This is a genomic window from Pseudomonas capeferrum, from assembly GCF_000731675.1.
GTDB lineage: Bacteria > Pseudomonadota > Gammaproteobacteria > Pseudomonadales > Pseudomonadaceae > Aquipseudomonas > Aquipseudomonas capeferrum.
Genome location: NZ_JMIT01000001.1, coordinates 910723 through 968393, shown reverse-complemented (window position 1 = coordinate 968393; position 57671 = coordinate 910723). Strand labels below are relative to the sequence as shown.

The 57671-nt window shown below is 63.4% G+C and carries 50 protein-coding genes and 1 pseudogene (2 of these 51 only partly in view); 12 read left to right on the top strand and 39 right to left on the bottom strand.

What is annotated here, in order from left to right:
* The 4 genes from PC358_RS04250 to PC358_RS04235 all read left to right on the top strand — a co-directional run.
* A protein-coding gene (locus PC358_RS04250) for an Ig-like domain-containing protein (RefSeq protein ID WP_033697779.1) crosses the window boundary here: on the top strand, positions 1 to 1415 show its 3' portion. Its footprint begins 1978 nt before the window's first position; only the last 1415 of its 3393 coding nucleotides appear in the window; its start codon lies off the left edge, out of view; it ends in the stop codon at positions 1413 to 1415.
* Positions 1416 to 1475: 60 nt separating this feature from the next.
* Positions 1476 to 2462, top strand: a complete 987-nt coding sequence (locus tag PC358_RS04245) for an SCO family protein (RefSeq protein WP_033697778.1) — start codon at positions 1476 to 1478, stop codon at positions 2460 to 2462.
* Positions 2463 to 2542: 80 nt separating this feature from the next.
* Positions 2543 to 4912: a putative bifunctional diguanylate cyclase/phosphodiesterase gene (locus PC358_RS04240; RefSeq protein WP_050506050.1), complete on the top strand. Its 2370-nt coding sequence runs from the start codon at positions 2543 to 2545 to the stop codon at positions 4910 to 4912.
* Positions 4913 to 4946: 34 nt separating this feature from the next.
* Entirely contained in the window at positions 4947 to 5927 is a 981-nt protein-coding gene (locus PC358_RS04235) for a site-specific integrase (protein ID WP_081874709.1), read from the top strand.
* Here the strand turns inward: PC358_RS04235 and PC358_RS28320 are convergent.
* Together PC358_RS28320 and PC358_RS28315 are read right to left on the bottom strand one after the other, a co-directional pair.
* A complete protein-coding gene (locus tag PC358_RS28320) occupies positions 5917 to 6780 on the bottom strand; it encodes an SMP-30/gluconolactonase/LRE family protein (RefSeq protein ID WP_476748383.1) in 864 nt (287 codons plus the stop codon). The genes PC358_RS04235 and PC358_RS28320 overlap by 11 nt on opposite strands.
* Before the next feature lie 216 nt (positions 6781 to 6996).
* Positions 6997 to 7635, bottom strand: a pseudogene (locus PC358_RS28315) (SDR family NAD(P)-dependent oxidoreductase); the annotation flags it as partial.
* A 203-nt stretch (positions 7636 to 7838) separates the two neighbouring features.
* Here PC358_RS28315 and PC358_RS04220 point away from each other — a divergent pair.
* Complete coding sequence (locus tag PC358_RS04220) at positions 7839 to 8780, top strand: LysR family transcriptional regulator (RefSeq protein ID WP_033697770.1); 942 nt, start codon at positions 7839 to 7841, stop codon at positions 8778 to 8780.
* A 2-nt stretch (positions 8781 to 8782) separates the two neighbouring features.
* Here the strand turns inward: PC358_RS04220 and asnB are convergent, their stop codons facing one another.
* The 9 genes from asnB to PC358_RS04175 form a co-directional block, all read right to left on the bottom strand.
* Entirely contained in the window at positions 8783 to 10618 is a 1836-nt protein-coding gene (asnB, locus tag PC358_RS04215; protein ID WP_033697768.1) for an asparagine synthase (glutamine-hydrolyzing), read from the bottom strand.
* A 10-nt stretch (positions 10619 to 10628) separates the two neighbouring features.
* Positions 10629 to 12014, bottom strand: a complete 1386-nt coding sequence (locus PC358_RS04210) for an amidase (RefSeq protein WP_033697766.1) — start codon at positions 12012 to 12014, stop codon at positions 10629 to 10631.
* A complete protein-coding gene (locus PC358_RS04205) occupies positions 12001 to 12996 on the bottom strand; it encodes an AMP-binding protein (protein WP_033697764.1) in 996 nt (331 codons plus the stop codon). The genes PC358_RS04210 and PC358_RS04205 overlap by 14 nt, the downstream gene beginning before the upstream one ends.
* The gene (locus PC358_RS04200) at positions 12993 to 13277 is read right to left on the bottom strand and encodes an acyl carrier protein (RefSeq protein WP_033697761.1); all 285 of its coding nucleotides are present in this window, start codon (positions 13275 to 13277) and stop codon (positions 12993 to 12995) included. Before PC358_RS04200 ends, PC358_RS04205 begins: the two co-directional genes overlap by 4 nt.
* Positions 13274 to 13681 (bottom strand): hypothetical protein, encoded by a 408-nt coding sequence (locus PC358_RS04195; protein WP_033697759.1) that lies wholly within the window; start codon positions 13679 to 13681, stop codon positions 13274 to 13276. Before PC358_RS04195 ends, PC358_RS04200 begins: the two co-directional genes overlap by 4 nt.
* A gap of 9 nt (positions 13682 to 13690) precedes the next feature.
* A complete protein-coding gene (locus PC358_RS04190; protein ID WP_033697757.1) occupies positions 13691 to 15406 on the bottom strand; it encodes a prenyltransferase/squalene oxidase repeat-containing protein in 1716 nt (571 codons plus the stop codon).
* Complete coding sequence (locus PC358_RS04185; protein WP_033697755.1) at positions 15403 to 16719, bottom strand: AMP-binding protein; 1317 nt, start codon at positions 16717 to 16719, stop codon at positions 15403 to 15405. Before PC358_RS04185 ends, PC358_RS04190 begins: the two co-directional genes overlap by 4 nt.
* Positions 16720 to 16922: 203 nt before the next feature.
* A complete protein-coding gene (locus tag PC358_RS04180) occupies positions 16923 to 18083 on the bottom strand; it encodes a glycerate kinase (RefSeq protein ID WP_033697753.1) in 1161 nt (386 codons plus the stop codon).
* A 115-nt stretch (positions 18084 to 18198) separates the two neighbouring features.
* Entirely contained in the window at positions 18199 to 19296 is a 1098-nt protein-coding gene (locus tag PC358_RS04175) for a sugar diacid recognition domain-containing protein (protein ID WP_033697751.1), read from the bottom strand.
* A gap of 163 nt (positions 19297 to 19459) precedes the next feature.
* Here PC358_RS04175 and PC358_RS04170 point away from each other — a divergent pair, with 163 nt between their 5' ends.
* From PC358_RS04170 to PC358_RS04160, 3 genes are all read left to right on the top strand, one after another.
* Complete coding sequence (locus PC358_RS04170; protein WP_033697748.1) at positions 19460 to 20788, top strand: MFS transporter; 1329 nt, start codon at positions 19460 to 19462, stop codon at positions 20786 to 20788.
* Positions 20789 to 20937: 149 nt separating this feature from the next.
* Entirely contained in the window at positions 20938 to 22458 is a 1521-nt protein-coding gene (locus PC358_RS04165) for an FAD-dependent oxidoreductase (RefSeq protein WP_033697746.1), read from the top strand.
* Between the two features lie 166 nt (positions 22459 to 22624).
* Complete coding sequence (locus PC358_RS04160) at positions 22625 to 24526, top strand: sigma-54-dependent Fis family transcriptional regulator (RefSeq protein ID WP_033697744.1); 1902 nt, start codon at positions 22625 to 22627, stop codon at positions 24524 to 24526.
* Between the two features lie 46 nt (positions 24527 to 24572).
* Here PC358_RS04160 and PC358_RS04155 read toward each other — a convergent pair whose 3' ends face one another.
* The 7 genes from PC358_RS04155 to PC358_RS04135 all read right to left on the bottom strand — a co-directional run bounded on the left by PC358_RS04155 (position 24573) and on the right by PC358_RS04135 (position 31938).
* Entirely contained in the window at positions 24573 to 24845 is a 273-nt protein-coding gene (locus tag PC358_RS04155; protein WP_033697742.1) for a DUF3077 domain-containing protein, read from the bottom strand.
* A 4-nt stretch (positions 24846 to 24849) separates the two neighbouring features.
* The gene (locus PC358_RS04150; protein WP_033697739.1) at positions 24850 to 25119 is read right to left on the bottom strand and encodes a hypothetical protein; all 270 of its coding nucleotides are present in this window, start codon (positions 25117 to 25119) and stop codon (positions 24850 to 24852) included.
* Between the two features lie 409 nt (positions 25120 to 25528).
* Positions 25529 to 25927, bottom strand: coding sequence for a hypothetical protein (locus tag PC358_RS27680; RefSeq protein WP_156056745.1), 399 nt, complete (start codon positions 25925 to 25927; stop codon positions 25529 to 25531).
* 283 nt (positions 25928 to 26210) lie between these two features.
* Positions 26211 to 26609 (bottom strand): hypothetical protein, encoded by a 399-nt coding sequence (locus tag PC358_RS27675; protein WP_156056743.1) that lies wholly within the window; start codon positions 26607 to 26609, stop codon positions 26211 to 26213.
* Positions 26602 to 27999: a PAAR domain-containing protein gene (locus PC358_RS04145; RefSeq protein ID WP_033697737.1), complete on the bottom strand. Its 1398-nt coding sequence runs from the start codon at positions 27997 to 27999 to the stop codon at positions 26602 to 26604. Before PC358_RS04145 ends, PC358_RS27675 begins: the two co-directional genes overlap by 8 nt.
* Before the next feature lie 318 nt (positions 28000 to 28317).
* Positions 28318 to 29751 carry an aldehyde dehydrogenase gene (gene aldA, locus PC358_RS04140; RefSeq protein WP_050506102.1) on the bottom strand — a complete coding sequence of 478 codons (1434 nt, stop codon included), beginning with the start codon at positions 29749 to 29751 and terminating at the stop codon, positions 28318 to 28320.
* Positions 29752 to 29757: 6 nt separating this feature from the next.
* Positions 29758 to 31938, bottom strand: coding sequence for a PQQ-dependent dehydrogenase, methanol/ethanol family (locus tag PC358_RS04135; protein ID WP_033697735.1), 2181 nt, complete (start codon positions 31936 to 31938; stop codon positions 29758 to 29760).
* Positions 31939 to 32214: 276 nt separating this feature from the next.
* Here PC358_RS04135 and PC358_RS04130 point away from each other — a divergent pair, with 276 nt between their 5' ends.
* Positions 32215 to 33225, top strand: a complete 1011-nt coding sequence (locus tag PC358_RS04130) for an aldo/keto reductase (protein ID WP_033697733.1) — start codon at positions 32215 to 32217, stop codon at positions 33223 to 33225.
* A gap of 54 nt (positions 33226 to 33279) precedes the next feature.
* On the opposite strand, the gene PC358_RS04125 is transcribed toward PC358_RS04130, so the two are convergent.
* From PC358_RS04125 to PC358_RS04050, 16 genes are all read right to left on the bottom strand, one after another.
* Positions 33280 to 33504, bottom strand: coding sequence for a hypothetical protein (locus PC358_RS04125; protein WP_033697731.1), 225 nt, complete (start codon positions 33502 to 33504; stop codon positions 33280 to 33282).
* 309 nt (positions 33505 to 33813) lie between these two features.
* Positions 33814 to 34026 carry a cold-shock protein gene (locus PC358_RS04120; protein WP_003179963.1) on the bottom strand — a complete coding sequence of 71 codons (213 nt, stop codon included), beginning with the start codon at positions 34024 to 34026 and terminating at the stop codon, positions 33814 to 33816.
* Between the two features lie 190 nt (positions 34027 to 34216).
* Positions 34217 to 34909 (bottom strand): TraX family protein, encoded by a 693-nt coding sequence (locus PC358_RS04115; RefSeq protein WP_033697730.1) that lies wholly within the window; start codon positions 34907 to 34909, stop codon positions 34217 to 34219.
* A 3-nt stretch (positions 34910 to 34912) separates the two neighbouring features.
* Positions 34913 to 35989, bottom strand: a complete 1077-nt coding sequence (locus tag PC358_RS04110) for a metal-dependent hydrolase (protein ID WP_033697728.1) — start codon at positions 35987 to 35989, stop codon at positions 34913 to 34915.
* Positions 35990 to 36093: 104 nt separating this feature from the next.
* Positions 36094 to 37344 carry an OprD family porin gene (locus PC358_RS04105; protein ID WP_033697727.1) on the bottom strand — a complete coding sequence of 417 codons (1251 nt, stop codon included), beginning with the start codon at positions 37342 to 37344 and terminating at the stop codon, positions 36094 to 36096.
* 53 nt (positions 37345 to 37397) lie between these two features.
* The gene (locus tag PC358_RS04100; RefSeq protein WP_033697725.1) at positions 37398 to 38597 is read right to left on the bottom strand and encodes a benzoate/H(+) symporter BenE family transporter; all 1200 of its coding nucleotides are present in this window, start codon (positions 38595 to 38597) and stop codon (positions 37398 to 37400) included.
* A 64-nt stretch (positions 38598 to 38661) separates the two neighbouring features.
* A complete protein-coding gene (locus PC358_RS04095) occupies positions 38662 to 39990 on the bottom strand; it encodes an MFS transporter (RefSeq protein ID WP_033697724.1) in 1329 nt (442 codons plus the stop codon).
* A gap of 56 nt (positions 39991 to 40046) precedes the next feature.
* Positions 40047 to 40808, bottom strand: a complete 762-nt coding sequence (locus tag PC358_RS04090; RefSeq protein ID WP_033697722.1) for a 1,6-dihydroxycyclohexa-2,4-diene-1-carboxylate dehydrogenase — start codon at positions 40806 to 40808, stop codon at positions 40047 to 40049.
* A 55-nt stretch (positions 40809 to 40863) separates the two neighbouring features.
* Positions 40864 to 41877 carry a benzoate 1,2-dioxygenase electron transfer component BenC gene (benC, locus tag PC358_RS04085; RefSeq protein WP_033697720.1) on the bottom strand — a complete coding sequence of 338 codons (1014 nt, stop codon included), beginning with the start codon at positions 41875 to 41877 and terminating at the stop codon, positions 40864 to 40866.
* Positions 41878 to 41947: 70 nt separating this feature from the next.
* A complete protein-coding gene (gene benB, locus PC358_RS04080) occupies positions 41948 to 42433 on the bottom strand; it encodes a benzoate 1,2-dioxygenase small subunit (protein ID WP_033697718.1) in 486 nt (161 codons plus the stop codon).
* A complete protein-coding gene (gene benA / locus PC358_RS04075; protein WP_033697717.1) occupies positions 42430 to 43788 on the bottom strand; it encodes a benzoate 1,2-dioxygenase large subunit in 1359 nt (452 codons plus the stop codon). Before benA ends, benB begins: the two co-directional genes overlap by 4 nt.
* Before the next feature lie 101 nt (positions 43789 to 43889).
* Complete coding sequence (locus PC358_RS04070) at positions 43890 to 44846, bottom strand: helix-turn-helix transcriptional regulator (RefSeq protein ID WP_033697715.1); 957 nt, start codon at positions 44844 to 44846, stop codon at positions 43890 to 43892.
* A 237-nt stretch (positions 44847 to 45083) separates the two neighbouring features.
* On the bottom strand, positions 45084 to 46130 hold the full coding sequence (locus tag PC358_RS04065) for a GlxA family transcriptional regulator (protein ID WP_033697714.1): 1047 nt from the start codon (positions 46128 to 46130) through the stop codon (positions 45084 to 45086).
* A gap of 79 nt (positions 46131 to 46209) precedes the next feature.
* Positions 46210 to 47238, bottom strand: a complete 1029-nt coding sequence (proX, locus tag PC358_RS04060; protein ID WP_033697712.1) for a glycine betaine/L-proline ABC transporter substrate-binding protein ProX — start codon at positions 47236 to 47238, stop codon at positions 46210 to 46212.
* Positions 47239 to 47296: 58 nt separating this feature from the next.
* The gene (gene proW / locus PC358_RS04055) at positions 47297 to 48250 is read right to left on the bottom strand and encodes a glycine betaine/L-proline ABC transporter permease ProW (protein ID WP_033697709.1); all 954 of its coding nucleotides are present in this window, start codon (positions 48248 to 48250) and stop codon (positions 47297 to 47299) included.
* Between the two features lie 19 nt (positions 48251 to 48269).
* The gene (locus PC358_RS04050) at positions 48270 to 49148 is read right to left on the bottom strand and encodes a quaternary amine ABC transporter ATP-binding protein (protein ID WP_271910504.1); all 879 of its coding nucleotides are present in this window, start codon (positions 49146 to 49148) and stop codon (positions 48270 to 48272) included.
* Positions 49149 to 49503: 355 nt separating this feature from the next.
* Here PC358_RS04050 and PC358_RS04045 point away from each other — a divergent pair, with 355 nt between their 5' ends.
* Positions 49504 to 50466: a LysR family transcriptional regulator gene (locus tag PC358_RS04045; RefSeq protein ID WP_033697708.1), complete on the top strand. Its 963-nt coding sequence runs from the start codon at positions 49504 to 49506 to the stop codon at positions 50464 to 50466.
* 84 nt (positions 50467 to 50550) lie between these two features.
* Positions 50551 to 51435: an alpha/beta hydrolase gene (locus tag PC358_RS04040; RefSeq protein ID WP_033697707.1), complete on the top strand. Its 885-nt coding sequence runs from the start codon at positions 50551 to 50553 to the stop codon at positions 51433 to 51435.
* A gap of 11 nt (positions 51436 to 51446) precedes the next feature.
* Here PC358_RS04040 and PC358_RS04035 read toward each other — a convergent pair whose 3' ends face one another.
* Entirely contained in the window at positions 51447 to 52178 is a 732-nt protein-coding gene (locus PC358_RS04035; protein ID WP_033697706.1) for a hypothetical protein, read from the bottom strand.
* A 148-nt stretch (positions 52179 to 52326) separates the two neighbouring features.
* On the bottom strand, positions 52327 to 53118 hold the full coding sequence (gene hisN / locus PC358_RS04030; RefSeq protein ID WP_033697704.1) for a histidinol-phosphatase: 792 nt from the start codon (positions 53116 to 53118) through the stop codon (positions 52327 to 52329).
* Positions 53119 to 53337: 219 nt separating this feature from the next.
* On the opposite strand from hisN, the gene PC358_RS04025 reads away from it, so the two are divergent.
* Positions 53338 to 53982 (top strand): helix-turn-helix transcriptional regulator, encoded by a 645-nt coding sequence (locus PC358_RS04025; protein WP_033697702.1) that lies wholly within the window; start codon positions 53338 to 53340, stop codon positions 53980 to 53982.
* A 161-nt stretch (positions 53983 to 54143) separates the two neighbouring features.
* Here PC358_RS04025 and PC358_RS04020 read toward each other — a convergent pair whose 3' ends face one another.
* The 3 genes from PC358_RS04020 to PC358_RS04010 all read right to left on the bottom strand — a co-directional run.
* Positions 54144 to 56147: a MacB family efflux pump subunit gene (locus PC358_RS04020; RefSeq protein WP_050506049.1), complete on the bottom strand. Its 2004-nt coding sequence runs from the start codon at positions 56145 to 56147 to the stop codon at positions 54144 to 54146.
* Between the two features lie 2 nt (positions 56148 to 56149).
* On the bottom strand, positions 56150 to 57307 hold the full coding sequence (gene macA, locus PC358_RS04015; protein ID WP_033697701.1) for a macrolide transporter subunit MacA: 1158 nt from the start codon (positions 57305 to 57307) through the stop codon (positions 56150 to 56152).
* Positions 57308 to 57370: 63 nt separating this feature from the next.
* On the bottom strand, positions 57371 to 57671 hold the final stretch of the coding sequence (locus PC358_RS04010) for a non-ribosomal peptide synthetase (RefSeq protein ID WP_033697700.1). Its footprint extends 11021 nt past the window's final position; only the last 301 of its 11322 coding nucleotides appear in the window; its start codon lies beyond the right edge, outside the window; it ends in the stop codon at positions 57371 to 57373.

The window sequence follows — 57671 nt, the reverse complement described above, 5'->3', positions numbered from 1 at the left end:
CCATCGCGCTGGCGGACGTGCTGTCGGAGAAATACAAGGCTGTCATCAAGCAGACCAGCAAGGGCCCGCAATGGGACAATGGCGACCCGGTAGTGGGCAAGTTCCTGCAGTTGCTGGTACAGCCCTACAGTGGCCAGGACCTGAGTATGGACCCAGTTGCCTATGAACCGGCCAAGCCGGGCAAGGCTGCAGGCCTGAAAATGGTTCCGTTGACCCTCGACCGCAACGCCGTTGCCGACCAGGCCAAACTCAAGGATGCTCGCCACCGCGAATTCCTTTTTGGCCGTTCGGATGGTACTGACACTCAGCCCTGGACCATCAAGACCGATGGTGGCTTCGGCTACAGCATGGACCCACGGCGCATCAATGCCGCCCCTCAGTTGGCCAGCCAAGCCACACCCGCCGGTTTCAGCGGCGATGGCACCCTGGAGGTTTGGAAGATCAAGAATGGCGGTAATGGTTGGAGCCACCCAGTCCACGTTCACTTCGAGGAAGGCATCGTGCTCAGCCGCGACGGCAAGGCACCGCCAGAATGGGAGAAATGGGCACGCAAGGACGTCTACCGCATCGGCTCGGAAACCGACTCCTCGGAAGAACTGGATGTGGCAATCCGCTTCCGTGAGTTCGCCGGGACCTACATGGAGCACTGCCACAACACCCAGCATGAGGATTCGTCCATGCTGCTGCGCTGGGACCTGGAACACCCTGGCCAATTCCAGGTGATGCCAACCCCGTTGCCGGGTTGGGACGGCGTAGAATACGTCGCCTCCGTTGGCCTGCCGACCTTCCGCACGGCTGCCCATGACGATGATGACGATGTCAACAAGCCACCGGTTGCGGTCAGCGACAGTGCAGCCACCACAGCAGGCAAGGCACTTACGCTGAGTGTGCTGGCCAACGACACCGACCCCGAGCGCAATCTGCCCTTGACCATCATTGGCTTGAGCCAGCCGGACTCTGGCCAGGGTACCACCAGTACCAATGGCACCACGGTGACTTACACACCACCGGCCACTGTCGCCACGCCGTTCACTGCCAGCTTCACCTACTCGGCACGTGATACCAAAGGTGCCGAGTCGGTGGTCCCGGCCACGGTCAGCGTTGCAGTAAGCCCCGCAGCACCCGTCGACGTTATCCAGGTCAGCAGTGCCTCGGTGCAATTGCGCAGCGGCAACCGTTACACCTGGGAGCTGATAGGGACGACCTCGATCGCCACCGGCAACAGCATCAATGTGTCGGTGGCAACCACCAACGGCCCGCTGAACCTGGGCGCGGCCACGCTGACCGCAGCCACCACCGGTGCCCGTTGGCGGGTGTCGGTCACCACCACCGGCTACGGCCCGGCAACGCCCGCAACGGCGACCGTGAAATCGACGCTGGGGCAAAGCGTGACGGTGCCGATCAGTTACAAGTAATCGCTTGGCGAAACGGGGCTGCTGCGCAGCCCCACTGGCTCACCTTCCGAGGCGTGCATCATGACCGGCTCATGGCGTGTTCTGCTCGTGCTGTCGCTGTTCGCTGCCAGTGTCCCGTTCTGGCCCGTACAGCCCCAGCAAGCCCCTACCAACGAAGCTGCTACGCCCTGGGGCGCCGACTACTTCCCCAATACCCCCCTGCTCACTCAGGATGGCGAAAAGGTCCGCTTCTTCGACGACCTGGTTAAGGACAAGGTCGTCGCCATCAACTTCATCTTCACCGGCTGCTCCGATTCCTGCCCGGTTGAAACCGCCCGCCTGCGCCAGGTGCAGAAGATCCTCGGCGACCGCGTAGGCAAGGATATATTCCTCTACTCCATCAGCATCGACCCCTACAACGACACCCCCGCCACCCTCAAACGCTACGCCGAAAAATTCGCCATCGGCCCCGGGTGGACCTTGCTCACCGGCGAGCCCGACGACATCGAGCAATTGCGCAGAAGCCTGGGCCTGTACATAGAGGGCCTGGAAAACGGCCGCTCCAAAGACCACAACCTGAGCTTGATCATCGGCAACCAGGCCACCGGCCGCTGGATGAAAGCCTCGCCCTTCGAAAGCCCCTATATCCTCGCCGACCGCCTGGGCAACAGCCTGCACAACTGGAAACAAGCCAGCGCCATGGCCAACGACTATGCCCAGGCGCCGGAAGTGCGCTCGCCCAGCAGTGGCGAGCAGATCTTCCGTACCCGCTGCTCCTCCTGCCACACCTTGGGCAACACCGAGCCCGGTATGCAACAGGGCATCGGCCCCGACTTGCTGGGGGTAACCCGCCAACGCGATGCCAGCTGGTTGAGCCGTTGGCTGAAAGCGCCTGACCAGATGCTTGCACAGAAAGACCCGCTGGCCATGCTGCTGTATGAGCAGTACAACCGCCTGGCGATGCCCAACCTGCGCCTGGGCGATGCCGAGGTCAGCGCGTTGATGGCCTATATGGAAGAAGAAACCACGCGCCTGCAGACGCCTTTGACGGATACGGCAAAACCTTAGAAGCAATTGGCCATCAGTCATTAGCCTGTCATCTTGCTGTCGTATTTTGCCGGCATCACCCTGGGTCGGGACCCTCCGCCGTGATTCGCCGCTCGCTCTCTTCTGCAAGCCTTCTGCGCCTGTTGGTCCTGATGCTGTGTGCAGCCACCCTGGCCTTTCTCTGGGGGCTGCACGTTTCGCAGAAGGCCGCCGCACGCCAGGATGCACTGTCGGCCAAGGCTGCCGAACACCTGAACCTGGCCAGCATTGTCGCGCAGAGCCTGCGCCAGCTGGTCGACCGGGCCCAGGCCGTGGGCCGCGTCACCCAGGGCGACATGAAGGCGCTGCGCCAGGGCAACGCCAACCTGGCGCGGCTGCTCGCCGAAGACCCGGTGTTCAAACGCATGAGCCTGTACGACCGGCAGGGTCGGCTGGTGTCGGCCAGCCATGCCGACGAGGCCGCGACACTGCCTGAAGACTGGCTGCGCCAGTTGCAGTTGCACGTGGCCCGCTATGGCTTCAAACCCTTCCTGCCCAGCGCCGAAGCACCCGGCATCAACGCCATGCCTAGCTGGCGCCTGCCGTTCATAATGCCGCTGACCGACCTGCCTGGCCGTGAAATCGACAGCATCCTCGTGGTGCAACTGGACATCGGCTACCTGGCGGTACTGTTCCAGCACATCGACCTGGGCAGCACGGGCCTGATGCGCCTGCTGCAGGACGATGGCCAGGAACGCCTGCGCATCGACGCCAGTGGCGTGCTGATGGCCGCAGACAACCTCGAGCCCGGGCTGCCACAAGCGGGGCCAGACGCCGGGGCGCTGACCCAGTACTCACCCGGTGGCGCCTACCAGAGCCTGTACCGGCGGGTTGCCGAACGCGGCTTCAGCGTGGTGGTCAGCCAGCGCTACGAAGCGATTCTTGCGCCCTCGACGCAGGCCTACGCCCGCCAGTTCTGGCTGAACCTCAGCATGACCCTGATGATTCTCGCCAGCCTGGCCTGGACCTTGCGCCTGCTGCGCAAACGCCAGGAAGCGTTCAGTGCCCTGGAGCATGCGCAACAGGTCAACCAGCAACTGATCGAGCGGCTCGAGGAGGCCCACCGGCGCAGCAGCCATGCCGCCGCCACCGATCACCTCAGCGGCCTGCACAACCGCCGCCAGTTCGTCGAGGTGGCGGGGTTTGCGCTGACCCGACAACGGGGCCAGCGCCGGCTGATGGCGATCCTGTTCATCGACATGGACCGTTTCAAGTCGATCAACGATTCACTCGGTCACAAGATCGGCGACCTGCTGCTGCAAGCCGTGGCCGGGCGTATTCAGCGCCTGCTGGAGCCCGGCGACGAGGCCTCGCGCTTTGGCGGTGACGAGTTCGTGGTGCTGCTAGCCGGGCAGCGCAGCGAAGAGCAGATCAACGCCTGGGTACGCGAACTGGTGCAGAAACTCTCGGCCACCTATGCCCTGGATGGCCAGGAGGTCAACACCAGCCCCAGTGTCGGTGTCAGCATCTGCCCACGCGATGGCCAGGAGATCGACAGCCTGATCCGCTGCGCCGATGCCGCCATGTACTCGGCCAAGCAGGCCGGGCGTGCCCAGTACCGCTTCTTCGACCCCTCGCTGAACCTGATCGATATCCATGCCTTCACCCTCGAACAGGCCTTTGGCGCAGCCCTGGCCGAGCACCAGTTCGTCCTGCACTACCAGCCGCAGATCCGCCTCGATACCCACCAGGTGCTGGGCTACGAGGCTCTGGTGCGTTGGGACCACCCTGAATTCGGCCTGCTCTACCCGGACCGCTTCATCGACCTGGCCGAGCGCAGCGGCTTCATCATCGAGCTCGGCTGGGAGGTGCTGCGCCTGGCCTGCGAGGCACTGGCGCGCTGGCACGCCCAGGGCCGTGAAGCACGCCTGGCGGTCAACGTCTCGGCGCTGCAACTGCGCCAGGCAGACTTCAGCACGCGGCTGCTAAGCCAGTTGCAGGGGTACGGAATTGCCGCGCAACGGCTGGAGCTGGAGATCACCGAAACCACCATCCTCGACCCCGAGGGCACTGCAGTCGGCCACTTGCACCGCCTGCGCGACGCGGGCCTGGGCATCAGCCTGGACGATTTCGGGCGCGGTTATGCGGGCTTTGCCCACCTGCATTCGCTGCCGTTGAGCAAGTTGAAGATCGACCGCTCGCTGATTGCGCCGCTGTCCAACAGCCACGACGACAGCCCGATCGTCTCCTCCACCATCATCCTGGCCAAGCGCCTGGGCCTGGAGGTGGTCGCCGAGGGCGTGGAAACCCGCGAGCAAGTGGTGTGCCTGAAGCTCGCCGGTTGCGACATCGCTCAGGGGTATCACTTCAGCCGCCCGCTGTCGCCGGCGCAACTGCTCGACTACCCGCCTTTCAACGGCATCGAGGACTTGGTGGCAGCGGGTTCACCCGCGTATACACTCGAAACCAGTGCCATGGGCCACAGCGGCTAAGTGTGCCAGGACATACCCGCCGATTCGGTTTATCGTGTCACCACTGAATACCGGCTACCGCACCATGACCGACATCGAGCGCTACGTCCGCGCCGCCACCCGCGACAACACGCGGCGCAGCTACCAGGCTGCCATCGACCATTTCGAGACCCAATGGGGCGGCTTTCTGCCGGCCACTGCCGAGGCGGTAGCCCGCTACCTGGCCGACCACGCCGGACAGCACGCCGTGAGCACCCTGCGCCAACGCCTTGCGGCCCTTAGCCAATGGCATATCAGCCAGGGCTTCCCTGACCCGACCAAGGCAGCGCTGGTGCGCCAGGTGCTACGCGGTATCCGCACCCTGCACCCGACCCCTCCGAAGCAGGCCGCACCGCTGTTGCTGCAGCACCTGCAAACGGCGGTGCAGTGCTTCGAGGACGAAGCTCGCCAGGCACTCGAAAACCATGACCTGACCGCGCTGCGCCGCGCACGTCGCGATGCCGCGTTGCTGTTGCTGGGGTTCTGGCGAGGGTTTCGCGGTGATGAGCTGGCCCGGCTGCGCATCGAACATATCCAGGCCGAGGCGGGTGTCGGCATCACGCTGTTCCTGCCGCGCAGCAAGGGCGACCGGGAAGCGCTTGGCGTGCAGCACCGCACACCGGCACTCAAGGCGCTGTGCCCGGTCACCGCCTACCTGCAATGGCTGGAAGTGGCCGGCATCGCGCATGGCCCGGTGTTTCGCAAGCTCGACCGCTGGGGCAACCTCGGCGACGCGCCGCTCAACAGCAACAGCCTGGTCGGCCTGCTCAGGCGCATGCTGGAGCGTGCCGGGGTGCCGGCGGCGTTGTACACCGGCCACTCCCTGCGCCGCGGTTTCGCCACCTGGGCCACGGCCAATGGTTGGGAGCTGAAGGCGTTGATGAGCTACGTGGGCTGGAAAGACGCCAAGTCGGCGCTGCGCTACATCGATGCAGCGCAGCGCTTTGGCGAGCTGGCCGTGTTACCGGCCAGCCGGATGCATCAGCTCACTCCTTGAAGGCGTGGCGGTGGATGCCAGCGATCTCCGGGCGAATGGCGTAGAGGTCGCCGGCATCCGGATAGTGCCGCAGTTCAACCGCGTTCATGCCGAAACGCGCCGTGGTGATGTACAAGGTGGCCATGCCTTCGCCGCCAAAGCAGCAACTGGTCGGGCGTGGCACCGGCATCACCACCTGGTCGGTCAGGTGGCCGTTACGGTCGTAACGCAACAGGCAACTGCCATTGAACTGGCAGACCCACAGCCCGCCCTCACGGTCCAGCGCAATGCCATCCGGGCGGCCCAGCTCGGCGGGGGTTTCGGCGAACAGCACGACTTCGGCCAGGCGGCCTTCCGGCAGGTATTCGGCGCGGTAGATGGAACGGGCGACCGAGTCGACGAAGTACACGGTGTGCCCATCTTCCGACCAGGCCAGGCCATTGGGCAGTGCCATGCCGTCGTGGATCACCTCGTCGCTCAGCTGTGCCTCGAAACGGAACAAGGCACCGGTATTGCCGCTGGGCGCTTCGTCCATCAGGCCGCTGACAAAACGCCCCTGGGGGTCGCAGGCGCCATCGTTGAAGCGGTAGGTTGAACGCGGATGGACCGGCACGGAACACTGCCGCACCTTGCGCGCGTTCACGTCAAGAATGGCGACGCTGGAGTCTTCGGTGAAGATCAGGTTGCCCTTGTCGGTCAACGCCAGGGCACCAATGCGCGCCGCCGATTCATACAGGCTCTCGACCTCACCATCCGGGTTCAGCCGATTGATGCGCCCACCGGAGATGTCGACGAAGTACAGCGCGCCGCTGTGCACGTCCCAGACCGGGCTTTCGCCCAAGTCGGCACGGGTGTTGGCGACCTTGACCGGCACATAGTGGCATTCCTTGATACGGCTCCAGCGTTCGGCCACTTCCTTGAGGTTGCCCGCCTGCACCCGCGCCAGGTCGCGCGGGTAGCTGACGCCGCTGTTCTCGGTGAAACGGGTGGCGGTGAACTGCCCGTTGCTGGCACGCAGGATGTACCCCGTGTCACGGCACAGTGAACTGGCCAGGTACAACACCCCCGGCGTGACCCATTCGGGCTTGAGCTCTTCCGGTGCGTCGGTCACGCCCCACATGCGGGTCTTGGCCACGGGCGAGATGGCATTGACCAGAATGCCGTGCTCCTGCCCTTCCATGCTCAACGCGTTCATGATGCCGACCTGGGCCATCTTGCCGGCCGAGTAGGCCACCAGGCCGGGCTGCGAATAGCGCTGGTACATGGCGCGGTCCGAGGTGGTCAGCACCACACGCGGCGCCGCCGAGTGCTTGAGGTACTTCCAGGCATGCTTGGCCAGCCACACCGGGGCGTGCACGCTGATGCCCAGCGCACGCTGAAGAAAGCCCTCTTCCTGCGCCTCGATCCCCTGGTAATCGACCCAACCAGCATTGTGAATGAGGATGTCCAGCGAGCCGAAATGCTCGATGGCCAGCTCGATCAACTGCTGGCATTCACGTTCGTCTTCCAGTTGCCCGGCATGGGCGACCACGTTGCAGCCCTTGGCCTGCAGGGCCTCGAGCGCCTGGTCCAGTGCTGACGGGTCTTGCCCTTGGCCAGCGCGGTCAGTCCCCAGGTCGCTGATCACCACCCGGGCGCCACGCTCGGCCAGCGCCATGGCATAGGCCAGGCCCAGCCCTTGGGCGGCACCGGTAATGATGGCAACTTTATTATTGAAAGGGTCTGTCATGGGCATTGCGGGGCACCTTCAGATTCTCCTTTTTTACGATAACAATAAAAAAATCAATGACTTAATATTAAAAGCATGCAACTTTGATATCTCAGGGATATCACCGGGCTTTGTCACTCGGGTGCCACGCACTATGATGGCCGCCTTGCAGGGGCGGCCCGGCCGCCTTCCGGGCACCCTGCATGTCGATGAAGGAACGTAGAATGATCGAAACACGTTTGCTCAGGCAGTTCATTGCCGTGGCCGAGGAACTGCACTTCCACAAGGCTGCCATCCGCCTGCACATGGCGCAGCCGCCCCTGAGCCAAGCGATCAACCGCCTTGAAGAAAAGCTCGGCTTCAGCCTGTTCTTGCGCAACAAGCGTGGGGTCAAGCTGACCGCCGCCGGCATGGCCTTCCTGGAAACCGCCTACCGCACGCTCAAGGAACTGGAGCAAGGCATCGAGTACGCGCGCAATGTTTCCGAAGGCATCTGCGGCAAGCTGACCATCACGGCCATTTCCATCGCGTACTACGAGTCGCTGCTCACCACCTTGCGCAGGTTCCGCGAGGTCTACCCGAATGTGCGCCTGACCATCCGGGAGATGCCCTCAGCCTCCCAGGCCAAGGCCTTGTTGGCCGGCGAAGCCGACATCGGCTTCATGCGTAAACTGCCGATGCCGCCCGACATCATCGCATCGCGGCTGTTGCTGAACGAGCAGATCATCATGGCCCTGCCGGCCAGCCACGCCAAAGCGCAGCAGCCCCTGGTCGACCTGCGCGACTTCGCCGAAGAGGACTTCGTGTTCACCCCGCAAGCCCTGGGCAGTGGCTACCACAGCCAGTTGATCGCCCTGTGCGAGTCGGCCGGTTTCTACCCCAAGGTTGTCCAGGAAGCGGCGCAGATCCATACCTTGATCGGCCTGGTGGCCTGTGGTTTCGGCGTGGCCCTGGTGCCCGAGTCGATCGCCTACTCCACGCTGCGCGACCGTGTGCAGTTCCGGCCGATACGCCCGATCAAGGACCAGCCGACCCCGACCATGGGCCTGTACATGAACTGGAACACTCAGAACGCCTCGCCTGCCTTGGGCAGCTTCATCGCCATGCTCGACCAGGGCGCGCCGAAGCGCTTCAGCGACACCCTGCAGAGCCCTTTGATCCTGTAGCCCTACAGCGTCAGGCGATACTCCTGCAGCCAGGTATCGAGCGCCAAGGCGGTCTCCAGGTTGTTGCGCCGCAGCTGCGAGTTGAAGTAGCCCTCGGGCTGGCGCAACTCGGCGGCCAGCTGGCCACGGTCGATGACCTGAAACACCGGCTGGCCTGGCGCATTCAGCAACTGCCCGATGCGCCCCCGCAGGAAGCGTTCATAGGCCAGGTTGGCCGACGTCGGGTACGGGCTCTTGCGCCGCTGCAACACCGCAGGCGGCACCAGGCCGGCGCTGGCTTGCTTGAGCAACCATTTTTCCTCGCCATCCTTGCCCTTGATCGACCACGGCACGTTGTACACGTACTCCACCAAGGTGTGGTCCGTGAACGGCACCCGCACTTCGAGGCTGGCGGCCATGCTCAGGCGGTCCTTGCGGTCGAGCAGAATCGGCAGCCAACGCTGCAGGTGCATGTGGCAGATCTCGCGCATGCGCCGCTCCAGCGGGCTGTCACCCGGCAGGTGCTCGACGCTGTCCATGGCCTGGTGATAGCAGCTGTCCTGATAGCCGGCAAAGTCGCAGGTACGGTTGAACTCCGGGTTGATCAGCCCAGGCTGCAGCAGTTGCATGCGCGACAACCAAGGGAAGCGCGCTGCCGCCACGGCCTGCGGATCGCGGAACCAGGCATAGCCGCCAAATACCTCGTCTGCCGCCTCACCGGATATTGCCACCGTAGAGTGCGCGCGGATGGCCTTGAACAGCAGGTACAGCGAGGTATCCACGTCGCCGAAGGTTGCCGCGCTGTCATTGGCGCGGTACACCGCCAGACGCGCTGCGTCCGCTACCAGCTCGCGGTTGTCGATCAGGATGGTCTGGTGCTGGCTGCCGATGTACTGCGCGGCAGCCAGGGCGTAAGGTTGATCGCGCTCCGGGCGAAACGCGTCGCTCTGAAACTGTTCGGCCTGGCCGACGAAATCCACCGAGAACGAGTTCACCGCCCCGCCCTGCTCCGCCTGAAGCCGTTGTTGCGCCATGGCGGTGAGCAGGGTCGAGTCCAGGCCACCGGACAGCAGCGAGCAGACCGGCACATCGGCGTGCAGCTGCTCGCCCAGCGCGTTGTCGAGCAGCTCGCGAGTGCGCTCGACCGTGGTCGCCAGGTCGTCCTCGTGCGCTCGGCGTTGCAGTTGCCAATAGCGGCTGATTCTGACCTGCCCCTGGGGCCGCAAGGACAACCGATGCCCGGGCGGCAGTTCGCTGACCCCGCGCAACGCCGTGCGGGTGGTACCCCGGCTCAGGCTCAGGGCATCCACCAGGCCGACCGCGTCCAGGGCACTGGCGAAGTCGGGGTGCGCCAGCACCGCCTTGATCTCCGAGCCGAACAGCAGCCCCTGCTGGTGGCGGGCGTAGTACAGCGGCTTGACCCCCAGGCGATCACGTACCAGCAGGAAATGGCCATCGCGCCCGTCGAACACGGCAAAGGCGAACATGCCATTGAGGTAGTCGCAGCACTGCTCGCCCCACTCCAGGTAAGCGTGCAGCACCACTTCGGTGTCGCTGTGCGTCTGAAAGGTGTGCCCGGCCTGGCGCAGGCGCTCGCGCAGGGCATTGTGGTTATAGACCTCGCCGGTATACACCAGCGCCACTTCCTCACCACTGGCGAAGCGGTAGGTCATCGGCTGCACGCCACCGCTCAGGTCGATGATCGCCAGGCGCCGGTGGCCCAGCAAGGCATGCCGGTGCTGCCAGCTGCCGCTGGCATCTGGCCCGCGCAGGGCCAGGGTGTCGGTCATGGCGCCGAGCACCTGGCGCTGTTGGCTCAGGTCGCGGGTGTAGTCCACCCAGCCGGTAATTCCGCACATGGCTCGCTCCTTACACCTGAAGACGGCGGGTAGGCAGCAGGCCGATCAACGCCTGTAGCCGTTTGGCGATGTCCAGCAGCTGCTGCTCGCTGTCGCGTCGGCCCATGATCTGGATGGCCAACGGCGCCTTGCCGTCGGCACTGAGGGCAACCGGCACGGTGATGGCTGGCAGGCCGCTGAAACTGGCCAGTGGGGTGAAGCCGATCTTCTGCGGGTAATCGTGATCGTGGGGTGACGGAATGGTCGAGTCACCCGGTTGCGGGTTGCGCCGGTCGAATGGCCGGTTCGGGTCCATCGGAAAGACCACGAAGTCCACCTGGGCGCTGTCGAACCAGGCATCGATGCCCCCGCGCACGGCGTCCATGCGCCCATGAATGCGCTGATAATCGCTGTCGCTCACCCCTTCACCGACCTTGAGCGCACTGAGGGTCGACCAGTGCAGTTCGCTGTCGAAGCGGCGTGCCCAGGCGGCCGAGGCCAGCCAGGCGTCACGCGCACACAGCTGCCAGGCATCGCCACGGCAGGCCCACAGTTCCGGCATGGCGACGTCGCGCGGCGTCATGCCCAGGTCGGCAAAGGCGGTTCGGGCCTGGCCCAGCATGTCGAGCATGGGCGCGCTGGTCAGTGCCGGGTCCAGGGCGTGCGCCAACAGGCCAACTCGGTAGTGCGGCTTGAGCGGTTGCTGATCCCCCAGCAGCGGTGCCAGGCCCAGCCATGGCAGTAGCAAGTCGAGGTCGTCGGCACTGCGGGTGACCCAACCGAGGGCGTCCATGCGTGGCGACAGTGGGAATACCCCGGCTAGGCTGGCGGCCTTCTGGGTCATGCGCAAGCCGACCATGCCGCAGTGCGATGCCGGCCAGCGCACCGAACCGAGTACATCGGTACCCAACGAAATATCGCACAGGCCCGCCGCCACGGAGACCGCAGACCCTGTACTGGACCCTGACGGATCGATGCTCGGGTAGTGCGGGTTGCGACAGCCTGCGCCGAACGCAATGTTCAACTCGGTGGTCGCCACTTTGCTGGTCAGCACGATGCGCGAATCGAGGCAGGTCAGCGCCTTGGCGCTGCGCTGCGGGTAGTGACGGTAGCTGCGCAGCCCCAGACGGGTCGGCAGGCCGGCGACATCCACGGTGTCCTTGACCCCCAGCCGAAACCACGGTGCCTCGGCCGGGCGGGTGCTGGTCAGGCACCGATAGTGGCTGTCGGCATGGTCGCGCCAGGCGTCGTACTGCGCGGCCCAGTCAGCCGCCAGCGCGGGGCTGCGCTGCAGCAGTTCGAGGCGCTTGCGCAGGCTGAGGCCAAGGTATTCGGGTTGCTCGCGGCCACTGTCCAGCGGCGCACCGCAGTGGTTCAGGTAATGGGCGATGGTGTTCTGGGTATCAGCGTGGCTCATGGGTGTATTCCTTGACAGAAGTTGCGGCCGCCCACGGCTGGGGCTTGCCGGTGGCAGACAGAGGCAGATGGGCGACCCGGCGCACGGCGACCGGTCGCGGGTGGTGCGCTGGCCAGTGTGTGAACGCTTCACGCACTGCCCGCTCGGTCAACGTTGCCGAGCTGAACAGCACTTCAAACGCCTCGGCGCGCAGCGCATCGCGCACCGCCACGCAGGCCAGGGTCGGGCAGTGCAGTTGCTGGCTCAGCTCGCTGGCCACACGTGCCAGGTCGAGCCGTACCCCGTTGACCTTGATCAGGCTGCTGGCACGGCCCAGCCATTGAAAGCGTCGGGCGTCCAACGCCAGCACCAGGTCATCGCAACGGTGACGGCTGGCCGGTGCCGCAGCCCCCTGCTCCCGGGCGATACGCGGGCTGCTGACTTCCAGCGGGCTCGGCGCGCCGATCGGGCTGAGCAACGTGACGTCGCCCAACAGCGTCCAGGGTTGCTCCGCGTTGCTTTGCGCATCCAGCTCGCGAACGGCCATGGCGCCGGTTTCGGTGGCGCCCAGCAGTTCGATGAAGCGCACCTGCGGCCCGGCAAGGCGCTGGACGATGGCCAAGGCGTCGGGGGGCAGCAGCGAAGCGCTGTGCACCACCAGCACCGAGCGCCGTGCCGACAGGCGCGCCAACAGGGTGGGCAACAGCCGCCAGGTACTGGCAATGGCGAGGATCACACAAGGCCCGTCGCCATCGAGTTGCGGCAATACCTGCTGCTCCAGGGAGCAGGCTTGCAGCCGCGCGTTCAGCCATTGCGCGCCGACCTCGCCCAGGATCATGCCGTAGCTGTGCGTGCTCGGCGCAAATGACAGGACCTCGGTCGCGCCAGCCGCCCAGTGGCCGAGTATCAAGGCCGCCTCCTGGGTCATCTGCGCGTGGCTGCGCAGCCACTGGCGGGGCACACCGGTAGAGCCCGATGTGGTGAACAAATGGTCGCTGCTCATTCAGCGGCCTGCAGGGTCAATTGATCTTCAAGCTTCTGGGCGACGAACGTTTCCATCTTCTCCAAGGTTTCAAACCAGTAGCGGACATCGTCACTCAGGTAATCCACTTCGATTTCAAAACAGCCTTCAATGGCGGTAATGACTTCGACGGCCATCAGGCTGTCGAAACGCTCGCCAATGAAGTCGCGAAAACTATCCTGTTTCTCGATGGCAAGGACTTCGTCGCCCAGTAACTGCGCCAATGCCTGACGAATACGCTGTTCAATAGATAAGTTGCTCACGGGCCTGTTGTTCCTTGTGGGTTGCCGGCATTGATAAGTTCCGCTCCCGTGCTGTAGAACACCTGTTCCGGCAGGATCGGGTCGAACTGCAGATAGACAAAAGCATCCGGGTAGTGCGTGGCTAGGCAGCGGTGCAGGCCCTCAGCCAATACCGCGTGGGCTATTGCATCGCGCGCCACCGACAAGGTGATGCGCAGGTAGAACTGCAAGGCGGCGCCGTCACCGTCCACGGTAGGCAACGGCATGCCCGCGCCGAACACGCAGCCAGGCGTCAGCGGGTTGAAAAACACCATGCAGTGCGCAGGCTCGGCACCCAGCGCCTTGAGCTGGCGCGTGAAGGCCAGGGCCAGGCGCTTGCGTTCAATGGCCTGCAGCGGCGCGCAGGTAACAGTGATGGTCGGCATGCCTGCTCCTCACGACAGCTGCAAGTTGGGCAGGTGCAGGCACTTGCCGTCGGCAAACGCCTGCAACAGGCGCCCCAGGCAGCCCGACAACGCGTCGTGCCCCTGCAGGTAGAGCGGCGACCAGGCATACCCCGGGCCGCTGCGCACCTTGTCGAGGAAGAAGCGCAGGTGCGCCAGGTCGACCGGCAACCCCAGCGCTGCGGCCAACGCCACGGCCTGGTAGGTGCTGAGCAGATCAGGGATGCGCTGCCCCTGGTTGGCGAAGCCGCCCTGGCGCACCTTGTGCGCGGCGAGCAGGTCGCTTGCCTGCGCGCGAACATCCCGGCCAACATGGCGCAGGCAGATCAATGCCTGCAGGCTGGCGCGCAAAGAGACCTGCCCACGCGGGTACGCGGCATGGCGGCCCTGCTGGCAGCAGCTGGCGACAAAGGCTTCGAGCTCGACAAGGTCGACACCGGCGTTGTTACCCAGTTGCTGCAGAATCGCTACCGCCGATGCAGTGGACACCAGGTCAGAACCACGCCCCTCCCAGAAACCGAAGCCACCGTCGGGGTTCTGCAGCGAGGCCAGCCAGTGTCCGACTGCCTTGCGTGCGTCGGGGCGGTCAGCGAAGGCACCGGCGGCCAGGCCCCAATTGGTGCAACGCACTTCGGCCCCACGCCCCGGCATGTACATGATCCCGGGCTCGTTCGGCATCTGGCAGCCCTCGATCCAGCGCAGCGCATCCGCCCGCTGTGCATCCGTCATCTGTCCACCGATCACTGCGGCCGCCGTGGTCAGCACATCAGCCGCAGCGTCGACCTGCCGATAGGTGTAACCACCCTGAGGCAACGCCAGGGTCGCGATGAAGCTTGCGATGGCATCTGCCAGGTGTGCGACCGGCTCACCCAGCGCCTTGAGCGAGCCCACCGCACAAAAGGCGGCCCAGACATCTTCGACGTCATAGCCCTGCCAGCGCACGAAGGCGCCGCTCGGGCCACGCAGCGCCTCGATCCAGGCGACGCACTCGCCGGGCCCCAGCGGCTGCGCCTGTAATGCTGCGAGGCTGGCCGTGGCGCGGTAGGTCGCCCACAGGCAAGGCCGTTCGGCGGCTTCGCTGAAGCGAAAGCCACCGTCGTCCATCTGTTGCGCCTGCAACCAGCCTATCAACCGCGGCACGTCCCAGGCCGGCGCTGGCAGCCCTTGCCGAGCCAGCGCGCGCGCAGCCATCACGCCATAGAAGCAGGCACGGGTATCGGCCAGGTTGCGCCGGGCAAAGTCCGCCGACCAGCTCAGGCCGCCATTGCTGCACTGCAGCCCTTCCAGCCAGGCATACAAGGCATCGGGGTCGGCCACGCGGCCATCGCAAACCTCGACCAAGGTGCGCACCGCATAGTGGGTGGCCCAGACGTCTGCGGTCTGCCCCGGGCACATGGCGTAGGCGTCACCGTCGAACAGGGTATGCAGCCATTCGGCGGTCTGGGTGCCTTGCTCGATGGCAATGCCCAAGTCTTTGAGCGTTTCGCAGCAATAGAACGTGGCCCAGGCGTCGGACGGCATGCCTTTGCTCCAGGCGAAGCCAGCGTCACGGTTGCGGCGGGACTGAATGTAGGTGTGCAGGCTGGCCGTATCGACGCTGTCGAGGCGCTCGACCCAGGCCAGGCTGCGCACGGCGGCGTAGGTGCACCACAGGTCAGGCTGGCCATTGCCCAGGCCGCGCCCTTGCGCAAAGCGTGGTGCGGTCATTGCTTGCCCCCCACGAAGCGCAGGTTGGTCTTCTTCCAGCTTTTTTGCGAGCCACCACTTTTGTTGATGGCCGACAGGTTGTTGACGAACAGCACGCGGCTCCAGCGCAGGCCCATCAGCTGTTGGGAGCGTTCCAGCAGTTGCGCTTGCAGTTGGCTTTCCTGCGCGTTGTCCCAGTGCACGTCGCGCTCCAGGATCAAGGCGGCGCTGTCGTTCTGGCGGTCGATTTCGATCACGTAGCCGGTGGCGTCACAGGTGCCGTAGACCACCTCTTCGACCGCGCGAATCTCAAGGCTGACACCCGCAATCATGATGCTGTCACTGTCGCGGCCATTGATCAGCAAGCTGGGGCTGAGCTGCCCGGGCTGCCACGGCGCGGTGATGGTCACGCTGTCGCCGGTGTCCAGCCGCAGCAACGGGCGGGCATACAGGTTCAGTGGGGTGACCACGAGGCGCCCGGTAAGGCCCTCGGCGGGCGTCACCAGCCTGCCGTCGGGCAACAGCAGTTCGAAGTAGTGGGTGGCTGTGGCCAGGCGCATCTGCTGGTCTTCGCCCACGGCGGCCAAGGTGCCGGTTTCGGTGCTGCCATAGCTGGCGTCGAACACCTCGCACTGCCAGCCACGGGCCAGACGTTCACGAAACGGCTGAGTGTTGACCTCGCCCAGCAGCATGATCGAGCGCACCGACTGGGCGAAGGTGTGCAACAGGTCCCGCTGCTTGAGGTAGCGGGTCAGCTGTACCAGCACGCCGGGGGCGATGAACAGCACCGTTGGCCGGTAGGTGTCGAAGGTGTTGCACACCCGCTCCCAGTCGGTGATGCCGGTGGTGAACGGATACAGCCGCACATGGGAAACATCCAGGTATTCGCAGACATTGGCGATCAGGTCGCCGACCGGGACGATGTCCGATGGCATCAGGTTGGCCACCCGTGCTCCCGGGCGCAGCACCGAGCGCCAGTGGGCGGCGACGCTGACAGCATTCCAGATGATGTCTTGTTTCAGGCGCGGGGTCGGGGTCGGCTCGCCCGTGGTGCCGGTAGTGGCGTAGTACTTGGCCGCATCGCCCAGGGCCACGGTACAGAACGCCAATGGTTGACGTTTAAGCAAGGCCTTGGCCGTCAGCGGTAATTGCTGAAACGCCGAAAAACGGTAGGGGCCTATCTCTGCGTAGTGAGCGCTGTGCTGTGCTCGCATCCAGGCTGCTTGCAACTTTCGCTCATAAAACCCGGCATCGGGGATATGCCCGACCTGCTGTTGAAGTTCGCGCTCGGCGTTCTTCAATACTTCGAAATCCTTATCGCCATGAACCAACATCGACTCGCCCTCTCAAATGTGCAGCGCAGAGAATTGGCGAGCGACAGGGGGTTAGTAAAATACTTATTTCTCGGCGACGGTGAGAGTTGCCAGGTATTAATCGGCCTAAATAGGGGCTTTTACGCTCGCTGTATGTAGTACTTTTCTGGCAAAAGCACCCGATTCGCCTTGTGTTTTGGGCGAGGTATCAGACTAAGATGTTTTTAATATTTCACATGCGTTTTGGGGGCTGCAGGAGCGCAGCGCCACAGCCGGGCGATATCACCCGCGCGCGCCTGCAGTAGCGTTGGCGCGTTGGCGCATGCCTGCTCCAGGCTCATCGGCCCGTTGACCAAGGCAAAAGCGGCGTCAATCCCATGGGCATACAGCTGCTGGTAGCCCTCCCCCAGCGTGCCGGCCAGTACAACCACCGGCACACCGTGGCGCTTGGCGACCCGGGCCACGCCCAACGGCGTCTTGCCACGCAGGGTCTGGGCGTCGAAGCGTCCTTCGCCGGTCACCACCAGGTCAGCACCCTGCACCAGCGCATCGAGCCCGGCCAGCTCCGCCACCACCTCCACCCCAGGGCGAAATTGCGCGCCCATGAACGCCTTGGCCGCGAACCCCATGCCGCCTGCGGCGCCACAGCCAGGGAAGTCGCGCACATCCTCACCGCGCAACCGCGCACAGTGATCGGCAAAATGCCCCAGCGCCTGGTCCAGCGCCTGCACCTGTTGCGGGCTTGCGCCTTTCTGCGGGCCGAAGATCGCCGAGGCGCCATTGGGCCCACACAGCGGGTTGTCAACGTCAGCAGCCACTTCGACCTGCACTTCGGCCAGCCGTGGGTCCAGGTCGCTGGCATCGATGTGCGCCAGCCTTGCCAGGGCCAGGCCCCCTTCTTCCAGCGCTTTGCCATCGGTATCCAGGAGGCGCAAGCCCAGGGCGCACAACATGCCGCTGCCACCGTCATTGGTAGCGCTGCCGCCAATTGCCAGCACGATACGCCTGGCACCAGCGGCCAACGCGGCAGCGATCAGCTCGCCAGTACCCCAGGTGCTGCTGCGGCACGCATCACGCTGCTCGGTCGGCACCCATTGCAGGCCACTGGCCTGGGCCATCTCGATGATTGCGGTGCGGCTCGGCGCCAGCCACCCCCAACCGGCCTCGACGGTTTGCCCCAAAGGCCCACGCACGGCCAGGCGGCGAAGTTCGCCCTGGCTGGCGGCAAGAATGGCCTCCATGGTGCCTTCACCGCCATCGGCCATGGGGCATTCGACCAGCTCGGCATCCGGCCACACCTCGGCCAGGCCCAGGGCAATGGCGCGGGTGACACCGGCAGCGTCGAGGCTGTCCTTGAACGAGTCGGGGGCGATGACGATCTTCATGGGGATTCTCCTGTCCAGATGAGCGGCATGCTGACAGTTGCCTGGCAAGCTGGCCTCGGTCAAATGCACAAAACAGCAGAGGCGTTGTTTGGGCAAATGCCTTCGCCCCCCCCCCTCAACCGGCCGGCAGCAGTTGCAACCCCAGGTACAAACTGAGCATGCCTTCCATCCGCAGCGGGTCGACTTCGCCCAGCTCGGCGACCCGTTCCAGCCGGTAGCGCAGGCTGTTGCGGTGAATGCCCAAGGCATCGGCACAGGCCTGGCTCTGGCCATCATGGGCGCACCAGGCCCGCAAGGTCGCAATCAGCTGACCACTCGCGTCCTTGGCCCGGATGCGTTGCAGCGGTTCGAGCAGTTCATCCAGGGCATCGTCATTGCGATGGCGCCACAGCAAGGCCGGTAACCGATAGCGCTCAAGGCTGAGCAGGCGTTCGGCGGGCAGCACCTCCTGCCCATAGGCCAGCAAGTCGCGCACCCGGCGATAGCCTCGGCGCAACTGCTCCAGGCTCTGCGCCACGCAACCAAGGGCCAGGCGCTCGACCTGCCAGCCGTGGCGCTGCAGGCGCTCGAGCAGCCGCGCTTCGTCCAGCACCAAGGCTGCCGGGCGGCACCACAATAGCGACTGGCGTGCGGGGCTGACGCACCAGCTGTCCGGGTAGCGGCTGGTCAGCCAGGCCGACAAGGCTTCGGCGGTTGGCCCCGACTCCAGCTCGAACAGGCAGGGCACCCTGGGCAGCTGGGGTTTCAGGCCCAACTGCCGGGCTTCGTCGAGCAACCTGGGTGAATCGCCGCTGCCACCCAGCAACAAGGCCAGCAAATCGTCACAACGCTGCCGCCGCCATTGCTGCTCGACCTGCAGATGGCGCTGGGCCAGGAGCATCTCGGCGGTCATGCGCACCAGCTCGCCATAGGTGCGCAACTGCTGTGGGTCGCCGGTCAGGCCCAGCACCCCCATCAGCCGCCCATCGAGCATCAGCGGCAGGTTCACCCCTGGCTGTACGCCCTTGAGGCACTTTGCCGCGTCCACATCCAGCTCGACGATGCGGCCGTTGGCCAGCACCAGTTGCGCGCCTTCGTGACGGGTGTTGATACGCTCCGGCTCGCCACTGCCAAGGATCAGCCCCTGGCTGTCCATGACATTGACGTTGCAGGGCAGGATGGCCATCGCCCGATCAACGATATCCTGCGCCAGGTCATGGTCGAGTTCGAACATTCAACGGTCCTTGGGGTGGTAGGCTTTGGTCGCGGGCACAGCAGCCTTGGCCAAGCGCTGTGCAAAAGCACAAAGACAGGCACGCCGCAGTCCCGCCAGACTCGTCAGGGCGAGCGCCGGAACAGGCGACGCGGTGACAACCATAACAACAGAGAACCCGATCATGGCACACAGCCCCGCCCCTGACCAAGGCACGGACACCACCCGTAACGCGCTGTACCGGCGCATCACCCTGCGGCTGATTCCGTTCATTTTCATCTGCTACCTGTTCAACTACCTGGACCGCGTCAACGTCGGCTTCGCTAAGCTGCAGATGCTCGACGCCCTGAACTTCAGCGAAACCGTTTACGGCCTCGGCGCCGGTATCTTTTTCATCGGCTACGTGCTCTGCGGCCTGCCGAGCAACCTGGCACTCAACCGCTTCGGCCCACGGCGCTGGATCGCGTTGATGATGATCGCCTGGGGCAGCCTCTCGACCTGCCTGCTGTTCGTCACCACACCCACCGAGTTCTACACGTTGCGCCTGCTGACTGGCGCCGCCGAAGCCGGCTTCTTCCCAGGCGTGGTGCTGTACCTCTCGCGCTGGTTCCCGGCCGCCCGCCGTGGCCGCATCATGGCCCTGTTCATGTCGGCGATCCCGGTGTCGGGGCTGCTGGGCGGGCCGTTCTCCGGCTGGATCCTCGAACATTTCGCCGCCGGCCAGCATGGCCTTGCCGGCTGGCAATGGATGTTCCTGATCCAGGGCGTGCCCACCGTCATCCTGGGTTTCCTGGCCATCCGCCTGCTCAGCGACGGCTACCAGAAAGCCACGTGGCTGAACCCGACCGAGCGCCAACTGATCGAGGCCGACCTTAAAGCCGATGCCGCCAGCAAGCCCGCCACCAGCGGTGACAGCGTGCTCGCAGTGCTGACCAACCCGCTGATCTGGACGTTCGGTTTCGTTTACTTCTGTATCCAGAGCGGTGTGTACGCGATCAACTTCTGGCTGCCGTCGATCATCAAGAGCATGGGCTTCGACAACCCCTTGCTGATTGGCTGGCTGAGCGCCATTCCGTACTTGCTGGCTGGGGTGTTCATGATCGTCTGCGGGCGCTCGGCCGACCTGCGCAACGAGCGCCGCTGGCACCTTGTAGTGCCAATGCTGATGGGCGCCATCGGCTTGCTGATCGCCGTGAACTTCGCCGGCAACCCGCCGATTGCCATCCTCGGCCTGTCGATCGCCACCATGGGCGCGCTCACCGGCCTGCCAATGTTCTGGCCAATGCCCACCGCGCTGCTCAGCGCCGGTGCGGCCGTGGCCGGGCTGGCGGTGATCAACTCGGTGGGGCAGATGGCGGGCTTCCTCAGCCCGTATCTGGTCGGTTTCATCAAGGACCAGACCGGGTCGACCGATGCCGCGCTGTATTCGTTGGCGGCATTGATCGTGGTGGGTAGCCTGGTGGCCTTGCGGGTAACGCGCGCTGGCGCGCTGGCCACGGTAAAGTCCACCTAAAACACCTGCAATGCGCCACAGCCCGTGTGGGAGCCGGCAAACCCGCCCCCACACGGTGCTTCAGAATAATGCCCCGATCGTCGGCTCGGGTCAGCATCTCAACGGCACAGGCGTCAAATGGTTCCAAAGGCCCCCTTTGGAGAAGCCTCATGACCCAGCACACCGTGGCCCGCCTCGATCAGCTCGACCCCCACCGCCCTCTGCGTGTGCAGGCCGGCAACGAAGAACTCATCCTCATCCGCCAGGGCGACCTGGTGCAGGCCTACCAGGCCAACTGCCCCCATGCCGGCGCCCCGCTGGAAGAAGGCGTGATCTGCGCAGGCTTGCTGGTCTGCCCGTGGCACAAGGCGGCGTTTGCCGTGGACGAAGGCGCGGTGTGCGAACCGCCGGCACTGGCCGACCTGCGCCGCTACCGGGCGTGGGTCAAGGACGGTGAAGTCTGGGTCGATGACCAGCCGCTGCCAAAGGCCGAGCCACCACGCCACAGTGACGCGCGCTGCTTCGTCGTCATCGGTGCCGGGGCCGCAGGCTCGGCGGCGGTGGCCACGCTGCTGGCCCATGGCTTCGGCGGGCGTCTGGTCTGGCTTGACCATGAACGCCAGCCCGCCTACGACCGCACTGCGCTGAGCAAATTCGTCATCGCCGGGGAGATGCCGCCCGATGAAGTCCCGGCGCTGCTGGAGGCTGGCCAGTTGCGCGCGGGCCAGTTGGAGCGGTGCTTGGGCAAGGTGCGCACACTGGACGTGAAAAAGCGCCAAATCACCCTCAGCGACGGCCACCGCATCGACTATGACGCCGCCTTGCTGGCCACTGGCGGCAAACCGCAACGCCCCGATCTGCCCGGTGTCGACCTGGCAGGGGTCATGACCCTGCGCTCACGCGAAGATGCAGCACGCCTGCTGGATGCCGCCGAGCCGGGGCAGCCTGTGGTGATCGTCGGCGACGGGTTCATCGGCCTGGAGGCGGCCTCGGCCTTGCGCAAGTATGGCGCGCAGGTGCATGTGGTCAGCCGCCACGCGGTGCCCTTGAGCAAACAGTTAGGTGAGCGTATCGGGCGCAGCATACGCGCGCTGCATGAGCGCAAGGGCGTGGTGTTCCACGGCCCGACCGAGGTCGAGCGCTTCCTCGGTGAAGAACGGGTCGACGCCGTGCTGCTGGCCAATGGCGAGAAGCTGACGACGTCGTTGGTGTTGCTGGGTACCGGTGTCGCACCGGCCACTGCGTTCGTGCAGGGCGTGGAACTGGCCGAGGATCGTTCGTTGCGGGTCGACGCCGAACTGCATGCCGCCGACCGCCTATGGGCCGCCGGCGACATCGCCACCTTCCCCCTCGCTGGCCGCCCGGTGCGCATCGAACACTGGCGCCTGGCCCAGCAGCATGGCGTAATCGCCGCGGCCAACATGCTGGGCGAGCAGCGTCGTTACGCGGATGTGCCGTTTTTCTGGACCTATCAGCATGGGCGCACCTATGAAGTGCTGGGGCATGCCCGGGACTGGGACCGAATCGAGTTCGTCGGCGAGCCGGAGAAAGGTGACTTCATTGCCTTGCAGTGTGTCGCGGAGCAGGTTGAAGCGGTGGTGGCCAAGGGGTATTCGGATGCCATGGCGCAGCTGTCGCAGCGGATGAAGCGGCCGCTGGGTCTGGATGAGGCACTCAAGCTGATCGGCTGAAACACGCCTGCTTTTTTGCTTGGGTTCTTCGGGGGGGCGGATATCGAGCGCCGCGCGGGCGGCGCTCGATATCCGCCCCCCTGCAAAGCTAAAGACAAGCAACTCCCAAACCCAAAATCAGCTATGGTTTCCCCAACTCAAATAACAAGAACTTGGTAGAGCGCCCATGGCCAAACCCCGCGCCAGTGAACTGGCCGCCTTCGTCGACTGCCACTTTGCCGAACGTGGCCTGACGCCAGAACCGGTGGTCGCTGAATCCTGGTACCGCAGCATCAATCAGCACCACCTGGACCCCACCCTGCGCCACGTCGACAACATCCTCAGCGCCGCTGAAATCCGCCAGCACCAAGCCCAGCACGAGGCCTACCTGGCCATCGCCAGCCAGGGCGTCAGTGGCCTGGCCAAGCGCGTGGTGGACGCCGGTTTCGCCGTGCTGCTCAGTGACGCCGACGGCATCACGCTGGCTGCCCGCCTGCCCGCCGACCCACAGCGCTACACCCGTTCCGGGCTGATCGTCGGCGCGCGGTGGGACGAGTCGATTGCCGGCACCAACGGCATCGGCACCGCCTTGGCCTCTCAGCAGGCACTGACCATCCATCGTCAGGAGCACTTCCTTGCGGCCAATGCTCGGCTCAGTTGCTCGGTATCACCGATCTTCGATGCCCACAACCAACTGCTCGGCTGCCTCAACGCGACCTGCCTGTACAACGACGGCCCCAAGCAAGCCCAGCACCTGACCTTGCAGCTGGTGACCCTGTACGCCCGGTTGATCGAGAACAGCCATTTCCGCCAGCGCTACCGCGACCGCCTGACCTTGGCCATCAAACCACGCGACGACTTCTGCGACCTGGCCGCTGAGCAACTGCTGGCACTGGACGAAAGCGGCCGGGTGATCGGCGCCAATCGGGCAGCGTTCCTGGCGCATACCGGCAAGCTGTTGGGCGTGGCCATCGAGCAACTGCTGCCTGCCACCATCGACCAGTTGCTGGACCTGACGCGCGGCGGTGCACGTGGCACTCAACTGCGCGGTCATGAACAAGCGCACCTGCTGGATGTGGGCCTGCGCGTACCGGCCGGTTACCGCCAAGCGCCTTCTGCGCGGCCCGCGCCCACCCGCACTGCACACCCCACGCTTGAGCAACTGGCAGGCCAGGACACACAGCTGCAACAAGGCGTGAAACGCCTGCGCAAGGTGCTGGACCGAGACATCGCGATTCTTCTGAACGGCGAAACCGGCACCGGCAAAGAGGCATTCGCCCGTGCCTTGCACCAGGCTAGCCAGCGCCATGCCAAACCGTTTGTGGCGCTCAACTGTGCGGCGATACCCGAATCACTGATCGAAAGTGAACTGTTCGGCTACCGTGCCGGCAGCTTCACCGGGGCCAACCGCAAGGGCATGAAAGGCAAGCTGGAGCAGGCTAATGGCGGCACGCTGTTCCTCGACGAGATCGGCGACATGCCGGCGCACCTGCAAACGCGCCTGCTGCGGGTGCTTGCCGAGCGCGAGCTGGTGCCGCTGGGTGCCGAAGCGCCGGTAGCACTGGACCTCCAGGTGATTTCGGCAACTCACCAGGACCTGCAGGCAATGATCGGCGACAGGCGCTTTCGCGAAGACCTCTACTACCGGTTGTGCGGGATGCGCATGACGTTGCCGGCACTGCGTGAACGCAGTGACCGGCGCGCATTGATCGAAGGGTTGTTGGCAGGGCTGCCGGGGGGCGCTGGTATGCGCCTGAGCGATGAAGCGTGGCGCTGCTTGCTCGGGCACGCCTGGCCGGGGAACGTGCGGCAGTTGCTCAATGCGTTGCGTCAGGCCGTCGCGCTGGCCGAAGGTGGGCTGATCGAAGTGGCTGACCTGCCGGAGGTAGTGGCCGACCCTGCAGCGCCTGCGCGGCCAAAGGTGCTAGAGCAGCAAGTCGAGGCTGCCGAGGCGCGGCATTTGCTGGAGGTGTTGAAGCGAGAGCGCTGGAACATGAGCGCAGCGGCAGAGGCCGCGGGGGTTTCGCGGTCAACGCTGTATCGCAAGATGAAGCGGTACGGCATCGTCCAGCCCAACCAGTTGGGCTGACTGTAGCTGCCCCTTCGCGGGTGCAGCCGCGAAGAGGCCAGCAAGATCAGTGCAACCGGTTCTTGGCTAACTCGATATCGTCCATCAGCGCCTTGGCCAGGACACTCAGATAGTCAGCCGCGCCGAGCAACTTGTGGTCATCGTCCATATCGCCTTCACGCACCAGGTGCTTGATGTAGCCCAGCAGCACCGACACCTGCTCGTATGCAACATCAATCGGGATGCCAGGCTGCACACGCAGCAAGTTCAACGATGGGTTGCCCACATCAAGGAAGGTTGCCAGGCCAGCGGTGGTGAGGGGCTTGGGTTCGTCGGCCATGGGCTCACTCCTCGGCCTGTTGGCCATAGAGACGGTTGTGTACATGCTCTACCAGCGAACGGGCGATTTCGCTGGCATGCAAGGCGTTGCTCAGCATGTTCAGGCCAGGTTCGCCGACGTGGCCGCGGCAATGGTCGTCGATGGTTTCGATGACGCCGCGGAGCAACTCGCTGACGTGCGCGAGGGCATGGGGTGGGTACATGTCAGATTGGACGGTGAAGAATGGGGAGGTGATCGGTTTGCGGCGAGGTGGGTCAGGAACAATTTTTTTCATGATCGATCTCACAGTTCGTTATCGAGACCTACCATCTCAACCTTCTCACGGGGTGAGGGTGGCAGCGGTACGCGGGGTGAGAAACCGGTGAACCATGCAAAGCCCGGCCAGGCCGAAGCCTGCCCGCGCACAGCTGCCATAGCAGTGCTGCTGCATGAAATTCGAAGCGGGTTCTCACACCCGGCCACCCGGTTAGGCGGCCCGAAAACGTTATCCCTGAGAGGTTTCCCCGACAACAGCGATACTTCAGCAGCCCGCGTAGGATAATTCCAAAGCAGGCCATTCCTGAAGTATTTAGTTTCAAGTTCAGAAATGTCGTACAGCCATGGCTTTGGCCGCCATCCAAATGAGCAGCCAAAATTCACGAAGTAATCGGCAAACGACCCGCTGACGGGAGGCCCTTTCGGCCTTACAAGCCGCCCGACTCAATTAGAGCCCAGACCACAAAAAGCCATGAACAACCGATTAATAGACACCAAAACGAGACCTGCAGTCGACGCTTGAGATAGAGCGGACAGTTTTTACAATCATCAGCATCTAACCAGCCTTGGCGAACGCCCAAACTCGGCCATACCGATGCCAACGTCACGCCATACACTATTCTCGTTCTTGTTCCAAGCGAAATAGTACTCCAATATTTCAAGTCATCCACTAGCCCCTGGCTATTTCTAAATGCCGTGCAAAGCACATCGAAATGCCGAGTAGCGGCTATATGATAACTTATGCCCACCCCGGCGAGCCCAATAATGAAAGGTGCGAGTACAAAAGCCATTTTCAAACCCATGGGCACATTTGAAAAATCAATCATAGCGCTCCTCGTACCCCACTTCCCCGAACCGCTCCCCCGCATCACTCAGCGTGATGACCCTAGAGTCCGAAGTGACGTGAACCCGCAACATAAAGTCCCATGCCAATACCCACGACACTCAGGGTAAAAGGCACAACCCCCAGCACGATCTTTACGCCAGCTGGTAGATTTGATAAGTCAATCATGAAGTACCTCCCCAGTATCGATGTGCGTGCACATAGGTAAAGCGCCGCTTTTAAGACAGCGACTATCCCATGGGCGACCCACCACCGTGAGTTTTTCTTTATAGCTCATCGAATTCGATAAGTACCCACCCAGCCATAATCCAAAAGCCCGCTATTGCAGTGCACCAGAATGAAATCTGCAGCCGACGTTTGAGGTAGGCTGGGCAATTTTTGCAATCTTCAGCACTCAACCAACCTCGACGTACCACCAGCGTTGGGCAAACCGCTGCTAGTGTTACACCAGCCACTATCATGGCCCTGGTTCGAATTGATATCGTGCTCCAGTACCTTAAGTCCTCAATAAGACCAGGGCTGTTCTGAAACGCCGAGCAAAGCACTTCAAAGTGACGTGAGCCGGCAATATGGTAATGAATGCCCAGACCAATCAATCCAATAAGAAATGGTGCGAGAAGAAACGCAATATGCAGGCTTGCAGGCCATGTAGTTAAATCAGTCATAAAGTCTCTCGAAGATTGCCTCTCCAGATGTCTCCCCACGCTTTTCGCCACCCTTACTAAAAGCAAAGGACCCACTGCCAACGAGAACGACTCCGCAAGCAACTTTACCATACACCCCGAATGAGCAGACTAGCCGAGCAGCCTCACCAGCTATCTTTGCGCCGACTATTCCGCCAGTTAACCCACCTGAAAAGCTCCCCGTCTCGGTAAATCTAATTTTCTTACAAGCCTCAGTTTCTCCAGCCCGACACGCCGCCTGAACTTTCAAATAAGAAGAACCCGCACCAAGTCCAATCGCCGCAAACCCACCATATTTTAAGTAATTCGACATCTTGGCCACCTCATCCAGGTGGCTCGCATATCCTGGTATCTGGCCCGGCACGCCTGCCTTGGTCCAATGATGCACCAGGCTTTTGGTGGAGATACCCAGGTCGCGGCGGAGCGTGTCGTAACTGCCGAGGTTCAATGTCTTGTTCAGAAAACCTACGCGCAACTGGGCGCTCAGTTGCTCATAAAGCCCCCTGCGCTTGGCGAAGAACTCCGCACTGTTCAAGTGGCCATGCAAAACAAACTGCTGTTGGTGCAAAGCCTCAATGCCCTTCAACGTGTCCTTGACCTGCCCCAGTCCACGCTCAAGCATGTCCTTGCCCACCCCCATCGACTGGCTGGCGCCATTGAGCACCCCGGCAATCTCACCGATGTGCTTCATCATGAAGTTAGCTTCTTCACGGGAGAGAATCGACAGGGACTCCCTCGTCTTTTCGGCCACCATGATCAGTTCGTTTTCCAGCGCGCTGCAGGCATGCCCACTGCTTGGGCTGCCCAGCACAAATATCTCGCCCGCCTTGAAACCATCTGGGAAGGTAGGATTCAAGCGCTGCAATAACGCCACTGGCAAAGGGCTGTGCGTCGCGCCAAGGCTCTGAAGCACCTGCTCGAACGACATGCTGCTTTGCACAATATGGAAGCCAGGCTCAAGTATCGATAATGAGCCGACGGGAGATGCGTTGTACACTTGAGCAGGACTCTGCCCTGATGAAGGCGCCGAATGGCTGACGGCAGAGGCAGGCGATGCAGCCTGAGCAGGACGGCTGCCAGCCCGGTGCATGGCTGACTGCGCGATGACCCGGTTGCTGCCGTTTGGGCAATCACACTTGACCAGCGCCCCATCGACAACAGCCGGTTTACCTCCGATGACGAAAGCATTCACCCCTTCTACAATGACACCGACCTTCTTGCCGTTCGGGCACTCGGTCGTGGCATCGCCCAAGCGCAGCGCACGTCGGTTGTTCCCCCGGAAGTTCGTACTGCTGGCAATGCAGACCGCGCCTGTGGTGGTGATATCGCCATCCAGCGCTTGCCCTTTTCCATGTATCGATATGCGCGTCATGAATAGCCTCAGGCCGTAGAAAGCTGGAAGCTAACACTGGAAAAACATGCAAAAGCCTGGGCCTGCGAAAATCAGAATTACCCTACAAGCAGCGTGCAGGTACTGCTCCATACGCCATTGATCAATCTGCTACTGAGCAGGAAAGCACGCACACAGGTAAAACACCTGTTCCTCGAATGGCCGTGCACGGTGCCTGGCACCGGCTTCGCCGGTGTTCGCGGGGCAAGCCCGCTCCCACAGCGTCTCGCTAAATCGATGAGTTAGCAGTTGTTCAGTGGGAGCGGGCTTGCCCCGCGAAGAAGCCTGCAGAGCCACCCTCTACCCTTGGATGTACACCACCTGCGTGCGCATGTACTCATACAAACCATGCTTGCCATCCGCCCCGCCGACCCCGGACTTGCGCGCCCCGGCGTGGAAGCCCTGCATGGCCTCGAAGTTCTCGCGGTTGATGTAGGTCTCGCCAAAGTCGATCTCGCGGCAGGCCTTCAGCGCTGCATTCAGGTCGCGGGTGTAAAGCGAAGACGTCAGCCCATACTCGCTGTCGTTGGCCAAGGCAATCGCCTCGTCCAGGTCATCGACCACCTGGATCGGCAACACCGGCCCGAAGATTTCCTTGCGCATGATCTCCATGTCCGACGCACAGCCCGCAAGCACAGTCGGCTGGTAATGGAACCCGGCCCCCAGGTCGGCCACCTGCCCGCCGGTCACCAGTTGGGCGCCCTGCCCGACCGCCGTTCGCACCATCTGCGCCACCTTGTCGAGCCCGGCCTGGTTGATCAGCGGCCCCATGTCCAGGTCGGCACGGCTCGACGGGTCGCCATAACGGGTGGCCGCCATGGCCTGGGCCACCTTGTCGACGAAGGCGTCGGCCACCTGGCGTTCCACGTACACCCGCTCGGCGCAGTTGCACACTTGGCCAGTATTGATCACCCGCGAGGCGACGATGGCGTTCACCGCCAGGTCCAGGTCGGCGTCCGCCAGCACGATCGCCGGGGCCTTGCCGCCCAGTTCAAGGTTGAGCTTGGTAATGTTCGGCGCCGCAGCAGCCATGATCCGTGCGCCGGTGGCGACGCTACCGGTAAAGCTCACAAGGTCGATGCCGGCATGGCTGGACAGCCCATGGCCGACGCTCGCCCCCTTGCCGCCGACTACGTTGAACACACCCGCCGGCAGGTCGGTCTCGGCCACCAACTTCGCGAACTCATAGCAATTGATCGGCGTTTCCTCACTGGGTTTGATCACGATGGTGTTCCCCGCCAACAACGCCGGGGCCATCTTGCGGGCGATCAAAAAGAACGGGAAGTTCCACGGCAAGATCCCAGCCACCACACCCAAGGGTTTGCGCATCAGGAAGATGTGCTCATTGGCGCGGTCGCTGGTCAGCACCTCGCCTTCCAGGCGTCGCGCCCATTCAGCCATGTAGTCGAGGTAGTCGGCCGTGAAGTTGACCTCGACCTGCGCCAGCCCCGGCACCTTGCCGCCTTCCAGGGTGATGATGCGCGCCAGGCGTTCGGCATTGGCGCGTACCTTTGTCGCGATCTGGCGCAGATACCCGGCGCGCTCGATGGCAGGCTTGGCCGCCCAGCCTTTTTGCGCTTGACGCGCTGCGGCAATGGCCCGCTCCACGTGCTCCACCGGCGACTCCGGGACACGCCCCAGCAGCTGTGCGTTGGCCGGGTTGTACACCTCAATCAGTTGCTCGCTGGGCATGAAGGCATTGTCGATGTAGTTCTGGTAGATCGTTGCAGTCATGGTCATTCACTCCTGTGGGTGGTTGTCGGCCAGTGGCGACTGGGCAGCCGGCTTGGCGCTGAACTGCTGCCAGGTACTGCCCTCGCGCTTGAGGTCATGGGCACGCTTGATGAGGTACTGGTGCACCTGTTCCACCTGCTCGGGCTTGAGGTTGTCGGCAAACGACGGCATGCCATCGGGCACGCGGCCGCCATAGAGGATGCCGAGGAACATCTGGTGTTTTTCCGCGCTGAGCTTGCGCAGGTCAGGCAGTACGCCGCCGCTGACGGCATGAATACCATGGCACTGCGAACAGTTGCCGTCGTACAGGGCAGCACCGGCGGCCACTGCGTTGGCATCAGCGGTCAGGGGTGGTGGTTCGGGCGCGTTGGCGGGCGGTGCCGGCTCACGCAACGTGGCATTACCGCCAAGCTTGTAGGTCAGCACCTGGGAGAAAGGCTGTACCCCAGCACGTAGCGACAGTGCCCCGGCAAACGTCGAGAATGCCCCGCCCCAACCGGCCATGAAGGTGACGTACTGCTCGCCATCGACCGAGTAGCTGATCGGTGCCGCCATCACGCCACTGGCGGCCGGTGACTCCCAGAGTTTCTTGCCGGTGTCGGCGGCGTAGGCGATCACCCGGCCATCGGCGCTGCCTTCGAACACCAGGTTGCCGGCGGTGCTCAAGGTGCCACCGTTGAAGATAGTGATGTAGGGCACTTCCCAGGCTGGCGCCTGTTTAACCGGGTCCCAGGCGATCAGCTTGCCGGACCAGGTCTTGGCCATCTCCAGCAGGCCTTCGGCACCCTCGGGCATCATGCCGGTGCGTAGGCCGAGCTGGTACACGCTTTTGAACGGGTTGCGCTTGGGTGCGTCGGGAATGTGCTCGTAGTAGGCCGACATGATATGCGCCGGGATGTACACCAGCCCCGTGTTCGGGTTGTACGACATCGGGTGCCAATCATGAGCGCCCCAGAATGCCGGGGTCACCAACTTGCGCTTGCCGTCCTTCCAGTAGGCCGCCGCCTCGTCGTCGAGGATGGGCCGCCCGGTCTTCATGTCGATGCCCTTGGCCCAGTTCACCGGCACGATGTTCTTGGCCGACAGCAGCTCGCCAGTGGCGCGGTCCAGCACATAGAAAAAGCCATTCTTGGGTGCCTGCATCAGCACCTTGCGTTGCTTGCCGTCGATCGGTAGTTCGGCAAGGATCATGTGCTGGGTGGCGGTGAAGTCCCAGGCATCGCCCGGGGTGGTCTGGTAGTGCCAGGCGTATTCGCCCGTGTCGGCATTGACCGCGACGATCGACGACAGGAACAGGTTGTCGCCTTTGGCCTGGCTGCGCCATTTCGGGTCCCACATCGAGCCATTGCCGACGCCGATGTACAGCAGGTTCAACTCCGGGTCGTAGGCGAACGAGTCCCAGGCCGTGCCGCCACCGCCCCACTCGACGAAGGCATCGCCGTGCCAGGTCTTGCTGGCGATTTCCATGGCCTTGTCTTCCGGCGGCAGCTTGGGGTCACCTGGCACGGTGAAGAAGCGCCAGGCCTGCTTGCCGGTTTCGGCGTCATAGGCCGTTACATAGCCGCGCACGCCATACTCCGCCCCACCATTGCCGATGATGACCTTGCCGTTGACCACCCGCGGCGCGCCGGTGATGGTGTAGCTGCGTTTATGGTCGCTGCGGGTGTCCACCGACCAGACCCGCTTGCCGGTCTTGGCATCGATCGCCTCTAGGCGCCCGTCCAATACGCCGACGTAGACCTTGCCCTGCCACACCGCCACGCCTCGGTTTACCGCATCGCAGCAGGCCTCACCGGCACGGTTGCGATCCGACTGCGGGTCGTATTTCCAGAGCAGCTTGCCGTTGCGGGCATCCAGCGCGTACACCACCGAAAACGGCCCCGTGGTGTACATCACCCCATCTACCACAATGGGCGTGGCCTCCACCCCACGGTCCAGGTCGAGTTTGTAGCTCCAGGCCAGGCCTAGCTGATTGACGTTGTCCTGGTTGATGGCTTTGAGGGGGCTGAAGCGTTGCTCATCGTAGGTGCGGCCGTGGCTCATCCAGTTGCCGGGTTCCTGGTCGGCGGCGATGATGCGTTTGCCATCGACGTCGGCGGCATAGGCAGGTGCGCAGCAGGCCAAGGCTAGGGCCAGGCAGCCCAGGGCGTGCGGGAGGGGCCGGCGGTGCGGGCCTGTTCGGTTCATGGTGGCTTCTCCGTTCTTGTTATGGCGACGCCATGGCAGGCGCCTGCAACAGACAGAGCAACGGTTGTGCCAGCGTCGCCCAGCCCCGTCGAAACAGCCATGCCAGAGCGGTTCGAGCGCAAACGGCCTGCGCTTGTCTGCAGGCTGTGGCTGCAGCAGCCATGGCACAGCTGATGCGGCCGTGACACAGGTGTGTCAGCCCTTGCTGCAGGCTTTCAATGCCGCTTGGTTCTGTGTAAAACAGGCACATCAGCCCACTGCAAAGGACTCACCCGCATGATCTACCGTCCCCTCGGCCAAAGTGGCCTGCAGGTTTCCGCCCTTACCTTGGGCAGCATGATGTTCGGCGAGCAGACCAGCACCGAAGACGCCCTGCGGATCATCGAAAAAGCCTGGGATCAGGGCATCAACTTCATCGACACCGCCGATGTCTACAACGCTGGGCGCTCGGAAGAAATTGTCGGCGAAGCCGTGGCACGTCATCGCCAGGACTGGATCGTCGCCTCCAAGGTTGGTTTTGGCCCCGCCGACGGCCTGCCCAACCGCAGCGGGTTGTCGCGTAAACATGTGTTCAATGCCATCGATGCCACGTTGACGCGCATGGACCTGGACTACCTGGACATCTACTACCTGCACCGCGAGGACCACAAGGTGCCGCTGGAGGAGACCGTGCAGGCGATCGGCGACCTGCTGCGCCAGGGCAAGATCCGTTACTGGGGCGTGTCCAACTTCCGCGGCTGGCGTATTGCCGAAATCTGCAACCTGGCCGAGCGCCTGGGCGTGGCCAAGCCGGTAGTGAGCCAGCCGCTGTACAACATCGTCAACCGCCAGGCAGAACCCGAGCAATTGACCGCAGCGGCCTACCATGGCCTGGGCGTGGTACCGTTCAGCCCCTTGGCCCGCGGCGTGCTAAGCGGCAAGTACGCACCTGGCTCGGTACCGGATGCCGGCAGCCGTGCCGGGCGCCAGGACAAGCGCATCATGGAAGTGGAGTGGCGCCAGGAGTCACTGGCCATCGCTCGCCAGATCCAGGCATACGTCGAGGCCAAGGGCGTGGGTATCGTGGAATTTGCGATTGCCTGGGTGCTCAACAACCAACAGGTCAGTTCGGCGATTGTCGGGCCCCGCACCGAAGCGCAATGGGACACCTATGCCGGGGCACTGGAGGTGAAGATCACGGCAGAGGATGAAGCGTTCATCGATTCGCTGGTGACGCCGGGGCATGCATCTACCCCAGGTTTCAATGATGTGGCGCACTTTGTCAGCGGACGACTGGCGCGCGGTTGAAGGCAGATCGGCAAGGGGCTATGAAGCCCCCTGGCCAGCCATCGAGCAGTTAATCTAGTTCAAGGGTGGCTCATCTTCGATGACGATGTTCACCGCATAGAACAGCCCATCTTCCCGCTGCTCGATTTCATAACTGACGTGCTGACCCTCGCGGATGATTGGGGCACCTTGGCCGCCGTCCCCCATCAGAAACACCACCTCGCCAACCCCCGGTGCTACAAACTGGGGATCAACCTGTGCTAACGACATTGCGGTCAGCGACTGCGCTTTTTTGGGCATGAGCAGCACCTCCTGTTGTGTTTGACTGGTCACTGTTATCAGTAGCCTGGAGCAAACTATTCACGGATCACTGTAAATAATCGCCCATCGGCAAGCAGACGGCTACTAGCACTATTACCAGGTAATCCCTGTTGATCGGGCGACCACGGCTACTGTCCAGCCAAAACGAAAAAAGCCCCATATCTTTCGATACGGAGCTTTTTTTACACGTTACACAATTGCCTGGCTTCACATCGTTCGATCAAGGACCTCGGTCAACCCGCAAGGTTGCGGGTGCCTGTTCGAACGTTGAGCCGGCTGGTACGTGTCTTACTCAGGACGCACTTGGGCGGCCTGCATGCCTTTTTGCCCTTTTTCGGCAACGAAGCTGACAGTCTGGCCTTCTTTCAGCGACTTGAAGCCGTCCGATTCAATGGCTTTGAAATGAACGAAGAGATCGTCGCCACCGCCCTGTGGGGTGATGAAGCCGAAGCCTTTTTCATCGTTGAACCATTTAACTGTACCGGTTTGTCTGTTGGACATGCTCTGAGCCCTCGATGGCTGTTTTGATGCGTTTTCCGTGAAATTTACAACGAGGGCCATGTCAAACAACAAGCCCCTGCAAGCCACATATTGAGCGCTTTGTCGGCGAGAAGCTACTAACAATTTTACCAGTATCGAAAATAGCTGAATCCTGTACCCGAATTCACCGGCAAAATGCCCCTGTACCCCTTCAAATAAGCGCATTGATCACCAGCAAATGCACCGGGTAGAACAGGTACCCCCAGCGCCCCACCGCTGGCACGCGCCACTCATCACGACGTAATAGCAAACAGCCGAACGGCACCGCCAGGGCAGCGGCGGCCAAAGTCAGCAGGGTGAACGGCGCGAGCGGATGTTCGCGCAACCAGCCGTTGGTCAGGTTGCCCGCCATTGCCAGCAGGCACGGCAGCAGCCACGTCAGCGCGCCCAGGCGGCGGGCCATGAGCCAGGCGGCCGGCAACAGCACGCCGGCCAGGCCGTACATCAGGCGTTCACTGAACAGGGCCGCAGCCGCCAGGGCTACCAGGCCAAGTACCCGTGCTGCCACCTGATGCTGCTGCACGCCCAAAGCTACCAGGAGCCCAAGGGCCAGCGTCGGCATCACACTGAACGTTTGCGAACCGCTGTCCAGCCAACGGTAGGGCCATTCGGACACTACTGAAAACACCAGCATCGCGCCCAGGTAGCGCAGGTTGACGCCGGTTGACAGCGCCCCCCCGTGCCGGCGCCCGACATTGACGGCGATAGCCAGGCAAAACAGCGGGAAGGCCAACCTGCCAAGGATGAACAAACCTTCGGCACGCGGCCATATGAAGCGCAGGTGGTCGGCGACCATGGTCACGATCGCCACCCACTTGACCAGGTCCAGCCCTGCCGAGCGCATCCCCTAGTGCCCGCGCTGTGCCGCCGTCGGCGCCAGGTAGCGGGAGGTCCAGGCAGCCAGCGGCAGCGGCGGTTGCTGGTCGACGATGCGCCGCCAGATCAAGGCCAGGTCATGGCTGTTGAACATCGACGCTACCCCTGCCCCCTGCCATGCCGTGGGGGTATCGGCAACCCAGTGCCCCTGGCTGTCGCGGTGGGCCATGTTGAAACGGAAGGTGTAGTTGCCTGGAATCCCCATGCGCAGGTCGGTCACCACCAGCGCGCCGTCGACCTCGTCGTAACGCAGCCAGTCACCGGTGAACCAGCGCAGGCGTTGATGCAGTGGCGCAACGGCAAGCGCCGAAGCCAGTTCAAGGTTGCGGGGCAGGCGCTGCATTTCCGGCGGATGTTGATCGAGCCAACTGCTGACACCTTCGTAGTACGCCCCGTCCGGGGTCTTGGCCAGCACGCGCCAGATCAGGCTGTTGAAGGCGATAGGCACGGCGCGTACGTCACTGGCCGGGATGCCTTGGTGGTCCAGGGCTGCCTGAAAACGCTGCTCCGCCTGCATGCGCCCGGCCAGGCCAAAGCCCAGGTAGGCGGTACTGAAGACCAGTGCCAGGGTCATCAGCCTCACGGCCTTGCCCGTTACCCCCTTGGCAAGGGTGTAGACCACTGCGGCCAGCAGCGGCACGGTATAGACCGGGTCGATGATGAATACCGCCGCCCAGCTTTGCGGGGTAACCGACAGCGGCCAGAACAGTTGCGTGCCATACACGGTAAAGGCATCGAGCACCGGGTGGGTGACCAGCACCAGCCAGAACGCCAGGAACAGCCGCGGCAAGGTGTAGCCTTTGCCCGGCCAGTACCTGTTGACACACCAGGCCAGCAACAGCGCCAGCCCGGTGAGGACGAACAGGGAATGGGAGAAACCCCGGTGGTAGGTCATCTGCGAGACCGGGTCGGCGTAGCGGATGATCACGTCCAGGTCAGGCAGGGTGCCCAGCGCGGCGCCATACAGCAGCGAACGGCGGCCCTGGATGCGGCCGAGCACAGTGCCCTGCAGGGCGGCGCCGAGTACGGCTTGGGTCAATGAGTCCAAGGGGGAGTTCCTGTGTGGATGACCCAGGAAAACTACCCCTCTCCAGCCCTGCGGTGCAAATGCGGTTCAGTGACAAAAGGTGGCAACAGCCGGGCGATGGGTATTCACAGCAACTGCCAGGTGTACACCAGGATCAGGCGGTTCTCATCGATATCACTGCGGTAGTTGGAGCGGGCCATGGCATTGCGCAGCCGGATCCCCAACCCTTTCAGCAGCCCGCTCTGCACCGCGTAGCCGATATCCAGGTCCCGCTCGCGGTCACGGCCCTCATAGCCCAGCCCGGTATCGACATTGTTGCCGGTGATATAACGCACCCCTGCCGTCAACCCGGGTACGCCCATGGCGGCGAAATTGTAGTCGTAGCGCAGCTGATAGGAGCGCTCGTCGGTATACGCGAACTCGTAGGTGGGGACCTCGTTACCCAACGGTGAGATGTTGGCGAATACCCGGGGGAACGGGCTGTCGCCGTAGATGCCCTGGTACCCCACATGCACGCTGTGCCCACCCTGCCGGGCGGTGAACAGCGAGAAGAAGGCCTGGTTGTCGATGGTGCCGAGCAGTGCGTCGCCGTCTTCGCGGGCGGTGAAGTACCCCAGGTTGGCACTCAGCACCCAGTCCCCCACGGGTTTGCTGTGCTTGAAGCCGACAAAACCTTGTTCGTAGATGTCTTCCAGCTGCCCGTACCACAGGCTGACACTGCTCTGGTTCGCATTGAACGCGTAGTCGCCCCCGACATAGTTGAACGCATCGCTTTGTGCCTGGCGCATCGGCACATGGCCGAGCATGGCGCTCATCTTGCCGTCGCCGCCTTCGTTGCGCAGGTGCGTGGACCGCAAATGCCCGCCCTGCAGGGTCAGGCCTTGCAGCTCGGACGTGCTTAGGCTCACCCCCTGGTAAGTCGGAGGTAACAGGCGGATATCGCTGAAGGTCAGCACCGGCAAGTTGGGTTGCAGCTCGCCAACACGCAGCTCGGTCTTCGACACCCTGGCCTTGAACGTCGGTGCCAGGCGGCTGTAGTCGTCTGCGGCGCGGCCATCGCCATGCACCGGCAGCAGGCCGGTATTGACCCGGTCAGGGCTGCTGTCGAGCTTGATGCCCAACAGGCCCAGGGCATCCACGCCAAAGCCGACCGTGCCGGGGGTGTACCCCGACTTGAAGTCGAGAATGAAGCCCTGGGCCCACTCCTCGGCCTTGGACTGCTGATTGGCCCCGACGATGTCCGAAAAGTCACGGCTGAAGTAGTAATTACGGGCGCTGAGGCTGGCTTTCGAATCTTCGAAGAAGCCGCCATCAGCGGCCAGCGCAGGTTGGCTGAGCAAGGTCAGGCCGATGGCAACGCAAGGGGTGTGGTTCATTCCGAAGCTCTCTTGATCTTGTTGTTATGGGTAAAGCGCTGGGAACACGGGGCTCATGGGGTACGGCGCAATACCTCGCTCGCTTGCGGCCGACGCAGCCTGAGCAGCGCATGCGCCAACAGGCCGAACAACAGCCCCCAGAACGCCGCCGACAGGCCAAGGAAAGACACCCCCGAGGCGGTGACCAGGAAGGTGAACAGGCCGGCATCGCGCTCCGTAGGCTCGGCCAGGCTGCGCGCCAGGGCTTCGCTGATCGCCCCGTACAGGGCAAGCCCGGCAAGGGCCGCGATCAATGCCGCAGGGAAGGCAGCAAACAGCGACATCAACGTGGCACCGGCAACCCCCAACAGCAGGTACAACACGCTGCCGGCGACGGCCGCGACATACCGCCGGCGCGGGTTTTCATGGGCCTCATGGCCGGTGCACAGGCTGGCGGTGACGGCTGCCAGGTTCAGGCCGTGGCAACCGAAAGGTGCCAGCAAGGCGCCGCCGATGGCGCTGGCACCGATCAAAGGGCTGGCCGGTGTGGCGTACCCGGCGTTACGCAGCACCGCCATCCCTGGCATGAACTGCCCGGTCAGGGCCACCAGCACCAGTGGCAGCGCCAGGCTGAACACCGCCGCCAGGCTGAACTGCGGGGTAACCCACTGTGGCGAGGCCAGTTGCAGCACCAGGGCCTCACTGCGGAACGCGCCGCTGGCCACGGTGACGACGGCCCCTATGCACAATACGGCGGCCACCGCATAACGCGGCTGAACCCTGCGCATCAGCACATAGGTAACGAACATCGCCAGTACCAGCAGCGGTTGCACGGGCAAGGCGCGGAACACCTCGGTGCCGAAACTGAACAGGATGCCCGCCTGCATGCCAGCAGCGATGGACCCGGGCAGGCGTGTGATGATGCGGTCGAAGGCCCCGCTGATGCCGATCAGCAGCAGGATCAGGTTCGCCACCAGGTAGGCCCCCACGGCCTGCTCCAGCCCTAGTGCCGGCAAGGCAGTCACCAACAGGGCCGAACCCGGGATCGACCAGGCGATCACCACCGGCACCCGATAGCGCAGGCTCAGCAATGCGCCGAGCACACCGCTGCCCATGGAAACGGCCCACACCCAGGACGACAGCTGGCCGTGAGGCATGTGCGCGGCCTCGGCGGCGTGGAAGATGATCACCAGCGGGCCGGCGTAGGAAATCATCGTCGCCAGGCAACCGGCGACGATGGCGGACAGCGAGCTGTCCTTGAACAGGGTTTTCATGGTACCTCTCGCAAGGCTTGGGGCGGGTGTGTGGATCAGGCCTCTTGCAAGGCCTGTGGTCTTGCTAGGCCTGCGCAGCCGTAGCCAGGCCATGCCGCCGGCCACTGACCAGGTGCACGGCCATGGCCAGCGCAGCAATTGCGCCAGGGATGGCGAACGCGATGAAATTGAGTTGCAACGGCAGGTTGATGCCCATCAGTGCGCCCCCCAGCAGCGGGCCGACGATGGCGCCGTTGCGGCCGATCCCCGAGGCCCAGCCAAGGCCGGTGGAGCGTACCGACAGGCCGTACATCTGCGCCGCGCCGGCGTACAGCAGTATTTGCGTGCCGATGGTGGTGGCGCCGGCGATGAAGATCAGCAGGTACAGCACCGGCATCGGGCTGTTCACGCCCAGCAAGCTGATCGACAGTGCCGCAGCGATGAAGAAGCCGACCTTGACCTTCACCAGGTTGTAGCGGTCGCCCAACCAGCCCCCCAGAATAGCCCCGGCCATGCCGCCAAAGTTCAGCACCAGCAGGAACGACAGGCTCGAACCCAGGCTGTAACCTGCGTTGGCCATCAGTTTTGGCAGCCACGAGCTGAGTGCGTAGACCATCAGCAGGCAGCAGAAAAACGCCAGCCACAGGGCCAGGGTGCGCACGGCAAGGCCGTTGCGAAACAGCTCCACGACAGCGTTGCCGCCGCCCTTGCGGTCCGTTGCCTGCAGCGTGTCGCCAGGCTGTATGTCGCAAGCGGGGTCGAGCTTCTTGAGCAGTGCGCGGGCTTCATCGGTGCGCCCTTGGCGTACCAGAAAACCAATGGATTCTGGCAGGTAGTAGAGAATCACCGGCAACAGCAACAGGGGTACGGCTGCGGCGAAGAACATCGACTCCCAACCGAAACGCGGCAACATGAAGATACCGACGCCTGCCGAAAGCATGCCGCCCATCGAGTAGCCACTGAACATGATCGCCACCAGCGTGCTGCGCAGGCGTTTTGGCGCATATTCGTTCATCAGTGCCACGGCGTTGGGCATCAACCCACCGCAGCCCAGGCCGGCGATAAAGCGGTAGATCCCAAACTCGCTGGGGCTGCTGGCGAAGCCGTTGAGGATGGTTGCCGTGGAAAACAGGGCAAAGCACAGGGCGATGCCCTTCTTGCGCCCGATCCGGTCGGCCAGGCTGCCGAATACCAGGGCGCCGAACATCATCCCGAACAACGCGTAGCTGCCCAAGGCGCCGGCCTGCAGTGGCGTCAGCCCCCACTCCTTCATGATCACCGGCAACACCACGCCGTAGATGAACAAGTCATAACCGTCGAAGATCAGCAACAGGCCGCACCAGGCCATGACCATCCAGTGGAAGGGTGTGAAGCGCGCGTTATCGATGATCGGGTGTACGTCAAGGGTTCGCATGGCAGCTGTCTCTATTGTTTTTGTTGTGGAAGAAAACCTTTGCCTTAGGGGGTGGCTCAGCCGAGGTCGCCGCCCCCTACCGGCAGGGTCACACCGGTGATGTAGGAGGCCTCGTCGGAGGCCAGGAAGAGGATTGCGCCAACCTGCTCGTCGATGCTGCCGTAGCGGTGCATCAGGCTGCTGTCGAGGGTCTGGTCGACGATTTGCTGGTACCAGGCCTTTTCCTGCTCGCTCTGCTCGGCGCTGTTGCGTGGCACCCGCCGCGGCGGCGCCTCGGTGCCGCCAGGGGCGGTGGCATTGACGCGGATACCGCGGCCGGCGGTTTCGAAGGCCAGGCAGGCGGTCAGTGCGTTCACGCCGCCTTTGGCCGCGCCGTAGGGCACGCGGTTGACGCCACGGGTGGCGATGGACGAAACGTTGACGATGGCCCCTGCCCCCCGTTCCAGCATGTAGGGCAAGGCGGCGTGGCAGCACCATAAGGTCGGGAACAGTGAGCGGCGCACTTCGGCCTCGATCTGTTCCACTTCATAGTGTTCGAAGGGCTTGGCCCAAATGGTCCCGCCGACGTTGTTGACCAGGATGTCGAGGCGCCCGAAGGCCTCGACTGCAGCGGCCATGACCCGGGCACAATCGCTGTGCTGCTCGAGGTCGGCGGTGAGGGTCAGCATGCCCTCCCCGGCCAGTTCGTGCACCAGCTCGGAACGGTCCACCGCCACCACTTGCGCGCCTTCGGCCTTCAGCCGCCAGCACACCCCTCGGCCAATGCCCTGGGCAGCACCGGTGACCAGGGCGACTTTATCGTGAAATCTTGTCGTCATCTGAAACGCTCCATATTGATGCTGTCTGTGTGGGAGCGGCAGCCCCCACGAACGCTCAGGCCGCAGCCGCCGCGAACTTCTCGTAGTAGAAGTTCACCGGCGTAATCCCCTGCTCACGCACGTACTGGCTGACCGCCTCGACCATCGGCGGCGGCCCGCACAGGTACACATCCACATCGCCGTCGTTGAGGTGGCGCGGCTCGATGTGCTGGGTGACGTAACCCTTCTGCGGATGCTGGCTGTCAGGGTTGGCCACGCAGGCACTGAAGGTGAAGTTGGGGATGCGCGCCGCCAAGGCCTGCAGGCGGTCCAGTTCGACCAGGTCGAAGTCGTTGGTCACCCCGTAGATCAAGTGCAGCGGGTGTTCGCTGCCCTGCTCGGCGATCTTCTCCAGCATGGCGGTGAAGGGTGCCAGCCCGGTTCCACCGGCCAGCAACAGCAGCGGCCGCTGGATCGGCCGCAGGTAGAAGCTGCCCAGCGGCCCTGCCAGGCTCATGCTGTCGCCGGCCTTGGCCAGGCTGGTGAGGAAACTGCTCATCAGCCCGCCGGGTACGTTACGGATCAGGAAGCTGACTTCGCCGTCCTTTTGCAGCGAGCTGAACGAGTAGGCGCGGCTCTGCTCGCTGCCCGGCACCTTGAGGTTGACGTACTGCCCCGGCAGAAACGCCAGCCGGCTCAACGCCTCGCCTTTGATAGACAGGGCAATGGTGCTCGCCGACAACTGGCGCACATCGCTGATGGCGGCCTCGAAGCTGGCCTGCTCGGTCTTGCACAGTTGCGAAGACGCCGGGATGCGTAGCACGCAGTCGGCTTCGGCGCGCATCTGGCAGGTCAGCACGTAGCCTTCGGCGATTTCGTCCTCGTTCAGGGCGTCTTCGATGAAGTTGTCGCCCAGGTCGTAACGCCCGGCTTCGGCCTTGCACTTGCAGGTGCCGCAGGCGCCGTCGCGGCAGTCCAGCGGGATGTTGATGCCCTGGCGATAGGCAGCGTCGGCCACGGTTTCATGGCCATCGGCCTCGATGAAGCGGGTCACCCCGTCTTCGAAATTCAGTGCGATCTGGAAGCTCATGTAGCACCTCGCGGGCGAGCGTCGCCACGGCGCGCCAAGCGGCACACCGAGCGGCTCGCGTTACCTCGGATCAGATGTGGTAGATGTCGATGACCTGGCGCACGTAGTCGTTCTTCAGCACCACCTTCTTGGCCTGGATCAGCGGTTGCTCGCCGCGCAGGTCAAGGGTGTAGAAGCTGCTGCCGAAGTAGCTGTCGGTGGTCTTGTAGCGAAAGCTCAGGGTGTGCCAGTTGAAGCGCACCTGGCAGTAGCCCTCGCCTTGCTCGACGATCTCGATGTTGCTGATGTTGTGCGAGGTGCGGGTATCCGGCACGGTCGCACTGGAGCGCTCGGTCTTGATGCGGAACACCCGGTCCTCGAGGCCGCCACGGTTGCCGTACCAGATCAGCGATATCTCGCTTTGCGGGTCGGTGGTGAGGCGGTCGTCATCGTCCCACGCCGGCATCCAGAAGCTGGCATCGGCGGCATACAGCTCCAGCCACTGGTCCCACTGGGCATCGTCCAGGAAGCGCGCTTCGCGGTAGAGGAAGTCGCGCACGGTTTCGTAGAGGCTCATTGCACGGCCTCCACGGGGATCAGTTGCTGGTCATCCTTGAGCGCCTGGATCATGGTGTCCTGCCAGTACTTGTGCTGCAGCACGAACAGGCCTTCGTCCTCGGTGCGCACACCCGACAGCAGCGGTTTGAGCTCGATTTCGCGGGCCGCCTCGTCGGCGCCTTCGACCCAGTGCGCAGCGCCGCGGGACATGTCGTTCCAGCCGGTACCGCCGCCGTAGCCGGTCTGGCACGAGCGGAACTCTTCCAGGTCGTCCGGGGTGGCCATGCCACTGACGTTGAAGAAGTCCTCGTACTGGCGGATGCGCTTGGCGCGGGCATCGGTGCTTTCGCCTTTGGGCGCAATGCAGTAGATGGTGATTTCGGTCTTGTTCACCGAAATCGGCCGGGCAATGCGGATCTGCGAACTGAACTGGTCCATCAGGTACACATTGGGGTACAGGCACAGGTTGCGCGAGTTTTCGATCATCCAGTCGGCGCGTGCCTGGCCGAAGTCGGTGACCAGCTCATCACGGCGCTCGAATGCCGGGCGGTCCTCGGGGTTGGCCCAACGGGTCCACAGCAGCAGGTGGCCGTGGTCGAAGGAATAGAAGCCCCCGCCTTGCTTGGCCCAGGCACCGGCGCTCATGGTCTTGATCTCGTCACCCGACTCGCGCTGTTTGCGCTGGTTCTGGGTGGCGGCGTAGTTCCAGTGCACGGAGCTGACGTGGTAGCCGTCGGCGCCGTTCTCGGCAGTGAGCTTCCAGTTGCCTTCGTAGATGTACGAACTGGCGCCGCGCAGCACTTCCAGGCCTTCAGGCGACTGGTCGACGATCATGTCGATGATCTTGGCCGACTCGCCAAGGTGCTCCACCAGCGGTTTGACATCGGCCTTCAGGCTGCCGAACAGGAAGCCCCGGTACGACTCGAAACGCGCGACCTTGGTCAGGTCGTGGGAGCCATCGCAATTGAAGCTGTCGGGGTAGCCGGCGTTGCTCGGGTCTTTGACCTTGAGCAGTTTGCCGCTGTTGTTGAAGGTCCAGCCGTGGAACGGGCAGGTGTAGCTGGCGCGGTTGCCGCGTTTGTGCCGGCACAGCATGGCACCACGGTGGCTGCAGGCATTGAGGAAGGCGTTGAGCACCCCGTCCTTGTTGCGCGCGATGAAGATCGGCTGGCGCCCCATGGTCAGGGTGAGGAAGTCGTTCTTTTCGGGGATCTGGCTTTCATGGGCCAGGTAGATCCAGTTGCCCTCGAAGATGTGTTTCATCTCCAGGTCGAACAGCCGTGGGTCGGTGAACATCTCGCGCTTGCAGCGGTAGATGCCCTGTTCACGGTCGTCCTCGAGCATGGCATTGAGGTAGTCGAATCCCAGGGACATGGCCAGGGTCTCCATTGTTATTGTTCAGACCATGTCAGGTTAGGGATCAAGGCGTGGTGGCAATATCCTTTTCGTGCAGAGTGCTATCCGCTTTGTGCACATCAACCGCGGTTGCGCAGCGTTACCGAGGGCAATACCCCATAGCGCTGCCGGTAGGTTTCCGAAAAGCGTCCCAAGTGCAGGAAGCCATAGTCCATGGCAAGCTCGGTCACACTCCTCACGCTGCAACTCGCATCGCTCAGGCATGCATGCACCCGCTCCAGCTTGCGCAGCCGCACATAATGTTTGGGCGTGGTACCTAGGTGCCGATCAAACAGCGCATACAGCGACCGCAAGCTCATGCAGGCCTGCTCTGCGAGCACCTCGGCTGACAGTTCAAGCTTCAGGTTGCGCTCGATGTAATCCAGTATCCGCTCCAGGCTCGCCGCCGGCGTATTCAGGCTTTCGCGCCGAATGTTGGTGCTCATCAAGGTCAGCAGTTTGCTCGCGACAATCTGGCTGTAGTGCCCCTGCACGCGGGGCAACGGCTCATTCACCTCGGCTTCATGGCAGACCATGGCCAGCAAGTTGACGAACCCGTCCAGCTCCTCCAACCGGTAATGGTTGCGCAAGAACCGCACGCCGCCATCAGGCCGCTGCCAGCGGTGCTCGTCACAGATCGAATCGAGCAACCGGGTCGGCACCTTGAGGATGAATTTCTCGCAGTCTTCCGAGTAGGTCAGGTCAACCGGGTCGTCGGGGTTGATCAGCAGCAGCTCGCCGGGCACCAGGTGATGCTCGCGCTGGTGCCCGCGCCACAGGCAGTTGCCGTTGAGCAGCACCTGCAGGTGGTAGATGGTTTCCAGCGCTGGCGAGGTGACGCGCACGCTACCGCCGTAGCTGATGCGGCACAGGTCGAGTTCGGCGAACTTGCGGTGGCTGAGGCTGGCCTGGGGATGGGTGGTGCGGGACAAGCCGATGCAATGCTGGCCCACGTGCTGGTTCACATAGTCGGACACAGCATAGGGGTCGGCGTGATGAAACACGCTACTGCGCTCGCTCAGCAGGCGGCTTTCCATAGGCAAGGCACTCGGTTTCGTTATTGTTCTGGGCGCCGCTCCCTACGGGCTTGTGGCCAGTGGTTGCGGTCGATCACGGTCATTCTATCGGGCTGGGCGCAGGGAATTGGGGCAGGCGACAGCCGGTGAATGGCCACACTTAAGCAAAAAGGCGGGGGTTGGGCAATGCGACGATTGGAATGGGCGTGCGGATAGCGGACAAGGCGTCAATGCTTAATGTTCGATTACCGAACACTATTATGCGCTCTGCTGCACCGCCCAGCCTTGGCTGCGCGCCCGGAACTGGCGCGGGGCGATGGCGAACAGCTCCCTAAAGCGCCGGTAGAAATGCGGAAAACTCACAAACCCACTAGCCACCGCCACCTCGGTCAGTGACTTGCTGGTGTGTTGCAGCAGCTGGCGTGCATGGGTCAGGCGCAGCTCCAGGTAATAGCGCGGCGGTGTCGCCTGCACGTGGCGGCGGAACAAGCGCTCCAGGTGACGACGCGACAACCCCGCATGCTCGGCGATTTCGTCGATCCCGATCGGGTCTTCGATATTGGCATGCATCAGCTCAAGGGCCAAACGTACACCCTTGGGCAGGCTCGGGTCGATTTCCGCTGCGCTGGCCGGCGCATCACTCATCACCCGCGCGCGGTCGCACGCCAGCATCTGCTCCACTGCCCGGCGCAATAGCGGGCCGCCGCTGTGTTCAAGCAACGCCAGCATCATGTCCAAGGCACTGCTGGCGCCCGCGCAGCTCAAACGCCGGCGGTCCAGGACATGGGCCTGGCGGCTGACCCGTACCTTGGGGAACAGCTCGCTCATCATCGCCCGGCCATCGGGGTGGAAGGCGCAGTCGTGATCATTGAGCAGGCCCGCCTCGGCCAGGAAGTAGGCGCCGTTCCACAAACCGCCGAGCTGGCAGCCATGCAGGTCGGCCTGGCGCAACTTGGCGCGCAGCAGCGGCGCGCTTTCCAGGCGCACCCGAAACCCACCGCACACCAACAGGCTGTCCAGGGCCAGCACATCCAGCTCAGCCAGTGGCGTGTTGACCGGCAAGGCGATGCCCAGGTCGCTCATGACCTGCGCCCCATCCCCTACCACCTGGATCTGAAACAGTGGCGTGGCGCTCATCAGGTTGGCGGTGACCAAGGTGTCCATGGCGGCGGTGAAGGCCATCATGGAGAAGTGCTCGCGCAGCACGAAGGCGACGCGTTGGCACGGCATCGACAGCGCGCTGCGGCCAGCCGCGTCCAGGTGGGCCAGGTTGGCGTTCTTGAGGGTGCTTTCGAAATGGCTCATGGTTTCAACTCTACTGCGAAAATCGCGGTGCCCTTCATCGCAGGTGAACCCGCGATGAAGCCAACACCGATGGACCAGGTTACTTGCTGGCCTGGGTCGCCGCTGCGCGCGACGCCTGCAGCCATTCATCGAACTGCTGGCGGTGCGCCGCCACCCACTCCTTGGCATGCCGGGTGATGTCGGCAGGCTTCTTCTCGCCCTGCTGCATCTTCAGGTTCTGCGCGCTCTCGTCAGCCGTGGTGATCTGCATCAGTGACAGGAACTTGGTGGCCGCCGGGTTCTCTTCGGCAAACTCCTTGTTCATCACAGCCTCGACCTTGTCGACCGCAAAGCCCAGGTTCTTGCCCTTGTACATCGTGTCGACCGCGTTGTTGCCATCGGGTAGATCGGTCTTCGGCACTTCCAGCCAGACCACATCCTTGTCCTCGACCAGCACGGTGGAAATCCACTGTGGCACCCAGGTGAAGTACAGGATCGGCTTGCCTTCCTTGTAGCGGGTGATGGTGTCGGCCATCAGCGCGAAGTACGAACCCTGGTCCACGTGCACGCTATCGCCCAGGTCGTAGGCCTTCATGTGGTGGGCGATGACCAGCTCGCAGCCCCAGCCGGGGTTGCAGCCGGTGAGGTTGGCCTTGCCATCGCCGTCGGTGTCGAACAACTTGGCGATCTCTGGCTTTTTAAGGTCGGTGATGGACTTGATGTGGTACTGCTCAGCGGTCTTCTTGTCGATCAGGTAGCCCTGCAGCACGCCTGGCATGATGTCGCCGGCCTTGACCATCACGTCATTGCCACCGGCCTGCTGGTAGAACTTGTCGTGCAGCTTGTCCCACAGGTGCACGGTGAAGTCGGCATCGCCGTTGGCCAGCGCCACCATCATCACGCCGTATTCGGTTTCCTTGGGTTCCTGGACCTTGTAGCCCAGTTCGCGCAGGCCCTCCATGGCCACCTCGCCACGGAAGCGCTCCTCGGCAATGGAGGGGAAGATCGGCGTCACCTTCACGCCTTCGCCCGGCTGGTCGGCCGAAGCGTTGGCGCACAGCGAGGCGATGATCAGGGCCAAGGCACTGGCGCCTTGCAGGATGCTGCGGGAAAACATGGATTCCAACATCGTCGCGTACCTTCTTGTGGTTTTTATAGCGTGTGCGGCAGTTCGAAATGGGGTTGTATCAGGCGGTCTTGCGCCGCCCTGCAGCTTGCCCTGCACCGCTCAGGCGCAGCACCACGCCCACCGGCCCGGTGTGGTACCAGCGCAGGCTCGGGTCGGCGCTGCTGCGCGCGCCCATGGCCTGGGTCAGGCGGTCGAGGAAGATCGCCAGCAGCACCAGCCCGACGCCACCGACCGTGGCCAGGCCCATGTCCAGCCGGCCGATGCCGCGCAGCACCATCTGGCCCAGGCCGCCGACCGAGATCATCGAGGCGATGACCACCATCGACAGCGACAGCATCAGGGTCTGGTTGAGCCCGGCCATGATGGTCGAGGTGGCCAGCGGCAGCTGCACCCGGGTCAGCATCTGCCGCGGCGTGCAGCCAAAGGCGCGGGCGGCTTCGATCTTGTCTTCCGGCACCTGGCGGATGCCCAGGTTGGTCAGGCGCACCAGCGGCGGCAGGGCAAACACGATGGTCACCAGCACGCCCGGCACGTTGCCGATGCCGAACAGCATCACTACCGGCACCAGGTAGACGAACGCCGGCAGCGTCTGCATGGCATCGAGCAGCGGGCGAATGATACTTTCCAGGCGGTTGCTGCGGGCGCAGACGATGCCCAGCGGAATACCGATCACCGCGCAGAAGAACACCGAGGTGAGCACCAGTGCCAGGGTGGTCATCGACTCCGACCAGACGCCAATCAAACCGAGCAGGGTCAGGGTGACAAAGCACAGCAGCGCCATGCGCTTGCCGGCCAGCTGCCAGCCGAGCAACGACGACAGCAGGATGCCAATGGTGGGTGGAATGCTCTGCAGGGTGAACTCGATGCCATTGAGCACCTGGTCGATCGGCCAGCGAATGGCGCGGAACACCTCGCGGAAGTTGTGCACAAGGAAGTTGAGGGTGGCGGTGACCCAGTCACCCAGGGGGATGGTGGCCGCCTGGAACGGGTCGAGCAGGCTGAATTCGGACATGGGACAACCTCGCGTAGGTTCAGTGGCGGCTCAGGGACTGCAACGGCGCGCTGTTTGCCAGGCTGGCGCACTGGCAGCGGCTATTGAAGGTCTTGAAGAACGCGCGCACATAGTCGTTGGCCGGCTGGTTGATCAGCGCTTGCGGCGTGCCGATCTGCACCACCCGTCCGCCCTCCATGATCGCGATGCGGTGGCCAATGCGGATAGCCTCCTCAATGTCGTGGGAAATGAAGATGATGGTGCGCTGCTGTTCGGCCTGCAGGCGCATCAGTTCGCCCTGCATCTCGCTGCGGATCAACGGGTCGAGGGCCGAGAACGCTTCGTCCATCAGCAGGATGGTCGGGTCGTTGGCCAGCGCCCGGGCCAGCCCCACCCGTTGTTGCATACCACCGGAAAGTTGGTGCGGGTAGCTGTGCTCGTGGCCGGCCAGGCCAACCTGGCTCAGCGCTTCGCGGGCACGGCTGTGGCGCTCGGCTTCGCCGACGCCGGCGATTTCCAGGCCAAAGGCCGTGTTCTGCAGCACGCTCATGTGCGGCATCAGGGCAAAGGACTGGAACACCATGCCCATTTCCTTGCGGCGCACATCAAGCAAGGCTTTATCGGACAGCCCGGTGATTTCACGGCCGTTGAGGTGGATGCTGCCAGAGGTGGGTTCGATCAGGCGGTTGAACAGCCGCACCATGGTCGACTTGCCCGAGCCTGACAGGCCCATGATGACGAAGATTTCGCCACGCTTGACGGAAAAGCTTGCATCGAACACGCCGACGACGTGGCCGGTCTTGCTGAAGATTTCGTTCTTGTCGGCGCCCTTGCGGAGCATCTCCATGGCCATGTTCGGGTTGGGGCCGAACACTTTGAAGATGTTGTTTACCGAAAGAATCTCATCGGCATGGCTCATACGACCCTCTTTATTATGCTTATAACCAATCTATCAACTTCGCACTTTCAATAAGGCGGGTAGATCAGTGCGAGTACGCTTGGCAGTCCGTTCAAAATCGAACGTGAGTCAAAACCGGCACGCAGAAAGTCCTGCTTCAAAAAGTTATTCGACATCGATGTCTCAATGTCGCGCCGGTATTTCACGTTATGCCTAGCTCCAGAGCGGGTCCAACGACATTTGCAGGGCGCTAACCATTACCTGAAGTTATCAATTGGGCGGCAGCCCCGGTGGCAGAGCGCTTGTGCATTTACCGCAGGGTGCGCAAAGGCTAGAGTGAGGGCCTTGGCTAGACGAAGGACCCCACCCCAGCACTATGGTCAGACACTCCGAACCCGATCAGACCCTGCTCAAGATGCCTTCGCTGCGCGCGGTCAAAGTGTTCGTCGCGGCCGCCAAATACCAGAACTTCACCCGTGCCGCCGAAGCGCTGTGCGTGACCCAGGCGGCGGTAAGCCGGCAGATCCGCGAGCTGGAGACCTACCTGGGTGCCGAACTGTTCACCCGGGTCGGCCGCGCGGTGGAGCTGACCGTGGCCGGGTCGATCTTCTTCGATGCGGTGCAGTTATCGTTCGTCAACATCTCCCAGGCGGCCGAGCGAATCCGCAGCAATACCAACACCAAGCACGTGGTCACCCTGTGCTGCTCACCGGCGTTTGCCGCCTTGTGGCTGGGGCCACGGATGCCGAAGTTCTTCGACGAGAACCCGGATATCGACATCAACCTGGTGACCACCCAGAACTTTTTGTCGATGGAGCCTGGGGTGCGGCCGGACATCTACATCACCAAGCTGGGCAAGATCCAGGCGGACTATAGCTGCCACCCGCTCAACCATGACCTGATCTACCCGGTGTGCAGCCCGCACTACCTGGCCCAGCACCCGCAGCTGGCCACCCTGGAAGGCATTCGCGACGGCTCGCTGCTCAACCTCAGCCCTTATGGCCGCTCGCAGGTGGCCGAACACGTGGACTGGAACGTTTGGTTGGCGTTCCATGATGTCGACCTGAAAAGCCGCTCCAGCACGGCGCCGCATTTCTTCAATGCCAATGACTACAACCTGCTGGTGCAGCTTGCCTTGGGCAGCCAGGGCGTGGCGTTGGGCTGGCACCATCTGGTGGCCCCGCTCGTTGCCCAAGGGTTGCTGGTGCGGCCGGTGGCGCAGCAATTGGAGCTCAAGGACACCTTCCACTTCCTGGCCTTCAACGAAGACAAGGAACATGAGCCCAGCTGCCGACGCCTGCGCGATTGGCTGCTGTCAGCGTTCCAGCCGCTGTTGTAGAGCGGCCTTGCGTCGCGCAAGGGCGCAGCTACCGCTCGGCGTTTTTCCCGACATCCAACCCCATGCATCTGGTACAACCGCGCCATGCCGACCTTCTTCCTTACCCACCTGCGCCGCCGTTGGCTCACCTGGCTGTGCGCCACCCTGCTGGTCATCGGCCTCCCCACCGGCTGCGTCGTTCTGCAGCACAAAGAGCGCGAGCTGGTGTTCCGCATCGAGCCGGGCCAGGCCAGCTGGTTCCGCGGCCTGCCCAGCGGGGTGCAGGAACTTGACCTGCGCCCGCACAGCTTCACCGACAACCAGAGCCTGCACGCCTGGTGGTGGCCGGCTAAACGCGCCGATGCGCCTGCAATCCTTTACCTGCACGGCGTGCGTTGGAACCTCACCGGGCAATTGTTCCGCATCGAGCAGTTGCATGCCATGGGCTATTCGGTGCTGGCCGTGGATTACCGCGGCTTTGGCCAGAGCCGTGGCGGCCTGCCCTCCGAGGCGACGGTGTACGAAGATGCGCAGATCGCCTGGGCACGCTTCGCCCAGCTGCAACCTGATGCCAACAAGCGGTTGATCTTCGGCCACTCCCTGGGGGGCGCGGTCGCGGTCGAGCTGGCCACGGCGCTTGCACGGCAAGCCCACAAGGACGGCAGCCCGCCCCCCGCTCGGGGTTTGATACTCGAATCCACCTTCACCTCCCTGGGCGACGTCGCTGCGGCTGTCGCCGATACCACCCTGCCCGTGCGTTGGCTGATGTCGCAAAAATTCGATTCGCTGGACAAGATCAAGGACGTAGGCCTGCCGTTGCTGCTGGTGCACGGGCTGGACGATCGCTTTGTACCCTCGCGGTTCAGCCGACAGCTGTTCGACGCAGCGCAAGAGCCGAAGACCTTGTTGCTGGTGCCGGGGGCTACCCACAACAACAGCATGAGCCTGGCAGGGCAACGGTATCGGCGGGCGATTCAGGCGTTGTTGTGAAGGCAGGGCATTCACTGCACCGGCAAAAAATTCATCAGCAACAGGCTTTGCGCATAGTTGAGCCCGATCCGCCGATAGCGCTCATCCAGCAGCTCTGCGAGCAAATCCAGGCGCGCGACGATCTTGCCGAACTCAACGGCGAAACTCAGGTTGCTGCCCTCCTCTGAAATCTCGTTGGAGAACAGCAACAGCACGCCATTGGCATCCTGGCGCTGGCTGAGCATCCAGGTGGCCTTCTCGATATTGCGCGCCGCGTTGTTGACAAACAGCGGGTCGATGGTGTCGGTCATGTAGAACTCGGAGCGCCCGCCATGGGCGGTGATCAACATGCTGCCGATGGCGTAGATGAACGCACCGACCCGATCGCCACGAAACTCCGGGCTCAGGGCGTAACTCAGGGCCGCAAGGTCGCGCCGATTGCCCAACTGCGCCAAGGGTTGGCGCTGCTCGATGGCGATGCGAATCTGCCGCTCAGCCGTGGCGGCATCGACGTAGCCGGACATCTTCCACTGGTTCGGGTTGCGCAGGTACAGCTTGTTCATCAGCAGGTACAGGCTTTGCAGGTTGTCGCGCATGGACAGCGTCGCCAGGCGGTCGACACTGGTCTGGAACAGCTCGCTGGGCTTGCCGTTGCCAAACTGGCTGACGATGTCACGGCCCTGCTCCTGGGTGCAGGCACACAGGCAGGTCAAGGCGCCTGCCAGCAGCAGGCCGGGGAGGGTTTTGAAAGGGCTTGCAACCATCGGCACCGGGTCGATATTCGGCGGCCGCACCGGGGATCAGCGCGGCCTGGCCAAGCATAGAGCGCACAAACCGGAAAAAGTGCGATGGTTGCGGTAACTGGGTATCAGGACTTGCCCCGCGAAGAGGCCGCCATCGACAACACAGCACTTACAGGGCGTGGCGCAGCATCTCCACCATCTGCGCGTGCAGTACCGGGTCACCACACGCCACCACACAGCCGCCATGCTGCGCCGAGCTGCCGTCCCAAGCCGTGATCAGCCCGCCCGCCCCTTCGATGATCGGCATCAATGCCTGCACGTCATACGGCTGCAGGCTGGCTTCGACGATCACATCGACAAAGCCCGAAGCCAGCATGCAGTACGCATAGCAGTCACCACCATAACGCATCAGCCTGGCCTTGCCGGCAACCGCCTCGAAGGCCGCCTTGCGTTCGGCGGTGTCGAACATGTCCGGCGTGGTGCACATCAGCGTGGCCGAGGCCAGGTCGGCGCAGGCGCGGGTCTTCAGCGGGGTGCCGCTGCTCCAGGCACCTTGCGGGGTGCCGACGAAGCGTTCGCCGGTGAAGGGCTGGTTCATCACGCCTACGACCGGGCGTACACCGTCGTTCAGGGCAATCAACGTGCCCCACAGCGGCAAGCCGGTGATGAAGGCGCGGGTGCCGTCGATCGGGTCGAGCACCCAGGTCAACGGGCTGGTCCCCACCGCCACGCCCTGCTCTTCACCCAGAATGCCGTGCTCGGGGTAGCGGGCCTGGATCAGTTCGCGCATGGCGTCTTCGGCCGCCTTGTCGGCCACCGTCACCGGGTCATACAAGCGCCCGCCCTTGTCCTCGACGTCCAGGCTGGCGCGAAAATACGGCTTGATCGCCAGCGCGGCGGCATCAGCCAGCTGCTCGGCAAAGGCGCGGTATTCGACGATCTGTTCAGCACTCAGGGACATGGGGCAGGCCTCTTGAAGATAGTGGGGCCAGCATCATACCCGACAAGCCGCGGCGCACCAGCCGCCCAGCACCATGGCCACTATTATGACATTATCGCCACTTCATTTAACCGTCACCCAATCGTTGTACTAGGATACCCATCACCTCCCGAATGCGGCCCAGGATGCGGGCCAGCAGGCAGACGGGGATTTGCACCACCGAACCTCATGGATGACACGATGAATTCGCACCTGCTCTACCCGCAAATTGGCAAAGTGATTGCCAGCACCGGCAGCCGCCAGTTCCCGCGCATGCTGCACGACCTGATCCAGGCCCACCTGACCATCGATGCCACGCACATACGCCTGTTGCCAATGGCACCGGCCGGCTATGACAGCCACGCCACCCTGATCGACGAGACGGTGTTTTCCTCGGACGAGCCGCCGGCCAGGGATTTCAGCGACCCTTCGCGCTTGCACATGATCCGCCGCAAAGGCGATTCGCGCTATGAGATCCATGTCCTGCGCGCCGACTCGACCTACGGGTTTTCGGCCTTCGAACGCAACCGCCTGGACGATATCTCGCCGCTGCTGTTGCCGATGCTGGAGAAACACATCAATGCCTTGCAACCCGCCCCAGAGCGCCCCCCCCAGGAGAGCCTGGAGCAGCGCTTTACCGACCGCCTGGGGCAATCGGGGCTGAAGTTGTCAGAACGTGAGTGCCAGGTGTGCCTTGGCCTGCTGGCCGGGCTTACCGCCCCGGAGCAGGCCGAGCGGTTGGCCTTGAAGGTGAATACCGTCGAGAGCTATTTGCGCCGGGCGGCGATCAAGCTGGGGATCAGCGGGCGGCATTCGTTGATGCGCTGGATGTATACCGCCGATTGATCATGTGTTGCCTGTCACGGCCTCTTCGCGGGGCAAGCCCGCTCCCACAGAGTAAGCACAGTCTCTGTAGGAGTGCAGTCTCTGTAGGAGTGCAGTCTCTGTAGGAGTGCAGTCTCTGTGGGAGCGGGCTTGCCCCGCGAAGAGGCCGGACAAGGCAAAACTCAATCCCGCGCCAACGCCTCGATCGGATCAAGCCGCGCAGCATTACGTGCCGGCACAAACCCGAACAACACGCCAATCAAGGTCGAACAGGCAAACGCCATCACGATCGAGGCTGGCGAGAACACCATCTCCCACTGTTTGACGAACAACTCGAACAGATAGCCGATCCCGTACGACAAACCAATGCCAACCACCCCGCCAAACAGGCAGACCATCACCGCCTCTACCAGAAACTGCTGGCGGATATCCGACTGCCGCGCCCCCACCGCCATGCGAATACCGATTTCCCGGGTGCGTTCGGTCACCGACACCAGCATGATGTTCATCACCCCGATACCACCGACCACCAGCGAGATCACGGCAATCAGCGACAGCAGCAAGGTCAGCGAGCGGCTGGTCTTCTGCACCGTCTGCATGATGCTGTCGAGGTTGTTGGTAAAGAAGTCCTTGGTGCCGTGCCGTTGCAGCATCAGTTTGGTCACCTCCTCCTCCACCCGCTTGCTCGGCACGCCGTCCTTGATGCGCACGCTGATGCTGTCCAGATGGCGCTGGCCGAGTACGCGGCCAGCGGCGGTCTCGTAGGGCACCCAGATGTTCAGCTGGTTGCTGGCGACGAACAGGTTCTTGTTCTCGGCCGTGACGCCGATCACCGTGCACGGCAGGTTGCCTACCAGGATCACCTGCCCGAGCGGGTCGACATGGGGGCCGAACAGCCGCTTGCGGGTGTTGTGGTCGATCACCACCACCTGGGCCTGGCGCCGGGCGTCGTCGGCACTGAACACGATGCCTGCAGCCAGGGGTATGTTGCGCACCTGGAAGTAGTGTTCGCTGACGCCATTGAGCTGCACGTCGACGTCCAGGTTGCGGTAGCGCACCAAGGTGCTCTGGCCGATCACCGGGGTGGCACTGTCAACGTAGTACAGCGCGTTGAGCGCGGTCACGTCGGCCGGCACCAGGGTCTCGATGGTCTTGGCCCGGCTATCACCGAAGTTGCTGCCCGAATAAATATCGATGGTGTTGCTGCCGATCGCCTGGATGTCCTTGAGCACATAGCCCTTGGCGCCCTCGCCGATGGCCGAGATGGACACCACCGAAGTGATACCGATGACGATCCCGAGCATGGTCAGCAAGGTGCGCATGCGGTGCGAGATCAAGGCGATCCAGGCCATCTTGAAGGCCTCGCGGAACATCCCCAGGCTGGCCACCAGGCGCCGGGCAGGTTCGGCGGCCCGTGGCGGCTCCGCGGCCGGGGTGGGCACGGCTACCGTGCCAGTGCGCCGGTCGCTGACAATCTGCCCGTCGCTGACCTCGATGATCCGTTCGGCATGGGCGGCGACCTTAGGGTCGTGGGTGACCAGGATTACCGTGTGCCCGGCCGCGTGCAGCTCCAGCAGGATGTTCATCACCTCTTTGCCACTGGCAGTGTCCAGCGCACCGGTCGGCTCATCGGCGAGGATCACCTGGCCGCCGTTCATCAGCGCCCGGCAGATACTCACCCGCTGCTGCTGCCCCCCGGAAAGCTGGCTGGGGCGGTGCCCCAGGTGCCCTACAAGGCCCAGACGCGTGAGCAACTCACGTGCCCGCGCGTGGCGCTGCGCTTGTGGGGTGCCGGCATACACCGCAGGGATCTCGACGTTGTGCAGGGCATCCAGGTGCGGCAGCAGGTGGTAGCGCTGGAAGATGAAACCGAAGTGGTCGCGGCGCAGCGCTGCCAGGGCGTCATCGCCCAGCGTGCGGGTCTCCTGCCCGCCAACCTGGTAGCTGCCGCTGCTGGCGTTGTCCAGGCAGCCGAGGATGTTCATCAAGGTCGACTTGCCCGAGCCTGATGCGCCGATGATCGCCACCAGCTCGCCACTGTGAATCTGCAGGTCGATGCCCTTGAGTGCCAGGAACTCGCGGTCGCCCGCCAGGAAGCTGCGGCTGACGCCCTGCAGGCGCAATAACGGTTCGCCGTTGCCGTTGGCCACGGCCAGGGGCGCGCTCAGCTCGACATTCATGTTCATGCTCACGCCCCTGCTTCGCCGGACACCGGATCACCAATCACCACCCGATCACCTTCGGCCAGGCCGTCCTTCACCTGTACCTTGACGTTGTTGTTGATCCCCGCTTGCACGTTGCGCACCTGGGCAAAGCCCTTGGCATCGAGCACCCGCACCGGGAAGCTGCCGTCGCCATTGCGTGCGCCCAGCGCTGCCACCGGCACGGTCAGCACCCCTTGGGCGGTGTCGAGGACGATATGCACCTGGGCCGTCATCGAGATGCGCAGGCGATGCTCGGGGTTCGGCACTTCGAACAACGCGTTGTAGAACACCGCACCATTGGGTTTGGCGGCGCTGCCATCGCTGTTGTCGGCGCTTTGCGCGTAGTTCTGCGGGGCAGGCTCGGTGCCGCGCAGCTTGGCGTAGTAGCGTTTGTCTTCGCCCAGGATAGTGAAGTACACCTGCTGGCCGGGGCTGATGTGGATCACGTCAGCTTCCGACACCTGCGCCTTCACGGTCATGGTGTCGAGGTCGGCCAGCTTGAGCAGCACCGGGGCCAGCTGGTTGGCGATCACGGTCTGCCCTTCCTGGGTGACGATGCCCACCACATGGCCGTTGATCGGCGCATTGATGCGGGTGTAACCCAGGTTGACCTTGGCGGTGTCGATTTCGACCCGGGCACTTTGGATCTGCGCATCGAGCGAGCGCACGGCGGCCTGCTGCACTTCGTACTCCGACTCGGCATTCTCGAAGTCCTGGCGCGACACCGACTCGTCGGCCTGCAGTTCGCGATAACGCTCATAAACCCGCCGGGCCTGCTTGAGCTGGGCCAGGGTCGAACGCCGTTCGGCCTGCAGCTTGTCCTCGTCGACTTCGGCCTGGCGCAAGGTGTTGCGCAGCACCAGCGGGTCGATCTCGGCCAGCCACTGGCCCTCGCTGACCTTGTCGCCCAGCTTGACCTTCAGCGACCTCAGCTGGCCCGAAACCTGGGCACCGACGTCCACCTGCTTGATGCCCTCCAACGTGCCGGTGGCCAGCACGGCGTTCTCGATATCGCCACGCTCGACCGTGGCGGTGATGTACTGCGGCGGCTTGGCCGGGGCCTGGATGGCATACAGCGTGATGCCGGCCACCAGGGCCACGGCGATGCCGAGGCCGAATTTGCGGAATCTGGACTTTTCCATGAACACTCACTTTCTCTCGGGATTCGCATAACCCGACCCCAGCGGGGTCGGGGAGGCCGATCATTACGGGGTAACCTTGCCGTGCTGCAGCGCCTGCCCGTCGTGCCACCAGGCTGCCAGGCTGAACACGTCCGGCACCTTGAGGATGCTGAAGTGGTCACCCGGCCCCTGCCACAGCGCCAGCTTCGGCATCAGTTGCTGCCAGCCGGCCTGCATGGCGGCATGCTCGCGCGCATTGCCCAAGGCATCCAGGCCCGGGTCGTCCACCAATACCAGCCCGACCGCGCCGCTGTAGGCCAGCGTTGGCCGGTAGGCCGTGCGCAATGCCGTGGCGAAGGTGCGCACGGTGCCGTTCAGCGCAGCG

Coding starts and splice junctions, on each gene's coding strand:
- PC358_RS04245 (WP_033697778.1), top strand. CDS start 1,476: ATGACCGGCTCATGGCGTGTTCTGCTCGTGCTGTCGCTGTTCGCTGCC.
- PC358_RS04220 (WP_033697770.1), top strand. CDS start 7,839: ATGATCGAAACACGTTTGCTCAGGCAGTTCATTGCCGTGGCCGAGGAA.
- asnB (WP_033697768.1), bottom strand. CDS start 10,618: ATGTGCGGAATTACCGGCTGGGTGGACTACACCCGCGACCTGAGCCAA.
- PC358_RS04210 (WP_033697766.1), bottom strand. CDS start 12,014: ATGAGCCACGCTGATACCCAGAACACCATCGCCCATTACCTGAACCAC.
- PC358_RS04205 (WP_033697764.1), bottom strand. CDS start 12,996: ATGAGCAGCGACCATTTGTTCACCACATCGGGCTCTACCGGTGTGCCC.
- PC358_RS04195 (WP_033697759.1), bottom strand. CDS start 13,681: ATGCCGACCATCACTGTTACCTGCGCGCCGCTGCAGGCCATTGAACGC.
- PC358_RS04190 (WP_033697757.1), bottom strand. CDS start 15,406: ATGACCGCACCACGCTTTGCGCAAGGGCGCGGCCTGGGCAATGGCCAG.
- PC358_RS04185 (WP_033697755.1), bottom strand. CDS start 16,719: ATGTTGGTTCATGGCGATAAGGATTTCGAAGTATTGAAGAACGCCGAG.
- PC358_RS04180 (WP_033697753.1), bottom strand. CDS start 18,083: ATGAAGATCGTCATCGCCCCCGACTCGTTCAAGGACAGCCTCGACGCT.
- PC358_RS04175 (WP_033697751.1), bottom strand. CDS start 19,296: ATGTTCGAACTCGACCATGACCTGGCGCAGGATATCGTTGATCGGGCG.
- PC358_RS04170 (WP_033697748.1), top strand. CDS start 19,460: ATGGCACACAGCCCCGCCCCTGACCAAGGCACGGACACCACCCGTAAC.
- PC358_RS04165 (WP_033697746.1), top strand. CDS start 20,938: ATGACCCAGCACACCGTGGCCCGCCTCGATCAGCTCGACCCCCACCGC.
- PC358_RS04160 (WP_033697744.1), top strand. CDS start 22,625: ATGGCCAAACCCCGCGCCAGTGAACTGGCCGCCTTCGTCGACTGCCAC.
- PC358_RS04155 (WP_033697742.1), bottom strand. CDS start 24,845: ATGGCCGACGAACCCAAGCCCCTCACCACCGCTGGCCTGGCAACCTTC.
- PC358_RS04150 (WP_033697739.1), bottom strand. CDS start 25,119: ATGAAAAAAATTGTTCCTGACCCACCTCGCCGCAAACCGATCACCTCC.
- PC358_RS27680 (WP_156056745.1), bottom strand. CDS start 25,927: ATGATTGATTTTTCAAATGTGCCCATGGGTTTGAAAATGGCTTTTGTA.
- PC358_RS27675 (WP_156056743.1), bottom strand. CDS start 26,609: ATGACTGATTTAACTACATGGCCTGCAAGCCTGCATATTGCGTTTCTT.
- PC358_RS04145 (WP_033697737.1), bottom strand. CDS start 27,999: ATGACGCGCATATCGATACATGGAAAAGGGCAAGCGCTGGATGGCGAT.
- aldA (WP_050506102.1), bottom strand. CDS start 29,751: ATGACTGCAACGATCTACCAGAACTACATCGACAATGCCTTCATGCCC.
- PC358_RS04135 (WP_033697735.1), bottom strand. CDS start 31,938: ATGAACCGAACAGGCCCGCACCGCCGGCCCCTCCCGCACGCCCTGGGC.
- PC358_RS04130 (WP_033697733.1), top strand. CDS start 32,215: ATGATCTACCGTCCCCTCGGCCAAAGTGGCCTGCAGGTTTCCGCCCTT.
- PC358_RS04125 (WP_033697731.1), bottom strand. CDS start 33,504: ATGCCCAAAAAAGCGCAGTCGCTGACCGCAATGTCGTTAGCACAGGTT.
- PC358_RS04120 (WP_003179963.1), bottom strand. CDS start 34,026: ATGTCCAACAGACAAACCGGTACAGTTAAATGGTTCAACGATGAAAAA.
- PC358_RS04115 (WP_033697730.1), bottom strand. CDS start 34,909: ATGCGCTCGGCAGGGCTGGACCTGGTCAAGTGGGTGGCGATCGTGACC.
- PC358_RS04105 (WP_033697727.1), bottom strand. CDS start 37,344: ATGAACCACACCCCTTGCGTTGCCATCGGCCTGACCTTGCTCAGCCAA.
- PC358_RS04100 (WP_033697725.1), bottom strand. CDS start 38,597: ATGAAAACCCTGTTCAAGGACAGCTCGCTGTCCGCCATCGTCGCCGGT.
- PC358_RS04095 (WP_033697724.1), bottom strand. CDS start 39,990: ATGCGAACCCTTGACGTACACCCGATCATCGATAACGCGCGCTTCACA.
- PC358_RS04090 (WP_033697722.1), bottom strand. CDS start 40,808: ATGACGACAAGATTTCACGATAAAGTCGCCCTGGTCACCGGTGCTGCC.
- benC (WP_033697720.1), bottom strand. CDS start 41,877: ATGAGCTTCCAGATCGCACTGAATTTCGAAGACGGGGTGACCCGCTTC.
- benB (WP_033697718.1), bottom strand. CDS start 42,433: ATGAGCCTCTACGAAACCGTGCGCGACTTCCTCTACCGCGAAGCGCGC.
- benA (WP_033697717.1), bottom strand. CDS start 43,788: ATGTCCCTGGGATTCGACTACCTCAATGCCATGCTCGAGGACGACCGT.
- PC358_RS04070 (WP_033697715.1), bottom strand. CDS start 44,846: ATGGAAAGCCGCCTGCTGAGCGAGCGCAGTAGCGTGTTTCATCACGCC.
- PC358_RS04065 (WP_033697714.1), bottom strand. CDS start 46,130: ATGAGCCATTTCGAAAGCACCCTCAAGAACGCCAACCTGGCCCACCTG.
- proX (WP_033697712.1), bottom strand. CDS start 47,238: ATGTTGGAATCCATGTTTTCCCGCAGCATCCTGCAAGGCGCCAGTGCC.
- proW (WP_033697709.1), bottom strand. CDS start 48,250: ATGTCCGAATTCAGCCTGCTCGACCCGTTCCAGGCGGCCACCATCCCC.
- PC358_RS04050 (WP_271910504.1), bottom strand. CDS start 49,148: ATGAGCCATGCCGATGAGATTCTTTCGGTAAACAACATCTTCAAAGTG.
- PC358_RS04045 (WP_033697708.1), top strand. CDS start 49,504: ATGGTCAGACACTCCGAACCCGATCAGACCCTGCTCAAGATGCCTTCG.
- PC358_RS04040 (WP_033697707.1), top strand. CDS start 50,551: ATGCCGACCTTCTTCCTTACCCACCTGCGCCGCCGTTGGCTCACCTGG.
- PC358_RS04035 (WP_033697706.1), bottom strand. CDS start 52,178: ATGGTTGCAAGCCCTTTCAAAACCCTCCCCGGCCTGCTGCTGGCAGGC.
- hisN (WP_033697704.1), bottom strand. CDS start 53,118: ATGTCCCTGAGTGCTGAACAGATCGTCGAATACCGCGCCTTTGCCGAG.
- PC358_RS04025 (WP_033697702.1), top strand. CDS start 53,338: ATGAATTCGCACCTGCTCTACCCGCAAATTGGCAAAGTGATTGCCAGC.
- PC358_RS04020 (WP_050506049.1), bottom strand. CDS start 56,147: ATGAACATGAATGTCGAGCTGAGCGCGCCCCTGGCCGTGGCCAACGGC.
- macA (WP_033697701.1), bottom strand. CDS start 57,307: ATGGAAAAGTCCAGATTCCGCAAATTCGGCCTCGGCATCGCCGTGGCC.